Origin of the sequence: uncultured Winogradskyella sp., from assembly GCF_947498345.1 — a bacterium.
GTDB lineage: Bacteria > Bacteroidota > Bacteroidia > Flavobacteriales > Flavobacteriaceae > Winogradskyella.
In genome coordinates this window covers 230,685-288,355 of sequence record NZ_CANMJY010000005.1, presented here as the reverse complement: position 1 = coordinate 288,355, position 57,671 = coordinate 230,685, and the positions used below count along the sequence as shown (strand labels likewise).

Genomic DNA, 57,671 nt, shown 5'->3' with positions numbered 1-57,671 from the left:
GGTTTTGGGCCAACAACATAGAATTGATTGCGGTTTTTTGAGTTGTTTTTTATTTTGAAATTTATAAAAACAGCATCAGAATTTTTAATATTGTCTTTTTCATCTAAAGAGCGTATTTGCCCACCTTTATCTTTTTTAATCTGTAATTTATTAGGTTTAGATAAATAATATAGTTTTCCGTCGTTTGATACATCAGCCCACAGTAAATCCTTTGCATTCACAGTTACGTTTCCCCAACTCCAAAGATTTACATATACGTTTTCTGCTTCAATTTTTGAAGCGTCTACAGTTGATAATTCACTGCCTATTCTAAGTTCCTTGGTTTTTCCTTCTATAAATATTTTGCCTATTGGTGCATTCACTCTGAGTTGATCATTATTGATATTTATTATTTTGGTAATATCATGCGTTCCGGATACGACACGTTTTATATTAGGAGCTCCAATATAAATTATGGCATCTTGGGATGGCGAAATCCATTCTTTTTGGTTAAGGTGTAATACGCCTTCAACAACTTCAGTATTTATTAAATCAAAAAGGTTACTATCTGTAGTAATGCTCATTTTTTCTTCAGACGCTTGGTCTATAGTTATTTTAGCATAGAAGTTTATTTTCACCTCTATAAGACCATCAATATTAAATTCTTTAGTATCAATATCTTTATTGCCCTTAATTTGTGCTATTCCTGTTAGTCCAACAAATAATAGTAAGAGTGTTATCTTTTTCATAGTTTTTATTTTCTCGTGATTTTAGCTTCTTCATTGTTAAATATAGATTCGTATATAATGGTTTCAGGTTTATACTCAAAGGCTATAACTCTATTATCTGAATCTTTTAATTCGTATTCTGAACCATTGTTAACAAATTTGAATTCTACCTGATTTATAGCAGTTTTTTGAGAAAAGGTTCCTTCATAAATTCCATCATTGTTGTCATCTGATAGAGGTGCGGTTTCAGTCCATGGGTTAGAAGTAAAACTACCTCTTATACCGACATTTTGTGGATTTTCAATAGCGTTCATATCAACTTTGAAAGTGACTGTTTTTACATGTGTTTCTTGCACACAGCTTATGCTCATTGTAAGTAAGCAAATGATTATTATAGTTTTAATGTTTTTCATAATATGGTAATTAGAGTTTAGTAAATTCATAGGTGTTTCTTACAAAGCGTTGGTTAGAGTTTTTGAACTGTACTTCTTTTGTAACTTTGTAAGTTGTATTATTAAATTTTCGAGTAATGTACATGGTTGCCTTTTTTCCATTATCCTTTCCTTCATAGCTAGTAACAAAAGTTCTTGTACCATTTTCAATAGTATTACTGATTACTTTTTCATTGCCATAATATGTGCCGTTTTTTTTGATTTTTACGGATGACTTATCGTTTTTATGAGGCTCATAAGTGTATTGTAAATTATACACAATCTTGTCTCCTTCAATTTTGATTTGTGTTGTGGCTTCAACACTTCTTAGCTCTCCAGATTGATAATCTTTATAGGTAAGTTTTCCTTCCCAACTGGTATTATTCAGAATTTCAAAATCCGATAATTTTAAAGTGTCTTGAGCATTTACAATTAATGAAAAAATGCAAAGGCATAATGATGTTAATAGAGTTTTCATGATATATATTAGTTTAATTTTTTACTGATTAAATAGTCAAGTCCAAAACGCCCCGAACCTAAGAATAGATTATAAATTGCTACCCATAAGAAACCCATTGCTGGTAACATTCCCCAAAGCCCTTGATTCCATTTTTGCATAAAAATGGCAGTTAGCATTGTGCACATAATTAGAAATGAAACAACTCTGGTTTTAAGACCTAGCATTAAGAATAAGCCACCTACAGCTTCGCTAAAAGCACCCATCCAAGCAAAGAATATTGGTGCGGCTGCAAAAATACCACCATAAGATGCTACGTCCTCTGGGAACCAAGCAGAAACTTCGAATAGGTTTAGATTTTGACTATCTGCTGTCCATGGCATTCCGAATTTATCAGCGCCGAACATAGTAGTTAACCAAAAGCCACAAAGTACTCTTGGAATAGCAAATATGGCATCAGTAAGCCAGCTTTTTTGTATTACTGGTGTTACTAAAACTTTTAAAATTGTTTTTAATCGTGTCATTACAAATTGGTTTTAATTGTTTGATGACACAAATTTCGGATAAGAGTATTCCGCTGACGACTTATAACGTACTAGAGCGTCTTAAATACGATTTGAGACGTCTTAATTAAGTTGAGTTTTTAAATATTCGGTAGGGGAGAGGTTAGTTAATTTTTTAAACACACGGTTAAAAGTCGCTTTGCTGTTAAAGCCACACTCTTGTGCAATTCCTAATAGAGAAAGTTGTTTATGCTTGTCTTCTTTAAGCATGTTTTTAAACGCTTCAACCCTATAACCGTTTACGAAATCATTGAAGTTCTTTTTAAAGGCTGTATTTACAATTTCAGAAAGTTGCCCGCGAGACATATTTGCCATTTTAGCTAAATCAGATAAATTCAACTCGGGATTAAGGTAGACCTTATCAACTTCCATTAAATTTTTAACTGTTGAAATATCGCTTTCAGAAATTGATTTTTGGTCTTCTTCAAAATCACTGGCATCTTCGGGTATGCCAATAGTTTTAGGCGAAAAGGTAAAATCTAACCGGTTAAGTTTAGTAGTGTCTGTGTAATAACCTTTAATACCTACAAAAAGTGTTACGAGTGCAGAAAGAAGGTTTAACCACCAGCGTTGTTCATAGTTTAAATCTGTGTAGAAGCTACCAATGATATCTTGAATTGTTCCGTATAAAAACAATACGCTAAATAGTATTAGGAAGGTTAATATCCAATTCAATTCCAACTTGTAGGTATTAGAGAAATACTGCTGAATCTTTTTTCTATAATTATAAAATAGCTGAAATGTGAATGCTAAAAATAATAGCATAAAAGGTGTTTCTATAAAAGCGGAAATACTCTGAACATAAGCTTCATCCAATTTGATTTTTAATATTCCGTTTTGAGTTTCGTGGAAACTAGGTTGAAGCGCATCATAGGTATAAATACTAAATCGATATATAACAAACAGAATGGCTGGTGAAAAAAACCACCAATACTTATTTTTAAACTTAAAATTGCTTTGAGTGATTGATTTTACATACAGATAAATTAATGGGGCTAAAGCATAAGCAATATTAATTAGGAAGTAATTAATCTTAGTTGTTCTAAATTCGTTATACCATCCCATAAACCCAACTGTATAGCAGATTTGCGCATAGCATGTAAGTAGTAAAATAAGCCCTAAAAATAGATCTGAAATATTACGCTTTTTATAATAGCGTAAAAGAAGTAATATCACAAAGATGAGTACTTGTAGTACTAGAATTAATAATGGTAAACTCCATTTATTAAAATCTGGGAACATGTAATTTAGGTTTAAAACCTAAATGTATAGGATTTATCGCAATTTAGGAAAATCAATAGGGCTCATTTCGTGCATAATATCGTAAACAGCTTCAAAAATATCTTCTATTGAAGGTTTTGAGAAGTAATCTCCATCTGATCCATATGCTGGTCTATGTGGTTTGGCTGCTAATGTTTTTGGTTGACTGTCTAAATACTGAAATGCATTTTGCTCATTTAGTATTTGGTCTAAGATGTAGGCAGACGCTCCTCCTTTTACATCTTCATCAATTACCATAACACGATTTGTCTTAGAGATACTTTTAACAATATCATGATTTAAGTCAAACGGTAATAAAGACTGTACGTCTATAATTTCAGCATTAATACCAACCTCTAGCAACTCCTTGGCGGCTTGTTCAACTAATCTTAATGTAGATCCATAGGATACTAAAGTAATGTCGTCACCTTCTTTTATCGTCTCAACAACACCAATCGGAGTTCTAAATGTACCAATATTACTTGGCATCTTTTCTTTGAGACGATAACCGTTTAGGCATTCAACGATTAATGCAGGTTCGTCACTTTCTAATAATGTATTGTAAAATCCTGCAGCTTTAGTCATGTTTCTAGGTACTAAAACATGAATACCTCTAATTAAATTTAAAATACCTCCCATTTGTGAACCAGAATGCCAAATACCTTCGAGTCTATGGCCTCGTGTCCTTACGATTAATGGCGCTTTTTGACGGCCTTTAGTTCTATATTGTACCGTAGCCAGATCATCACTCATAATCTGAAGCGCATAAAGGATGTAATCTAAGTACTGAATCTCTGCTATAGGTCTTAGACCACGCATAGCCATACCAATACCTTGCCCAAGAATTGTAGCTTCTCTGATACCTGTATCAGAAACTCTAAGCTCACCAAATTTTTCTTGTAAACCTTCTAATCCTTGATTAACATCACCAATATGGCCAGCATCTTCACCAAAGATAAGTGCTTCGGGATAGGTTTGGAAAATGGCTTCAAAGTTATCTCTTAATATGACACGACCATCAACTTCTTCAGCATTATCATTATAATTTGGTAAGACCTCAGTTTGATACTGTGCTTTATACTTTGACTCGCTGTATAAGTGCGAACTATATTTAGGTTGAATGGTATCAATGTAGGTGTTAATCCAGTTTTGCAATTCAATTTTTTCTGAGTTTTCTTCAGAAACTACATATCGCAGAGCTTTACGTGCAGCAGATAATAAATCTTTTCGTAACGGTTCGTTTATAGCATCCAGATCATTCTTTAGTTTGGTAATGAAAACACCATTAGAGCTAGACTTAGCTACCTTTTCTAGTATGATAACTATATTTTGTTTTTCAGATTTAATAGGGTTAATAAATGCAGACCATGCTGCTTTTTTACCATCTCTTACCGCTTTTTTAATATCCTTTTCTAAAGCCAGAAGTTCTTCGTCTGTTGCAATATTGTTTGTAATCATCCATTGGCGCATTTGGACATTACAATCGTATTCTGCTTCCCAGGCTAAGCGCTCTTCATTTTTATAACGTTCATGAGAACCTGATGTAGAGTGGCCTTGTGGTTGTGTTAACTCTTGTACATGAATCATCACAGGGACATGTTCTTTACGAGATATTTGTGACGCCCTCTGGTAGGTGTCAATAAGCTCTGGATAATTCCATCCGTTTACTCTAAAAATTTCGTAACCGTTTGTGTCTTCTTCGCGTTGAAAACCTTTAAGGATTTCTGAGATATTCTCTTTTGTGGTTTGGTGTCTGGCATGTACAGAAATACCATATTCATCATCCCAAATACTAATAACCATTGGTACTTGCAAAACACCAGCAGCGTTTATGGTTTCAAAAAATAAACCCTCACTTGTGCTGGCATTACCAATTGTTCCCCAGGCAATTTCATTTCCCTTATTAGAAAATTTTGTGGCGTCGATACCATCAACATTTCTATAGATTTTTGAAGCTTGTGCTAAACCTAGTAATCGTGGCATTTGCCCTGCAGTAGGCGAGATATCAGCGCTAGAATTTTTTTGCTCGGTTAGGTTTTTCCAATTGCCATTTTCATCTAAGCTATGCGTAGCAAAATGTCCTCCCATTTGACGACCCGCAGACATTGGTTCTTCCTTTAAATCGGTATTGGCATATAAGCCTGCAAAGAACTGCTCAATAGTTAGTTCTCCAATAGCCATCATAAAGGTTTGATCTCTATAATAACCCGATCTAAAATCACCATTTTCAAAAGCTTTTGCCCAGGCAATTTGTGGCACTTCTTTTCCGTCACCAAAAATCCCGAATTTTGCTTTACCAGTCAATACTTCTCGTCGCCCTAATAAACTACACTCACGACTTGTTACAGCTAATTTGTAGTCTTTAAGGACTTCGGCTTTAAAATCTTCGAATGTAATTTCGGTCTTAGAGTTAGAATTTGGCTTCATATTGAAAGAATTGTGTCTTGCGAAATTACTAAATCCTAGTATAATGTGCAACTGTAGAAAGTGTTATAGTTTTGAATTATTCGCAGTAAATGAGTTTAAAATCAATTAAAAATTTAATTAAAACTAAATTTTTAACTTTTTAATAAGAATCTTCTAATACCATTTACGTGTAAACAGACTAAGGAGTATTTGTGGATCTACAGTAATAATAAAGCGAATACGTTCTCCATAATTGGGTTGTGCAATTTCCCATCCTAAATTTGAATATACAGGGAAAAACAATTCGAAATAATCCTCGACGAGGTTAAGTCTTATGCCAGAATCGTAAACAAACTTCGCTGAGTCAAATTTATTTTTTACCAAACCTACATCTCCATAAGCTTGAACATACCTCCAGATTGAGGTGCTAAAATTAGCGGTAGTCATCCACTGGTTTGCAAAAGCTGTATCTAGCATGGATTTAAATCCTCCTTCAGCTATAATAATTTGTTGACTAAATAATCCAGCGGCTTCTGAGCGCCCCAAATAGTTGAGGTCGAATAAATAATCTGTAGGTCTGTCTAAAGCAAAACTAAAAAAGTCTGAATTTGGATCAGTATTATTGTTTAGAAATAAACCAGCAAAGAGTCTAAGATTAATGTTCCTGTTGCTTTTTGTTAGTTTTCTGAACTCGTAATTTATCGATAGCTTGCTAAATTGGTCAGCAATTTGAAAGTCAGTAATAAATCTGGAAAAATTTATAATACCAGGGTTAGAATGTGTGTACCTTAAATTAAAAACACCATAATCTGGTTCATCTACTTCTATAATGGCATCTTCACCAATATCTCTGTTTATACTTACATACCTTGCAGTGATATTATCTAATCGGTCTGCTCTAAAATCATCGTCATTTCTAAAGGTAAATGATAAAGATGGTCTTATTCTGGTAAAGAAAGCATCCTCAGCAAAAGATTCGTATCCTGCAGCAATGCCATATGTAATATCAAACAAGTTTTTATTTTCAATATTATGTGTGTAGAAAATAGATGTAGCACCTGTAAGTGCTTTAGATTTGGTAGCATACTGAGGGGAAAACCTATAGTTCAATCGCTTTCTTAATATCGTTTTATTGTAAATTTTTGCACCTAGCGTAAGCCCATCATATATATTATTGAACTCCGCTAAGGGCATAAAGAAAATTTGATTATAATCTGGATCCTCAATATCTTTAAATAATCTAAACTGTAATGGTTTGTTATTTAAGAAAGAGCCATTAACAGCTTTGTAATTATCACGTTGGTTAAACTCTGGTATCGTGTTATTATAGTCTAATACTAATTTATCAGTATCGTCTTTTGGTAAACTTATGGTTTTATAGTCTTTTATATTCTCTATCCATAGTTTATCAGTAACGGAATCATTTGAGAGTCTAAATAAAGAAACTGGCATGCTATTGTTGCGCTTATTCTTTATGGTAATTTTTAGAGAATCTTCTGTTGTTTCTATAGTCTTAATCTTAAAATCAATTTTCTTCCTACTATTTATATAGTCATCAAAAAACCAATTAATATTTTTCGAGGTTTTAGATTTAAGGAAAGTTTCAAAGTCTGTAATCTTTACAGGTTTAAGCTTATGAGCTTCTATAAAGGATTTAATAGTTTTTGATAAATCGATATCTTCGGTAAAATCATCTAAATAATTAAGACCTAATCCTGCTTTATATTTTCCGGCAATATTAGCGTTGAATTTAATTAATGAGTCTTTAGAAGTTGACAAAGGTTGATCTCTATTTTTTCGTGCAATTTCCATAGAGTACAGAAAATATTGAAAATTAAAATCTAGATCGGCAGCATGAAATGTTCTGATTCCCCATATATCTGCTAACTTACCTAACAGTTTTGTATCTGGATAATATTCCTCGACGTATTTCATTAAATAGTAAATCTGAAGCCCTTCATTTAACCAATGTTCTTTTCTGGGATTAAGCAACAGGACGTTATCTAAATACTTTTTTAAGGCTGTTTTAAGCAGTTTTAATTCATATTGAAACTGATCTGGAAAAGGTCTTAAAAAATCGGGTAATTGATTTAAACCATATAAAGGGTTTTTGTTATAGTCTATTCTTGATACTAATAAGCGTTTATGAGGGTACTCCCCTAAGTTTTCAGTTAAAAACCGTGCTATTTTGTCTGATAAAATAGCTCTATCTGCACCAGGAAGTCCTCTTTCGTTGATATTAGAAATTAATATTAAATCATCAGTTTGTATAAAACTAAAATTAGGAAATCTTTGTAATGATAAATAGGTATCAGTTCTATTATTACCTTTGAAAATAGTGGATTGAATATTAGAAACAGGATCCGTCTCTACACCAGCCAGGTCTAGTTCTGACATAGCCTGATAATTTATTGGGTGAGTTAAACGAATGGTAATGTCAGATTTTGGAACATACAAGTCATCTAAATTCTTATTGCTGTAATAATGCCATTTTCCATCGTAGACTGTTGGAGTGATATACCAGTATTTGAGCTCAAAATCCTTGTTTTTGGTGTAGCCATAATCTGTAAAAGTGGTATCTGGTAGAACCAAGATGTAATCTAAGCTAAGGTAGTAGGATTCACCTGGTTTTAAGGGGTTATTTAAAGTTACTTTAATAACGTCTGGATGTGCTTTTAAATAACTAAATTCTAATCTATCTCCATTATCGGTTATAGAAGTTGCTAATGTAAATCCACGTTGCTCGCTTTTTGCTAAATGAAACTTGGTGCTAAATTCTTCTTCGAAGCGTTTGGCTAGTGGAGTAGATTTGCTAGAGTAACTATTGTTCCAGTCGTTAAGATAAATTTCGTTTAAAGTAGTGTTTGATTCGTTTTTATATATAATAGTTTGTGATATAGAAATTGTTTTGGTTTCCACATCTACTACAGCATCAATATCAATTTTGTTTTGTCCAATAATAATTGACCAATTACTTAAACAAACTAATAGTATAATTGCGAATTTTTTCAATGTTGAATTACAAATTTTGTGGGTTTTAAATCGCTGTTTTCAAAGCTTAAAAAGTAGACACCATTTTCTAATCCAGAAACATCAAATTGTTGCTTTTGGTCTGAGTTAGTTTGTAGTGTTTTTATTTGTTTTCCTAAAGTATTATAAATGCTTATATATTCATTTTTTAGTTTATATGAATTAATATAAACAATTAATTTTGAATTATTTAAAGTTTTTTCTAAAGTGTAACACTTAACACTTTCGAATTCATTTATACTTAATAAGGTAGCATCAGTTTCTAGAGAGAGCGTTACAGGAAGGTGGTCACTAAAATTATGTAGAGCATCTCTTATTTGAAACGAAAACTCAGAGCCAGCTATAGCGCAATCCGAAGAATTTATAGCCCGATTATAACAAGAAGCTAAACCATTATTACCATACACTTGATACGAGTTTGGTACATAAGTAATGTTAGCTGTACTTAACATGTTTTCTGAGGTTAAAATAAAATCAAAACGGTCGTCAAAACCACCAGTTGAACCTCCCAGGCCATTTTGAGTTCTTGTAGATTGGGTAAACACATCTACAAAGCTTGAGTTGTTATTCCAATTACCAATTCTATTAGCCGGATCAACAAAAGTAATGTTATTAGTATTATTTATCAGTTCTTGAAATGCTAATTCAGATGATCTGTAGACGTTGAGATCTCCACCTAGCATTACGTTGGTGTTTTGCGGTAATGTATCGAGGTAATTTTCTAGTTCTAAAATCATATTAAAGCGCCGTTGCGCATTGACCTCTCCACTTGATGCTTTAAGGTGGCAAACTACAATATAAAGCTCTATTGGATTGATATCTTGGTCTATAGTATTTAATAGAAGTTTATAGATATTAAAATCTCTTAAATCTGTAGGGACAATAATTTCTTCTTCTAAAATAAACTTTGTACTGTCATAATACAGTAAGTTCTGCAAGTCATTTTGATTACCTGTAGTATCATCAGAGGTATTTGAGGCATAAGTTGCCATTTCAAAATTAGAATTTAAAGCCAATCGGGTAATATCAAGAACATTATTTGCACCATTAATATTATTGAGTTCGCAGACCAAAAACAAGTCGGGTTGATAGTTAAAAAGAATAAATCCTAAATCAGCCTGACGATTGGGCACAGCATTCTCTAGAGGGTAATTAAGGAGATTGTAAAACATCACCTTAAAAGTCTCTTGTGCGGAAACGTTTATATTTATAAACCATCCAATTATAAAAAAACCAAGTGCTTTCTTTTTCATAGCATTGAATATAGAAGCAGTTTTTAAAAATTAGGACTCAACCCATATTCTTTATAGAAATCGTTTAATATATCTATGACTTCATCAGCAGTGTCTACTAAATGAATTAAATCTAAATCCTTAGGGCTAATATTATTATTGGCCTCTAATAATGTTGTTTTTACCCAATCCATCAAGCCACCCCAAAATTGTTTACCAACTAAAATAATTGGGAAGGTTTCAATTTTATGGGTTTGTATTAATGTCATGGCTTCAAATAATTCATCAAGGGTACCAAAACCTCCTGGCATTACTACAAAGCCTTGTGAGTATTTTACAAACATAACCTTACGCACAAAGAAATAATCAAAATCTAAGCTCTTATCATTGTCTATGTATGGATTGTCGTGTTGCTCAAAGGGTAATTCTATATTTAAGCCTACTGAAGTTCCGCCTGCTATGTGTGCTCCTTTATTACCTGCCTCCATAATACCTGGGCCACCACCCGTAATAACACCGTAACCATGTTCTACAATTTTCTGAGCTACTTCTTCTGCAAGTTTATAATATTTATCCGCAGGCTTGGTACGCGCTGATCCAAATATAGAAACACAAGGACCAATTTTACTTAATTTTTCATAGCCATTAACAAATTCTCCCATGATTTTAAAAATCGCCCAAGAATCGTTAGTTTTTATTTCGTTCCAGCCTTTATGGTTACTCTCTTTTCTCATATATCAATATTTTCTTATCTAATTTGCAAACTCGCTAATATAATCCATTTCGTAGCACATTAGCAAGTAGAGTACAATATAGTATTAATTCAACTCCTTACTCAAAAACTTAGCTGTATGGCTTTTTTTGTCTTTTATAACCTGTTCTGGTATACCTTTAGCAACTATTTGTCCTCCGCCTTTTCCTCCTTCATAGCCAATATCTATAATATAGTCAACGGTTTTAATGACATCGAGATTGTGTTCGATAATTAAAACTGTATTGCCTTTGTCTACTAATTTATTAAGGACTTTCATTAAAACCCTAATATCTTCAAAATGCAAACCAGTTGTAGGTTCGTCTAAAATATAGAAGGTATTACCCGTATCTCGCTTGCTTAATTCTGATGCAAGTTTTATACGTTGTGCCTCACCACCAGATAATGTTGTGCTTTGTTGTCCAAGTGTAATGTAGCCTAAACCAACATCTTTAATGGTTTTTAGTTTTCTGTGAATTTTTGGGATATGCTCGAAGAAGCTTACTGCTTCTTCGATAGTCATGTTTAAGACATCACTAATCGATTTTCCTTTATATCTAATTTCTAAGGTTTCTCTATTAAAACGCTTACCCTGGCAAGTTTCACATTCTACATAAACATCTGGTAAAAAATTCATTTCAATAACACGTAAACCACCACCTTGACAGGTTTCGCAACGACCACCAGCGACATTAAAACTAAAGCGTCCTGGTTTGTATCCACGAATCATTGCTTCAGGAATCTGAGCAAATAGTTTTCGTATTTCATCGAATGTTTTGGTATATGTAGCTGGATTACTTCTTGGAGTTCTTCCGATAGGTGATTGGTTGATATCAATAACTTTATCGATATGCTCTAAGCCTTTAATGCTCTTATAAGGCATGGGTTTTTTTACACCATTAAAATAATGTGCGTTCATAATAGGATAGAGGGTCTCATTAACTAAAGTTGACTTTCCACTACCAGAAACACCAGTAACGCCAATCATTTTTCCTAAGGGGAATTCTACATCTACATTTTTTAAATTGTTACCTGTACAGCCTTTAAGTACAATTTTTTTGTTATTACCTTTTCTACGTTTTTTAGGAATTTCAATTTCTTTTTCTCCATTAAGGTATTTGGCTGTAAGTGTGTGATGCGATAATAGCTCCTTAGGTGTTCCTTCACTGATGATTTCCCCACCATGTTTACCTGCATAAGGTCCAATATCTATAACATGGTCTGCACGTTCTATCATATCCTTGTCGTGCTCTACTACAATGACTGAATTGCCAACATCTCTAAGTGAAGCCAATGAGTTTATGAGTTTTTCGTTATCACGTTGATGTAAACCAATACTAGGTTCGTCTAAAATATATAGTACACCAACCAGTTGTGAGCCAATTTGTGTTGCCAATCGTATACGTTGTGCTTCTCCACCAGAAAGTGATTTTGAACTCCGATTTAAGGATAGGTATGTTAAGCCTACATCTAATAAAAATTGTGTACGTGCTTTAATTTCCTTTATAATTTCTGCTGAAATTTTCTGTTGCTTTTTTGAAAGTCTACCTGTTAATTCGTTTAGCCATTCACCTAGTTCAACAATATCCATTTTTACCAGTTGTGAGATGTTTTTATCATCTACTTTAAAGTATAAAGATTCTTTTCGTAATCGAGATCCTTCACAAACAGGACATTCTACTTTATCCATATAAGCTTTTGCCCAACGTACTAATGAGGTAGAGTTAGATTTGTATTGGCTCTCAATAAAGTTAGCTACTCCTTCAAAATCGATATTATAATTTCGTTTTACTCCTAATAACTTGCTTTCTACTTCAAAGCTGTCTTTGCCACCATAAAGAATAACGTGTTTTGCTTCTTCAGGAATATTTTTCCATGCATCATTTAATGAAAACTCAAAACGCTGCGCTATAGTATGAAACTGGTTAAAAATCCAACTTTTCTTTTCTGGACCATGAGGAGCCAAAGCTCCATTTTTAATAGACAAACTTTCGTCTGGGACCAATTTCTTTTCATTTACTATGTACAGCTCACCGATACCGTTACAATTTTGGCAAGCACCTTTGGGTGAGTTAAACGAAAAGTTATTAGGCTCAGGGTTTGGATATGAAATACCAGAAGACGGACACATTAGGTTGCGACTAAAGTAACGCGGTTCGTTTGTGTCTTGATCAATGACCATAAGGACATCATCACCATGATACATAGCTGTATTAATGGACTCCATGAGACGTTTTTCGTTATCTTTAGAGTCATAAATTTTTAGTCGATCAATAACAATCTCTATATCATGCGTTTTATAACGATCGAGCTTCATACCTTTCTCTAGGTCAACCATCTCACCATCTGTACGCACTTTAACAAAACCTTGTTTAGCAATTTGCTCAAAGAGCTCTCGGTAGTGTCCTTTACGAGAACGCACTACAGGAGATAATATACTAATGCGTTTACCCTTATAAGATTCTAAAATTAAGTCTTTGATTTGTTCATCACTATAGCTCACCATTTTTTCGCCAGTCTCATAGCTATAGGCATCTGCTGCTCTGGCAAATAATAAACGTAAGAAATCGTAAATTTCTGTAATAGTACCAACAGTAGAACGCGGAGATTTGCTTGTGGTTTTTTGCTCAATGGCAATAACAGGGGAAAGTCCATCAATTTTATCTACATCTGGACGTTCGAGATTTCCTAAAAACTGACGTGCATAAGCCGAAAATGTTTCAATATAACGGCGTTGTCCTTCGGCATATATGGTATCGAAAGCCAACGATGATTTTCCACTGCCGGAAAGCCCAGTAATTACTACTAACTTTTCTCTTGGAATGGTTACATCTATATTTTTGAGGTTGTGAACACGTGCGCCTTTTACCTCTATGGAATCGTCTAATGTTGTCATAAATTGGCAAAAGTGCAAAGGTACAATTTTAGATGTTAAATTGATGTGAAGGTATAGACCATTTGTCATTACCAATTAGCAGGAGTATAAATTTAAAAAAGAAACCATACATACTAAATGCTATGATATTTTTTTGAGTGATTTCGATTTTGATAAAAATATATTTAGTAATGATCTTAAAACTTCATTACAAAGAAAATATTAACGTTTTATCTAATTTAAAACTTAATTCTAAGAATTTTAAATAACTTATATTTAATTCATTAAGTGCTGCTTCCTTAACAGCACTGAATTACATAATTCGTTGTTGACTGCACGAAACGTAAAATATATCCTCAACGGATATGGTATGTTTTAGTGCCTGCTATTAATTATTAACATAAATCAACGTATTATGCCATTAAAAATTTCCACCTGGAATATAAAACATGCCAAAGATTTAATTAAAGAAAACCCATCTCAAATAATTGATGATCGCAAAAAACGTGTGCAAGAAACTATTGAATCTATTGATGCGGATATTCTTCTTATTGTAGAAGGCCCTAAAGGGGAGGCCGAGATCATTAAATTTTGTGACCGTGTACTTAATAACCAATGGGTACCGGTTTTACTTAAAGGAGATAATAATCAAATAGGTGATCGCGATCGCGATTATGGCAATCATATGGGCGGGACACAGTGGTTATGGTTTTTGGTAAAACCCAACGTTTTATCTCAATGTCGTTTGCAAGAAGCAGATGTATGGAAGGCATTTGTTAATACAGATCGGTGGAAAGTTAATTATTGGGGGAAAGTATTACCTGATGATCATAAGCATTATCGGCACCCTCAAGTATTGATTTATACTTTAGATAATGGTCAAGAAATTGAATGCATTGGTGTGCACCTTAAATCTAAGATAAACCTCAAAGGAATTACAAAAGATGCCAACGGAAATCTTACGGGTAGTTATCTTGAAACAGCATTAAAGGCAAGGGTAAAACTTGCTACTGAAGCAAGAAACATTAGACATTATGTAGAGGCAAAGTTTAATCAATTAGAATCGCCTGGTATTATTATACTTGGTGATTGTAATGATGGACCAGGTCACGACTTTTTTGAAACACAATACTTATTCTTTGATCTAATACAAAACTTACAAGGTGATGTAATGCTGGCAGAACGCTATTTTAATCATGCACTATTTGATTTTTCAGCGGATTTAAGATGGACTTCGCGCTTTAGGGATCCTATATTAAATATCCCAGCGAGTAGAAATCCATTACTTATAGATCATATATTAATGAGTCAACCCTTGTGCAATGGTAGTTTCCCTTTAAAAGTAAATGCTAAAGCTGGTATGGTAGAACATGAAATTTTTGAACGTGCAAATGCAGGATCTAATTCGAAAACCCGAACGAGTGATCATAGACCTGTGTCTTTGACCTTAACTGAAAATATAATAGTATAATTATTTTTCTCAATAAAGATTCATCTAAAATATAAAATACATATTATGAAAAATCAAAAAATCCTTATTCAATTACTTGTAATTCTAGCTCTACTAGGGTTTTTAGCGTGTTCTGGGTATTTATTTTATCTATCTTTTGAAATATTGGTAGATGGTAAATTACCAGATAATTACAGAGAAGAATTAAATTCTGCTTTAACATATGTTACAAGTGGTTTAACAGGTTTAGTAGGAGGTATTGTAGCTTCAGGATTTGGAGTTAAGCCTCCAGATTCGGGTAATGAAGTCGAAGAATCTTCGGTTAAAACTTTTGCATATAAATTGCAAAATTTAGGATCATATTCAATCTCTGACAATAAGCCTAATGAAAGTAAAGAAAAAATGGGATTTTTCTACGCATTAGCATATATTGTTGTTGGTATCGGTTCAATAGCACTTTGGATTATTTTAAATGAAAATGCTATGGAAAGTATCTCTAATATGGCAACTACATTTTTCGGAATGCTAATTCCAATTGTCGCTCAGTATTTCAATAGGTCTTAAAAACGTTATATATTTTATAGTTATAATAATAAAAACATGCCCAGTATTAGGTATGGTAAGCTGTAGTGTTAGCAATTAATTTTAACTATTAATTAAAACCAACCTATATTATGAAAAAATCAAGCATTTATTTGCATTAATTTTGATATGTAATATTGTATTGTACTGAATTTTGAGGAACTAAAAAATAATTTTTCAGTTACGATAGGGTTATAAAATTAAAAGGGAAATGAGTAACTTAGTTTAAATACTTTATTATGCAAAAGCAGCAAAATTTTTCAGCAAAAGCATGTAAAATGCTTAATGTAGACATACAGGATGTAAATAGACCATGGCTTACCAGTATAGAAACCTTGATGAAGTTGATAGGTGTTTTAGGGATGCTTTTACCCATTTTACTGTGGTTGTTTTTGTACCTCAATACAGGTCGTTTAGAAGAATTACCATCTATTAGTCATTATTTTTTTACGAGGTCTAATCCAGTATTTATTATTGTAGTAAGTCTTATGGCCATTTTTTTAATGATCTATAAACGTCATAAACCTATAGACTTCTTTTTATCATTTTTAGCAGGTTTTGCAGCGCTTCTTGTTTTACTTTTTCCAACAGATAGCATAGCAACAAGTTGTTGTAATGTATGTGATACACAGAGTATGACCTATATTAAAGAAAGTGGTTTTAGAGTTAAATTTCATTATATCAGTGCAGCGGTATTTTTAAGCATACTCAATTATATGTGCTTCTTTTTGTTTACTAAATCCGATCAATTAAAAGCTAATAGAACACCAGAAAAGAAAAAACGTAATCTAGTATATATTGTTTGCGGTTCATTGATGCTCATAGCGCTATTAATTATGTTTTCTTATTTTATAGATATTTTTCCAAAAGCTATTTATGAAAATAATAATCTCACCTTTTGGATGGAAACTCTTGCTGTAGAATCCTTTGGTTTCTCCTGGCTAGTTAAGGGTGGTTTTATTTTAAAAGATAAATAATTTATTGCCCTTGCCAACCCAAGGGCTTTTTTATCTTAGGTTATTATAATCGTCATTGAGAATTATATGGAGGTAACAATCTAAAAATAAATATTTTAATGCCTAAGCAAAATACTCTCTTAGATGCTATCCTAAAACTTATAGAAGCCATTCTAAATGCTTTGGGCTATAGAAGTGATAAAAAACGTACTTGGCATCAACATGTTGTACCTTATGAAAACGGTTGGGCTATACGACGCGAGGGCAATAAACGCATTACCTCAAAACATAGGAAGCAAAGTACTGCTATACGTAAGGCAAAAACCTTGGCTAAGCGTTATAAAGCAGATGTAATTATCCATCGTCAAAATGGAGGGATTAGAGATCGTATAAGCTATAAAGATTAGTTTTTATCTTTTGTGTTCAGGACTATTAAATCCTGCTTGGCATCCAGCTTTCCATTCATCTGGTTGATTTCCGTAAGCAGGTATTCCTCCATTATCCTTTAATAATCTTGCCAAGTGCAAACAATTCCATACTAGGAAAGTAGTATTTCGATTTGTAAAATCATTTTCAGGACCACCAGAACCTTCATCCATGTAAGAAGGACCAGGACCAGCTTCACCCATCCATCCTGCATCTGCTTGAGGTGGAACTGTATACCCTATGTGAGATAATGAAAATAAAATATTCATTGCACAATGTTTTACACCATCTTCATTTCCAGTGATTAAAGTAGCTCCAACTTTGTCGTAATCTCTATACTGGCCTTTTTTATTAAACTTATGGGTATACCCATACATTCTCTCTAGTGTACGGTTGCACACAGAGGATTTTTCTCCAAGCCAAACAGATGTACACAAAATTAAAATATCACATTCATCTATTTCTTTTTGAATAATTGGCCAATCGTCTTTGTCCCATTCAGGTGTTTTAGACATATCGAGACCTAATCCTGCAGGAATATCATAATCAACAGGTCTAATTATTTTTGTAGAAGCACCTACAGATTCAAAAATCATTTGTGCTTTTTTTATAAGCCCTTCAGTGTGTGATAGTACAGGTGTTCGATTTAAAGTACAATTAAGAAACAATACTTTTAGGTCATCATATTTAGCTGGTGGATTTTCGCAATGCTTTTCAATCATGCTTTTTAGTTGTTTGCTCATTTTATATTTTTCTTTGGATTATTTAAAATTATATGATTATGTATGAGCAGTAACTGGTTGTATATAACTGCTTTTCAGCTTACAATATACTTTAATTAAATGAATAGCTGTTTGAGGGTTAAACAGTAGTTATCTATGGGTTTCTTAATCTGTAACTTTTCGTATAATCCATTCTAACGGGCCAAGTTTTTTATAGTTTCTCCAAATTATGGCAAATAGAATACAAAATAAGCTAAATCCTAACGCATAGGCTACTGAAAATTCAATAGAGAACTTTCCTATTTTTGAAGAATTAATTACTTCTATTATTCCCATGCCAATAATAACATGCGCTACATAAAAAGTTAAAGCCAATTGCCCGGTTTCGGTTAAGGCCTTAATAATGATATTTTTTTCAAAACGTTTTGCCATTATAATACAAACAGAGATTGTGGTAAAGGCAATAGAAATTCCACTGAACATATAGACTGGTAATGGAGGCATTGGATTTGTTCCAAGAATTTCAGTCAGTATTTTTGCGGTATTTTGGTTTCCTTCAGATAAGAATGAAATAGATAAATTAGATAGAGTTTGAATGAAAATAAAGACTAGAATACTCACCGAAAATGTTTTCCTTATATACTTATCATTGTTCAGGTTTTGCTTTCCAAACCAATAACCAAATAGCATAAAAGCAGTCCAGGGAATTATTGGGTGAAAACCATTAAAAATGAGGTTTCTCATAAACCCTTTTATGGTCCAAAAATCTAGATATTCTAATGTGTTAAAATTCCAACCTGTTTCATAATTCCAAAATATTATAAGTATAGGAAAAGCAATAATGATAGAAATAGCAGATGTTAAAATGATTTTTTCACTGCTTGTTAATAGTAGTATTGTGATTACCATATAAAGACCATAGAAATGTAGAATATCTGCAGGCCAAATTGCCGTGTATGATATGCCTATTATAAACAAGAACAGGGCTCTTTTGGTGATTTTAGCTTTAATCTTTTTTAGTTTGGTTTGATCATTGTCTTTAATAGCTAAATTTGTCATTAGCGCTAACCCTAATCCCGCAAGTACAACAAAAGTTGCAGCTGCCTTTCCGTCAAAAACACTTGTAATTGATTTTATCCAACCAGATCCATTTTGGCCAAAAACCATTTTAAAGTTTACTATGATCATTCCGATTACAGCTAACGCTCTAGCTACATCGATTCCTATTATTCGTTTTTTCATTCTTTTTATTGAATGTTCATGTTATTTAAAAAGACGTAAAATTTTTATTAATGGTTGCTTCATCTTTTTAATATATGGAAATTTCCGAGTAGGTGAGAACCTGTTAATTAGTAGTATGCGTTATTAATAACAGGTTTTAATTGAGTAGCTAAATCATAGGGTACGCTTGATGAATAAGTTTTGAGTCTTATTCTTTTGGGTATCCATATCTTTCTAAGATATCTCCATATTCCTGAACAAAATCCGTATTCATTTTTGGAGTAAAATATTTTCTCCATTGACTAGCTTGAGGGTTTCTTATATGCTTATCATTTTTTCTGTTTTGTAACGCATATCTATTGGCAAAAAGCAGAAGTTTTTTTCTTTTAAAACCTTTGATTTGGAGATGATCTAGTATTTCAGAAAAAGCACCGACCTGATCAGAAATTATATCTTCATATCTAAAAGTTTTGATACGAGTATCTTTTGGCCATTGTCTCATACTTTCCAAATGATATTTTCTAAACTCTATCTCCTTCATTAAACCATCCGACTCATTTAATGTGCTTAAATATTCAGCAAAAGATTTACCTGAAGGCATGCCTGAAGGTACATGACCATTGATTGCGCTCCAATATTCTTCAGTAGGATCTTTAAATCGAAACCAAGGTTCTGCTCCTCTTTTATGATAAAAATACCCAGAGACAATAAGATCTCGAGGGTCTCTAACAAACCTGCTTATACGGAAATCCCCATTTATTTTGTCAATATTAGGGGCAAAATTATTAATAGAGCAAAGATAGTATTGGTTCATTGTATTATAAAACAGCCCTTGTATACTCTCAAAATGTTCGTATTGTTTTTTTCTTGAAAGCGCTAAAGTGTTTAGAGCATTATTGGCCGTTCTAAAGAAAAACATAGTAAGGCATTTGTGGTAAGCAGCGTGTATTCTAATCATTGCATTTTGTTTTAACATTACGCTAATTAGGAAATAACAATAAATAGATTTGTTATAAAAGTATTATCAGCATGGTTAGTGTGTTTATTTTTCATCTAAACCCAAATATTCATTTTAATTTTATTATTCGTTTTTAGATTTGATTTTTTCCTAATTTCAGCTTTGATAGGGAGTAGGTAAGTCCCTTTTTTAGAGTCAAACCAAATAGCAGTTTCCCATTTATGAGCATCAATTTGGGCATGAGCTTTCATTCTTCCCCAACCTTCTTCCTGCCATTTTAGATTTTTCCTTATTTCTTTTGATATAGTTTTTGGCAAGGAAACAAAATGCCAACCTCCCGAGGAGTTATGCTTCCATATTTTTGTTGAAAATTTATATTCAATTTTGCCTTCCATTTCTATGTTAATTGCAGTTAGCTTTTACCTTTTCTAATGCTTTAGGAAATGTGTTTTTCATAAAGTCAAGATGCTCATCAAGGATATCTATTTCAACAGTAAGTTTATTACTGTTTTTTTCTTTGGTAATTGTATATGTTTCTGTAGCACCAGACCATTTTCTTGTATCATCGTCAATGGGTTGTTCTTGTCCTTTTACCACATTTCCGATGTGTTTAAAACTCATAATTTTATTCGGAATATGTGTTTCAATAATACTATATATTCCACTTTTGTCTGGAGCCAGAAATAAAACTTTGCTTTTTTCTTTCCAATTATCTGTTACGGCATAAGAACCATCAAAAAATACACTAACCCAATCACGATAATAATCTGCACCCCATAATGCTCGCCATATCACATTTTTTTCAGCCTTGATATTGATCGAAAATTGTAATCTATGTATCATTTTTATTGTTGTTTTATAGACTACAATATACTTCAATTATATGAAAACGGTTTGAGTTGAGCATAAACTGTTATGTTCTATTAAGTGTTGTTTGTGGTATTTATTTATTCCAATTTTGAAGCCGATCTAGGTATAGATAGCTTTCTATAAATTCTTTGTGCTCAGTACTTGTCATTTTTTCTAATAAGTTAAGGGCAGAAATATAACTTGCTAAGTTTCCGTTTGAAGAACTGAATTTTCCGTCTTCAACAAAAGTTATCAGACTGTCATTCTGTACTTTTAGATTTGGGTAATCTTTTTGTAGTTGATTTCCGCCACCAATATACGTTACTATCTTATGTGCGTCGGCGATTCCGGATGCTCCTATGAGTTGTGCTCCGGCACAATTGCTTACGATGTATTTCGTCTCCTCATTTTTCCTTTTTATAAAATCTATCATTTTTTTATTATGTACTTGAGCGTACATATCATAACCACTGGGAACAAATAAGGCTGTTAATTTTGGACAGTTTTCAAATGTGTAATCTGGTACAAAATGCATACCCTCTTCTGTAGTAATTGGGTTTTTTGTTTCTGCTATTGCAATGACGTTAAAAAGTTGCTCCATATTTTGATTAGGTTTCCCAAAAACATCAGATGTAGCTATTACTTCTCCTTGTAAAACACCATTAAACATCAGAAGACCGATAGTAGGCAGCTCGGGTTTAAATAGTTTTAAGTGTTTTGTAAGCGTATCCGTTTTCTTTTCGTATTGAGGGATTATATCACTATTTGATGTGTGCTCATCCTTGTTAGAATTACAACTTATTAAAACAATTAGTACAATTATTTGTGTTAGTATTTTTTTCATTTTTTGGTCTTTTTAATTGGTCTTGTATTGATTTACGGTGTAATTTCCGGGAGTAAACCCAAATACTTTCATTAAGCGATTCCATGTATTGCTTTGAGCTATAGCAAGGGTTATATAGCAAATTTCCTGTTTAATAAAGTGCTTTAATAGTTTATTGAATATCTCATCTTTAAAAGGCTTGTGGTTAAGTTTGGTAAGTGTATCGGTTAGTCTCAATACAGCTTCTTCTTCCTCTGAAAAATAATGCGTTTCTTCCCAAACGCAAAGGGATGATAATCGCAACTCAATTTCCCCTAAATGTTTTAATTCTTTGTAATGCATATCTACACAATAGGCACAACCATTTAATTGAGCCGTTCTTAACCGAATTAATTCAATTAGACTTTTGCTGAGTGTTGTGTTTTCAATAGTAGTTTCTATTGTTCTTAAGTTCTCAAACATTCCGCCAGGAATATCTTGATAGGTAATACGTTCCATTAGTTTTGCTTTATAGATTTAGAGCAAAATTATTGGAGGAAGTTCTAAAAAAAATTAAACTGGTTTAAGAAAGTTGCTTCTTTTTTATCTCGCTCAAATATTCGGGTGTTAAACCAAGAAAACTTGCTAAAAGGTATTGTGGTACACGTTGTACAAATTCGGGGAAATTATCTTTAAACCTAAAAAACATTTCTTCTTTAGAAAGGCTGTTTATATATTTTAGGCGCAGTAATGCAGCACCATAAGCTCTTTGGTATATACATCTGAAATATTTCTCCATCTTAGGAAATCTATTTAACAGTTCTTGATATTTTAAAAAAGAAATCGATAAAACCTTTGAGTTTTCGACAGTTTCAATATAGAAATCGGATTGCTTTTGATTTTGAAAAGCTAAGAAGTCTGTTAACCACCAATTTTCCATGGCGAATTGCGATGTTTTTTTATTGCCTAGATGATCTATAAAGTATAATTGTAAGCATCCTTTTGCTACAAAAAATAGTTTATTACATCGTTTTCCGGCAAGAAGTAGTGTTTCCTTTTTACTGTAAGAATGACCGTCGAAAAAAGTCATGATCTCTGATAATTCTTCTTCAGAAAGGGTTACATAAGTTTTTATATGGTTTATTAAAGTACTTTCAGTCATTTATTCGTTTTATTCTGATTAATCAACTTAACCGCTATTTTTATATAGGTTGTTGTAGCCAGTTAAATTCTTAAAAAAGGCTTATTGCTTTTTTAAGAACGATATCATTTTGTTTTAAAATGTCATTTATACCTAGTTCTAGCATATAGTCTGGAATTACACCTCTGTCAGAAAAGTGAGAATTAAAAAAAGGATTTTTAATGCTCATCAGTGGTAAATTAATTTTCACTTGCGAATTTGGTAAATCTAAGGTAGGAACATAACCACTAACATTTCCGATACGACTTCCGCCAGTTTCCTCACCGACAAAAGTTGCTCTTTTATGAAATTGTAGTTGAGCTGCAAAATCAGAGGCAGCTGAAAATGTAAAAGCATTGATCAATACAACTAGTTTGCCTCCAAAGCGAGTTTTGAAAGGTAGAAATGTACCTAATGTAGGATATTCTTCCCATAAGAATTCGGTAGCGTCATAACTTCCTTTATCATTAGGTTTAAAACATTTAGGGTCAATATCCCAATGTTTACCATCTGGCAAAAATTTATAATCATTTTGAGAAAAAGTTACTTCACTGCTCATTGCAAACCCGTCATTTAATATGTATCTCAATAAGTACATCACATAAGAGTCTTCCCCACCATTATTATTTCTTAAGTCAATAATTAAATTAGAGATGTCATCTTTTTGAACAATATTCATAATGCTATCTATCTTTTGATAAAACTTTCCTTTCTGATAATAATGAGGATTAAACGAATTAATATCTATAATGGAGGTTGATTCTATGGTATCTATTCTTTTATAGGTTAGAGCCGTGGTTGATGCTTTATCTTTTGATTTTTTACTATTATATTCTAATTGGCTTAAACCACTTATAGAGGTTGTTATGATTTTTCCTTCTCTGGTTTTAAGTTTTAAAACGTATGTTGCTTTAGCTTTTCCAAGGGCAATCATTACTTTTGTAAAATAGATTTGATTTTGAAGTCGTCTGTATCTAACATTTTCTATATTCCCATCTCTGTGTAAATAAGGAATAATCTCATTGAAAAATGATGTTACATTTTGCCCGTTTATTTCCAATATTTCTGATCCAATTTCCACTTTATCATTTTTAAAAAAAACAGAAATTACATGTGGCTTATTGTTGATAAATATAAATTTTAAAGGAAATATTATGTTTCCTTCTATCTTATCTAAATCTGGAAGAAATACTTGAGCGTGACCGTCCCTTAATTCTGCAATAATGGGCATTACTATTCCTGCAAAGGCGTTTGCTGTTATTTGTTTGTTTGCCAAAACTTTCTTTTTTGCTAATACGAATTGACTATCTAAAGCCTCTTTAGAAGTAAATCGGTAAGGATCACCATGTGCTTTTTCTATCCATAACTTTAAGGTTTCTAAATCCTTTACTAAATAGTTTGATTCAATTTTAACATCATTAGATATTCCTTTTTGATTTGAGGATATTTGACCACAAGCTGAAAAGCTTAATAATATTATAAGACTTTTTAAAATTAGGGTTCTGGTAGTCATAAGTAGTTTGATTACTGTTTCAGTTTAAGTTATACCTTGCCAAGGTTTTATTTTAATTAGATGTAGTTATATTATTCTTTGTTAAGGATTATTGATATAGCTTCGTCCAAAGATTTAGCTTTATCTAGGTTAATATCGGGTAATACCCCAGAGCCTTGCCATCCTTCACCGTTTTCAATATCAAAACTCGTATAAATGGAATTAACGAAATAAAATCCATTAGATAATTTGAATGCATCAACCCTAAATCCTGCTCCAGCTGTTTTTTCGCCAATAATAAGAGCTCTTTTTTTAGCTTTGAGTAAATATACAAAAGCCTCACCAGCTGAAATAGTTTTTGAACTGGTTAAAACATATAATGGTTTTTTCAGAAATTTAGATTTTAGGTTATCTATTTTAGTATTATTTTCAGGATAAGAAATTTCACCCAATTCAGCTAAAGTTGCAATTAGCTCATTTTTTTTAAAGAAGTAAGATAATAAGTCGGCAACTGCCAAGCCATCACCACCACTAGAATACCTTATATCAATAATAACAGCCTTGGTGTCAAGAAGAGTTGAAAATGCATCTTTGGTGTCGTTAATGGTTTTTAGATTGGATACGAATCTTTCCAATTTAATGTAACCAATATTGTTTTCAAGAACTTTTGCGCTAATATTAGATAGTTTTAACGTTTCATCACCCAATGGTAAATTAAAATCTAATTCATCCTTAGTAATTCCAAATCTACTTTCTACTTCTAAAATTCTACTAGGAGGAATTATTTGTAAGTGCTTATCATTACTGATGTTGATTAAGTCTTTTGTTAATACATCTGCAAGTAAATCTCCTTGATTGATAGAGTTATATCTTCCATTGGCCATAAATTGATCTATTTCATTGGCAAGTATACTCCTTGACTTTTCAATGACATAGTTAGTTCTTAAATTTTCAGAAACATCAGCGATAATCTCTTTAACTTCTTTTATTGTTAACTTCTTTCGGAGATCATAATCTATGGGTTTATATGTTTTTTTAAGACCAGCTGCAGTAATTTCATTTACACTATTCAATCCTAAATTAACCTTTATCCATGACCCTTTTTTTTCTTTTGAATAAATAGAAATGAAATCTTCAGTTTCATAAGAAATAAGATACGGTGTTATGCCATCTACTCGACTAGAAATATCTTTTATCATAGATAAATGATCTTCCCACTCTTTGTTCTTATCGTAAGTCAATAAATAATTGTCATTTCTGGAATTGATATAAGAGAACCAGTCCTTTGCAAATTCACCCATTTTACTTTTTGGAAATTCAAAATTTAATTCACTATTGCCATTGAATTTATTACAGGCAGAATTTAAAATTATTACAATTATGAGTATTATAACTTTTTTCATAAAGTAGAAGATTTAATATTCAGACTAATATAAAAACTAAAAAAATAGTTATATAACTATTTTTTTAGTTTAACATAAATTTGTAAATTTTTGATTGTAGTTTGCAGAGAGGTTAAGTTGTAGCTAACGTGTTCGTGTATGGTTAGTTGCGGAAAATCAGTTAGGATTATCCGACGTAACCGAAAGATAGTGAATTGCAATGAATTCCGATTAGGAATTCAACCGCAATGCGCTATACACGTTGTTAGCCAACATTTTTGATTCCGATTCTGTCCTCAATCCAATAGTGAAAATAAATTACTAATCCGATTACAATGTGAAATCCAATTAATAATTGTCCAAGTAATTCAGCCGAGCCACTGGAATTCATTCCAAATATTCCAGAAACAATATGGTAGGCAGCTAATAAAAATAAACCAATATGGGATTTACTGTTTAAAACCCAAAATATTAAAATCAGTTGAATAGTCAGTCTTCCAATTTGAGATGGAAGTCTTTCAGTTCCAATTTTGTTATAAACCAATATAATTAAAATTAATTCAATTATGAGGGTCAGGATTATTGCTGAAATCAAAATAGGTCGTTCTTTCATTCAGTTAATTTTTTAGGAAAATCAGACACGAAATAATAGTCAAAATCAATATCACAATTGTTCCATAAATTATTAAGTTCAGCCACATTCCAACATTGTGAATTCCAGAAGCGAATCTATTTAATAAAGGCTCCGCCGAGAAAAACAGAATAGTTACCAAAATGATAAAAGTCAAAAAATGAATTCCAATGATTTTTCGTTTTCTCAAGGTTTTCTGAATGTTGGATAACGGTCTAGTGTATGATTTCGTTGCGTGTTTAAGCACTAAAATAGCAAATAAATCACAGATAGAAAGTCCGTGAGGACTTTCGTAAGTAGGCTCTAACTAGCAATGAATTATACACATTGTTGGCTGTAGTTTTTATTAATATGTTCTTATTACTTCAGCATAATTCCTGCACCAATTAATTATTTCTCCATTTTCATTAAATTCAAGATGATAGCTAATCCATAAATATTCGTGTGTCTCGTGAATATTCACGAAAATTCGTTCTGTTCCATCAATCTCTTTATTTGGTGCTGTGATATGCAGTCTTGGATAACTTCCTTTTCCTCTTTTTTTTACTTTAAACTTCTTTTTATCAAGTTTAGAAAAGTCCAATTCAAATCTATCTGAATCAATGTTCATTTGGGATTCGACATAATCTTTTAGAGGCTCAAATTGCTCATTACTTCTCCATTTTATTCCCAAACAGCTTGGGTTATTGAAAACAAAATAGTCAGGTTGAAAATCAAGTGCGTATGGATAAACTTTTACTTTCTTTTTAGTTGGAAAGGAATCGATTAGTGTTGATTGATAAAAGTCAAACGCAATCTGTTCATAAAATGGAAATTCAGTTTGCGAAATTCCAATTCCGCAATTGAGTAAGAAAATCAGAAGTATTATTTTTTTCAAATCTCTCCGTTTAAAATTCAATACCAATTTAATTCAGTTAGTTTATGTAAAAAAGGTCTAATGAGTAAACACTAATTTTCGTTTAGTTAACGGACTTTTAAATTACAGCCAACTAGTTTATAATAGCCAAAATATAAAAAAGTTACTTTTTAGACGACCATAGCGCACTAAAATGATAGCTTTTAATTTTCTAACTACCAATTGAGTATAAAAATAGTATTACTATATTTATGTCTAATTAGTATATATATGATAACTAAAGAAATTAGCAAGTTTTGTAAATTATTAGAAATAAAAGGCTATAGCCAAAATACAATAGACAATTATCAATCGCATTTAAAAACCTTTGCTAACTTGTTTCAATTCTCTAAATGGGCAGATTTAAGCGATAAAGAATTACTAAATAATGCATATCTGCAAATTACAAAAAAGAGCATGGCTTTTAGTACGCAAAGGCAATGTTTAAGTGCTCTCAATCTCTTCTACCAAGAGATGTATGATAGAACGATAAGATTTAAGGCCATTTCAGTAAAAAAAATGCCTGATAACTTACCTATAGTTTTATCATTAAGCGAAATGAAATTATTGTTAAATAGGACGGACAATATAAAGCATAGAGCTATGATGGCTTGTCTTTATGGCTTAGGACTGCGAAGTTCTGAGCTTTTAAATCTACAAATATCTGATATTGATGGCTCTAGAAATATTGTAATCATAAGAAACTCCAAAGGGAAAAAAGATAGAATTGTTATGCTTTCTAATAAACTAAAACTACAATTACGAAAATACTTTAAAGCATATAAACCTAAGATGTATTTATTTGAAGGACATAAAGGTGGGAAATATACACAAAGTAGTTTGCAGAAAGTCATTAAACAGGCAACCAAAAGAGTCAGTGTGAAAAAAAATATAACAGCTCATACACTGAGGCATAGCTTTGCAACACATTTATTAGAAAATGGAACAGATATTAGGATTATCCAAAAATTGCTTGGTCATAAAGACATAAAGACCACTCAAATTTATACGCGTGTGTCTTCTGCATTTATAGAAAATATAAAAAGCCCTTTGGACTTACTTTAATCTTCGGTTATTAAATAGTTATAAAGATTGGCGTTTAAGTCATTTAATATTTTAGGGATATCACTGACATAGGATTTAAACTTTTTTATCACTTTTCCTTTTTTAAAGAATATGTCCCCTTTTTTAAGATCAAATGCTTTCCAGCCCATATCGTATTTACTATTGGCTTTTAGTTGCACTTTTAAAGGTTTAAACTTGTATAATCCTTCCTCGAAGCTAATTTTTATGGTGTATTTGATATGAAAATAACGTTTGCCTTCATGCACTGCATTGTCTTTAATACCTGTAAATTGTATAGTGTTAGTTTTATTTTGGATTTCTAGATTATTAGACGTGCTTTTAATCCACTTGAGTGTTTTTTTATATAAGGTATTTTTTGGTATACTATCAATCGCAGCTATTATATATTCTGGCGCCAGGCCTTTTTCATTAAAATCAAATTTATCTTGACTAAAGCCTATTGTTGTAAATACTAATAATATAGAGACTATTGTAGACTTCATTTTCTGTTTGTTAATAAAAAAAGAGGGTAGAAGCCCTCTTTAAATAAATGATTATATAATAGCTATTCGGTTACTTCTTCCATAGTGTGATACACATTCTGTACATCATCATCTTCTTCTAGTTTTTCTATAAGCTTTTCTACATCTTCCATCTGTTCTGGTGACAACTTCTTAGTTACTTGCGGAATACGTTCAAAACCAGAGGATATAATTTCAATAGTATTATCTTCTAAATACTTTTGGATGCTTCCAAAACTTTCAAATGGCGCATATATCATTACGCTTGTAATCGTTTCACCAGCTTCGTTTTCGTCTGTATCTTCAAAGATTTCTTCTACACCAAAATCAATGAGTTCTAGCTCTAATTCTTCCAAATCTAAATCACCTCCTTGTATCTTAAAATTACACGTATGGTCAAACATAAAAACTACAGAACCAGAGGTGCCTAAACTTCCATCAGTTTTGTTAAAGTATGAGCGCACATTGGCAACCGTACGTGTATTATTATCAGTAGCAGTCTCAATAAGTACGGCTATACCATGCTGTGCATAGCCTTCAAAGATCACTTCTTTATAATCGCCTTGATTTTTATCACTGGCGCGCTTTATAGCACGTTCTATATTGTCTTTTGGCATGTTTACAGATTTGGCATTCTGTATTACTGCTCTTAGACGTGAGTTACTATCTGGATCTGGGCCACCTTCTTTTACAGCCATTACAATATCTTTACCTATACGTGTAAAGGCCTTACTCATTGCTGACCAGCGTTTCATTTTTCTTGCTTTTCTAAACTCAAAAGCTCTTCCCATAGTGATTGTAATTTAATTTGGGTAAATGTAATTAAATAAGTGTTTTTATAAAAGTCTATTCATCAGCTTCAACAATAGCTTCTATAGCTTCTGCTAATTTAAAATCTTTGTTTGTGACACCACCAGCATCGTGTGTAGATAATGAAATTTTTAAAACATTATAAACATTGCTCCAGTTAGGGTGATGGTTTTGTGCCTCACACTCAAATGCTATTCGACTCATAGCACTGAAGCAGTCTTTAAAATTATCGAACTCAATTTCTACATGTATGGCACCATCGTAATACTCCCATTCAGGAAAATGAAGTAATTTTTTCTCTATAGTTGATTCGTCTAGTTTCATAAAATAGTTTTGATACGTTTAAAATTAAAGAAATCCTAAGAAGAGCGCAAGTAAAAAGTCTATTTTGAAGCACTGACCTCAATTGCCATCATCTCTTTAACTATTAAGGGAAATTACTTCTCAAGTTCTTCTAAAACTTTACGACTTGTGATTTGAAGATGTTTAGGTAGTTTATTGTACTTTGGTAATACGGCTAAATAACGATCGTCATTAGTTGTAAACACATGTTTTAATTTTACCTTTTTTGTTGTAATAATTGTAAGAATGTCTTTTACAAATTCATCGTGGTGCACCAAATCTGTACTTCCAAGGTGGAAGATGCCGTGTTTATTGCGATTGATAATGTAATGTACCTGTTGCGTTACTTTTTTATCTAGTGTCACATTCATGATGAGATTAGGGAAAATCTCAACGGATTGCTGGTCTAAAATCAATTGTTTCATTTCCTGAATCCTTGGGCAGTTTGCGCCAAAGACCATTGGTAATCTTAAAATAGTAACTTGTTTTTTTGGTAAACGCAAAAGCATGTTTTCTATCTTAATCTTAAAATGACCATAGATGCTATGGCTTAGGGTTTTGTCTAGCTCATAGCTTGGGTATTTGCTATAAGCATCAAAGGCATTAGCAGAGGATAGGAATATAATTTTTGAACCAAACTCTAAAGCATATTCTGCAATGTGCTGATGTGCTATAGTTTGTGCATTAAAATCTCCTCGTAACGCAGAGATAATGATGGAGGGTTTGCAAACTTGGAGTATTTCATATACATCATCTTCTTCTACATTATATTGAAAAAACTGTTGGTTAGTTTCAAATTCTTTTTTAGGTGTGCGGTAGGTGCCGTAAGTTCTAAAATAGGGTCCTAATTCTTTATAAATGGCATTGCCAATGTAACCGCTGGCTCCAATAATAAGTATACGATGTTTGTGTAGCTCCTTCTTCATTAATCAATCTGCCCTTTTATATTTTACCCTTTATAGAAAGGTAACTTTACAACGGTTGCTGGTATCGCTTTTTTTCTAACTTGAATATTAATTTTACTATCTACTTTAGAAAACACTTTAGGTACATATCCCAGACCAATACCAATTCCTAAACTAGGACTCATAGTGCCAGAGGTAACATTTCCAATGGTTTTTCCGCTATTATCTACGATGTCGTAACCCTGTCTTGGAATTCCTCTGTCGTCTAATTTAAAGGCTACTAATTTGCGTTCTGGTGTGTGTTCCTTCTCTGCTTGTAAAGCTTCACTATTGGTAAATGCTTTATTGAACTTGCATACCCAACCCAAACCAGCCTCAATTGGTGATGTGGTATCATCAATATCATTACCATACAAACAGTATCCCATTTCTAAACGTAATGTGTCCCTTGCTGCCAATCCAATTGGTTTAATTCCAAAATCTGCTCCAGCTTCTAATACCTTATCCCAAACTTGTTTTACTTCGGAGTTTTTACAATAGATTTCAAAACCTCCACTACCAGTATAACCTGTAGCCGAAATAATAACATGCTCTATACCTGCAAAATCACCAACTACAAAATTATAGAACTTAATTGTTGATAAATCATGGCTAGATAGTGATTGCATAGCTTCAACGGCTTTTGGGCCTTGTATTGCTAATAGCGAATAGTCTTCACTTAAATCACGCATTTCTGCTCCTACATCGTTCTTAGAAGATATCCAGTTCCAATCTTTTTCTATGTTACTTGCATTAACAACTAATAAATAAGTTTCATCTTTTACTTTGTATATGATTAAATCGTCTACAATACCACCATCATCATTTGGTAAACAACTGTACTGTGCTTTTCCTATTTCTAATTTAGAAGCATCGTTGCTTGATACTTTCTGAATTAAAGCAAGCGCATTAGGCCCTTCTATTAAAAATTCACCCATATGTGATACATCAAAAACCCCAACAGCTTTTCGTACGGTTTCGTGTTCTATATTAACACCTTCGTATTGTACAGGCATATTATAGCCAGCAAAAGGAACCATTTTTGCACCAAGTGCTTCGTGAGTAGAGGATAATGCTGTATTCTTCATGGAATAGGATTTTCGATTTATGATGTGCAAAATTAAACAAATTTATAGCTTATAGCCATAAAAAAGCCACCTAGTTTTAGGTGGCTTTTAAGGATTTTTTATTTTTTTAAAATTGATATCGAATACCCAAAGCTATATCAAAATCCAGATCATCTCTAAAATCACCAAAACCAAGTTCAGGTCTAAAATCTAAAGACAAAATCAGTGGTATATCAAAATTGTATTCAATACCTACATCTCCAGCAACAAAGAAAAAGGTTTCATCGTCAAAATCATTGTCATCAAAACTATAAGACCCAAAACCTCCACCAGCACCAGCATACCAGTTAAAATTACCGTCTAGTTCCCAAACCCATTGGTAAATACCAGTTAATTTAAAACCATCATAGTTATTTCCACTTCGCCAACCCAAATCGACTTCTAATCTATTGTTGTCTCCAAGTGCACGTTGGTACGAAATTTCGGCACCAAAACCGTCACTGTCACCAAGTCTAAGGCCAATAGCATTATCAGCTATTTCTTGTGCATTCATAAAAGCAAATCCTGCAAAAACTGCAAATGTTGTTAAAATTAGTTTTTTCATAATTATATCGTTTTTTATTGATTTCATTAATCTTTACAAAAATAACGCCAAAACCAATTTTATATTAGAATTCTTTATAGTTTTATAAACATAATTATTGACTTAAATGAGTAAAACCACAGCATTAAAACTTTTAAGATCTAAACTTGAGGGTGAGTTTTATTTTGATGACTTAATGCTTAAGCTCTATGCTACTGATGCTTCCGTATATAGAATAATTCCTATGGCAGTAGCTTTTCCTAAGCATATTAATGATATAAGGTTATTAATTGATTTTGCTAATAAAAATGATACCTCATTAATTCCCAGAACAGCAGGCACATCTCTGGCGGGGCAGGTTGTTGGAAAAGGAATAGTGGTCGATGTTTCAAAACATTTCACTAAGGTTTTAAGTATTGATGAAGTTAAAAAAACCGTTACCGTGCAACCAGGTGTGGTACGTGATGAACTCAACAATTATCTAAAACCTTTTGGTTTGTTTTTTGGGCCAAATACATCAACATCTAATCGTTGTATGATCGGTGGTATGGTTGGTAATAATTCTTCAGGAACGACCTCGATCCGGTATGGTGTAACGAGAGATAAAGTAATTAGTTTAAAAACACTTCTAAGTGATGGAAGTGAAGTTGAGTTTACTAGCTTAACTAAAGATGAATTTAAAAAGAAATTAAAACCAGATACCCTTGAGGGTAATATATACCGAACAATTTTTGAAGCACTAAAACCTGAAACAGTTCAAAAGCAAATAAGAGCTAACTTTCCGAAGCCTGAGATTCATCGCAGAAATACAGGATATGCAATAGATGAACTGTTAAATTCTGAGGTGTTTTCTGATTCTAATCTAGGTTTTAATATGTGTCGATTGCTTACAGGAAGTGAAGGCACCTTAGCATTTACTACAGAAATAACTTTGCAATTAGAGGAGTTGCCACCTTCTAAAAATGCTATGGTTGCGTTGCATTTTGAGAGTATTGAAAACTGTATGAAAGCTTTACAACCTTTGATGCAGCATAATCTCTATACTTGCGAAATGATGGATGATACCATCTTAAATCTTACCAGACATAATAAGACACAGCAAGAAAACAGAACTTTTATTGAAGGAAACCCTGTTGCAATTTTAATGTGCGAGTTAAAAGCTGATACTCAAGAAGCACTTAAGATAGAGGTAGATAACTTTTTAAATACAGTTAATACACTTAATATTAGTTATGCAGACCCTGTATTACAAGGCGATGAAATTAATAAAGCTATAGAATTACGTAAAGCCGGATTAGGGTTATTAGGTAATATGGTTGGAGATAAAAAAGCTGTAGCTTGTATTGAGGATACTGCTGTAGCCTTAGGTGATTTAGATAATTATATAGCAGAGTTTACGGAGTTGATGCAATCTTATAATCAAAACGCTGTATACTACGCACATGCAGGTGCAGGTGAATTGCATTTAAGACCTATCCTTAATCTTAAGGATGTTAATGATGTAGAGCTATTTAGAAGTATCACTATAGATGTTGCAAAATTGGTAAAGAAATACCAAGGTTCTATGTCTGGTGAACATGGTGATGGAATTGTTAGAGCAGAGTTTATTCCTTTAATGATTGGTGAGAGTAATTATCAAATTCTAAAACACATTAAATCAGCGTTTGATATAAATAACATATTTAATCCAGGTAAAATTGTAGATGCTTTACCAATGGATAAGAATTTGCGTTATAAAACTGATAGAGAAGAACCTTATATAGAAACAATTCTAGACTTCTCAAACTCACAAGGTATACTTAGGGAAGCAGAAAAATGTAATGGCTCTGGTGATTGCAGAAAATTGCCAGAATTTGGTGGTACGATGTGCCCTAGCTATAGAGCAACACGTAATGAAAAGGATACAACCAGAGCTAGAGCTAATGCTTTACGTGAGTTTTTAACCAATTCAGAAAAAGTAAACCGGTTTGATCATCAGGAGCTTAAAGATGTTTTTGATTTATGTCTAAGCTGTAAAGCTTGTGCTAGTGAATGCCCAAGTAGTGTAGATGTGGCAAGTCTAAAAGCAGAGTTTCAGTACCAATACCAAAAAGCTAATGGTTTTAAGTTTAAAGATAAATTCTTTGCCAATTCTACGAAGTACAATAAAAGAGCCTCTCGCGCTCCAGGTTTTTATAATGCTTTATTTCAAACTAAATTTTTGTCTGGTTTTATGAAGATTATTTTAGGTATACATCCTAAGCGAAGCTTTCCAAAAATAACTAAGCCAGCTAGTTTTATTGAAAAAAAATCTGATGTATCAAATCCTATAAAAACAGTGTATTTGTTTATAGATGAATTTACAAATTACCTTGAGTCTAATATAGCAATTGATACTGAAGTTTTACTTGAGTCTTTAAATTATAAAGTATTATTTATTAGTCATTTAGAAAGCGGAAGAAGTTTTTTGTCAAAAGGGTTTTTAGAAGAAGCAAAAGTCATTGCTAATAAAAATATTGACTACTTTAAGGATGTTATAAATGAAGACTTTTGTTTAGTAGGAATAGAACCTTCTGCTATATTAACTTTTAAGGATGAATACCTAAAATTGGCAGATGATAAGGTTGCTGTAAAATCAATTGCAAAGCATACCTATTTAATTGAAGAATTTATTCAGCAAGAAATAAAGTTAGGTAATATTGGTTCAGAACAGTTTACTAATGACACTAAAACCATAAAATTCCATGGGCATTGTCACCAAAAAGCATTGGCAAATCAGAAATCGAGCTTTGATGTGTTAAATCTCCCAAAAAATTATAAAGTGTCTATTATTCCTAGTGGTTGCTGTGGTATGGCAGGAAGTTTTGGTTACGAAAAGGCGCATTATGATATAAGTATGCAAATAGGTGAGCAGACCTTATTTCCTGCTGTAAGAAAAGCTTCTGAGGATACTATCATTGCTGCTAATGGTACAAGTTGTAGACATCAAATTAAAGATGGTACTGGTAAAATAGCCAAGCATCCAATTACCATTTTAAAAGAAGCTTTAATTTAACTGCTCTATTTTTTCTTTTATAGCTTCTGCTAGTATTAGTGCTGCTTTGGGATGTTTTCTAAACCATAACTCTGGCTCAATTAATTCTAGTTCAGCTAATGCAATCTTACTCATATTATCGTTAAAAATATCGACTCTGGCATATAATGGTAATTCTGCGCAAGCATTTACGGTATTTACAGCAAATTCTATTTCTGCTTCTGTAGGTGAATAATCATGAACGCTTCCTCCAAAATCATCCTGAACTCTAAAGTCTCCAGCCTTTGCCTTTTTGAGAATAGCATGTGTAAATTGGCCGTTAAAAACCATTATAGATACTTCTCCTTCAGATATAATACGATGCTGAAAGGGTTGAAGCATCATGGTTTCTTCAGCAATTAGGTCTTTAAAAATAGTTTCGTGTTTAGCAATAGTCTCTAAGTTAAGTTTATAGGTATGTCTTGCCGATCCAGATACACAAGGCTTTAACACTGTTTCCTTCCAACCTGTATCGTTATGTAAATCTTTTAAGCTTTTAGGTGAGCCACGTTCAATAAATAGCGTCTCAGCTATATGAACATTGTTTTGCTGCAAATCCAATAGATAGTGCTTGTCAATATTCCAACGTATTAGAGCTTCAGAATTAATAAGTGTAGTTACTTTAGATACTTTATTTAACCAAGTAGAAAATTTACCAAAGTTGTCAAAATAATCCCAAGTGGTTCTAAAAAGTACAGCTTTGGTAGAGGACCAATCAAAATAAGGATTATTCCATGCCAAACGAACTACGTTTAAACCTAATTGACCAAGAGTATTAGCTACAAGTGCATCTTCGGTGATGACATTTTTTGTGTAGTCATCTATTACGGCTGGATTAGCGTGTTTATGATCTGTGAGTATAACAATATCGTATGTTTTCATCTGTTGATATTTGTATTAAAAATTAATCAAAAGCCTACTGCGGTATCATCACCGCGTTTATCGGCTCCACCTTCGAGTGAGCCATCATCTAGCATTAAGATGCCGTCAACTTTGCCGATAACAGGAGTTCGGGTTTGGTTAATTATATAGCCTAAAGCTTCGAGTTGTTGAATTAATTTTTCATTAAAGCTATTAGGTTCCATGCGGATTTCATCTGGTAACCATTGATTATGAAATCGTGGAGCATTAACAGCTTCTTGCATAGTCATATCATATTCGTACACATTTAAAATGGTTTGTAAAACTGATGTAATTATGGTAGAACCTCCAGGTGTTCCTAGGGACATATAAAAATCACCATTTTTTTCTACAATCGTTGGTGTCATAGAGCTAAGCATTCGCTTTTCTGGTGCTATACTGTTAGCTTCTGCACCAATAAGTCCATAGTAATTGGGCTCACCAGGTTTACTACTAAAGTCGTCCATTTCATTATTGAGAAAAAAGCCAAGTTCATCAACATATAGTTTTGAGCCATAACCACCATTTAAAGTTGTTGTTACAGCAATAGCATTTCCGTATTGATCTACGATAGAGTAGTGTGTGGTTTCAGTACTTTCATAACCTGTAATTTTGCCATGCGATATAGCATCTACAGGAGTTGGATTTTTAAAAGAAAAGTTATTCATTCTATCTTCCAGATAAACTGTACTTGTTAATGCTTCTATTGGGATATCAATAAAATCAGGGTCACCCAGATAAAAGCTGCGATCTGCATAAGCACGTTTTTCTGCTTCAACTACTACTTGTATGGTCTTTAATGTATTGTGCCCATAATCCTTTAAATCAAATGGTTCTATCATTGTCATAATCTGATTGAGACAAATACCTCCTGATGATGGTGGTGACATTGATGTAATACTTAAATCATCATATTGAAATGTAATAGGACTACGCCATTTGGCTTCGTATTTTGCTAAATCTTCGAGGGTTATTATACTACCTTTGGATTGTAGGTATTTAACAAGTTGTTTGCCTGTTTCACCTATATAAAATTCATCACGTCCATTATCAGCAATACGTTGTAGAGTTTCGGCTAAAGCTAAATTAACAATTGTCTCACCAGCTTTGAGGTTATTATTGTAGAGGATCTCTTTTTCATTTACAGCTCTAAAAATACTGTCGTAACTGGCTATGCGCTCCTCTTGTTTATTTGTTATGATATAACCATGTTTTGCTAATTTGATTACGGGTTTTAGGATGGTAGCTATATCGAGTTTACCAAAGCGTTTTTGGGCTTCAAAAATTCCTGCAATGGTACCAGGAACTCCAACAGACATGATGCCAACTGTGCTTAGATCTTTAATGACTTCACCATTACTATCTAAATACATATTTTTACTTGATCCTAAAGGTGCTTTTTCTCTATAATCGAGAGCTCCCTTTGTACCATCGGCTAAGCGATAAACCAAAAACCCACCACCACCAAGATTGCCGGCATATGGATAACAGACCGCTAATGCCATCTCGGTTGCCATCATGGCATCAAAAGCATTTCCTCCAGCTTTTAAAATTTCTGTACCAATCTCTGAGGCTTCCACTCTGGCACTTACTACCATAGCTTTTTTAGTAATAAGCCCTTTGTTTTTAGTTTTTGAGGTTTCAATTTTTGATTCGTTTTTACAACTGGTAAAACCCGCTAAAATAAAAAGTACACCAATTATTATCTGTCTCATACACTGAATTGTTTTTCAATTTCTACACGTTTCTTAGTACTAAATTCTATGAGTTCGGTAAAGAATTCTGTAAAGTCATTTTCAAAAGCATTGTAATACATTTTAAGCTCTTTTGTGGCCTGGTTCATTTTTGATAAGCCTTTTGTTCTGTGGTTCATTCCGTTTAAAACCAATTGAATACCATCGAGGGTAGCATAACTTAATAACCAGTTTCCCTCAATCATTATAGGCGTTAATCGTTTAAAGCGAGGTGGAAGACTATCAAAATTTTGGTTTAGACTTCTATAGAAATCCTGGATAAAATCCGATAAGGGCACATCTGAATAGGTTGTCCAGTTTTTTGCTAAAAAATGATCATAAAAAATGTCTACAATAACACCACTATAATGCCCATAAAATTTGTGAAGTCGTTTTGTACTCCGTCTAAAGATTGGGTGCGCGTCTGTAAATGTATCAATCTCGCGATGTAATTGAATACCAATTTGAATTTCGCGAGGGTAATTTTTGTATTTATTACCTCTTACTCCATCACCAACAAAATTACCAATAGTGATTAATTTGTTTTCGCCAGAAAGATATATGTGCGCTAGAAAGTTCATTCGTCGAATTTACAAATTCGTAATCACAAAATCCTATTAAGATGTTATATTTGCTGAAAACAAAATTACATGACGTTAATAAAATCTATTTCAGGAATTAGAGGCACTATTGGAGGACCAGTGGAAGAGAATTTAACTCCAATTGATGCGGTAAAATTTGCGGCTGCTTATGGTACATGGTTGAAGCAGCAACGCCAAAAAGAAAATTATCGTGTTGTTGTTGGGAGAGATGCACGTATTTCTGGAGAAATGATTCAGAATTTGGTAATGAATACACTTGTAGGACTTGGTATTAATGTGATTGATGTAGGTTTGTCTACAACGCCTACAGTAGAAGTCGCGGTACCGATGGAACATGCAGATGGAGGTATTATTTTAACGGCTAGCCATAATCCTAAACAATGGAATGCTTTAAAATTATTAAACCATAAGGGTGAGTTTTTGAATGGAGATGAAGGTCAAAAGATATTAGAAATTGCGGAGTCTAACACCATGAATTTTGCAGAGGTTGATAACTTAGGTAAGATTACTAAAAATGAAGCTTATATCGATTTGCATATCGATGAGGTTTTAGATCTGTCATTGGTAAATAAAAGAGCTATCGAAGCTGCTAATTTTAAAGTGGTTGTTGATGGAGTTAATTCTACAGGCGGAATAGCAATTCCATTATTATTAGAGCGTTTAGGTGTACATCCTGTGAAATTATATTGCGAACCTACGGGTCATTTTCCGCATAATCCAGAGCCATTAAAAGAGCATTTAGGAGATTTAGCTGCAGCTGTTGTAAAAGAAAGGGCTGATTTTGGAATCGTGGTGGATCCTGATGTAGATCGTTTGGCGTTTATGGATGAAAAAGGCGAGATGTTTGGAGAGGAGTATACGCTTGTTGCTTGTGCAGATTATGTACTGAGCAAAAACCCAGGAAATACCGTAAGTAATATGAGTTCTACGCGAGCACTAAGAGATGTTACAGAAAAACATGGTGGTATGTATGAAGCCAGTGCCGTAGGCGAAGTAAATGTAGTTGAATTGATGAAGAAAAATAATGTAGTTATTGGCGGAGAAGGTAATGGAGGTATTATATATCCTGAGTTGCATTATGGACGTGATGCCTTAGTTGGTGTGGCTTTATTTTTGAGCTTATTAGCTGAAAAGAAAATGACAGTTAGTGAGTTAAGAGCAACTTATCCTAATTATTACATGAGTAAGAAGAAAATTCAATTAACCCCTCAATTAGATGTTGATGGTATTCTAAGTACTATGGAATCTAATTATAGTCACGAAAAATTAACCACTATTGATGGCGTTAAAATAGATTTTGCAGATAGTTGGGTACATCTTCGTAAGAGTAATACAGAACCAATTATTAGAATATATACAGAAGCTCCATCACAGGCTGCAGCAGATACTTTAGCAGATCAATTTATATCAGAGATTAAGGCTGTCGCTAATATCTAAAATATGAAAGTAATTTTATTTTGCCTGTTATGCTATGGGTTCTGTTTTTCCCAAAACACGTTTGTCCCAGATGATAATTTTGAACAAGCACTAATAGACCTAGGTCTAGATACTGGTCCCTTAGATGACCTTGTACCTACAGTGATGATTAATACATTAACGTACCTAAATATAAGCGAAAAGAATATTTCGGATTTAACAGGTATTGAAGATTTTATTGCTCTAGATCATTTAGATTGTCAAATCAATAACCTTCAGAGTATAGATGTTAGCAATAATAGTCAATTGAGGATTTTAAGGTGTTATCAAAACGATTTAACAAGTATTACTTTAGGATCTAATACATCGTTAGAACAGATTTGGACTTATGATAATTTTCTAACCTCTATAGATATTAGCCAACTTCCAAATCTTGAACGATTAAGTATTATAAATAATCAGTTATTAAGTTTAGATGTAACCTCTAACCTTCAATTAAAGTTTTTGTGGTGCTATAATAATGATATCTCTAATATAGATATTAGTAATAATAGTTTGTTAGAAATACTTTGGTGCTCAGGAAATGATATTGCTACATTAGATTTAACTAATAATTTAAATTTAAAAACCTTACTATGTCATCAAAACAACATTAACACTTTAGATTTATCTAACAATTATCAATTGGTGTATCTTGCATGTAATTCTAATAGTCTAACGTATTTGAATGTTAAAAACGGAAACAATATCAATGTTACTAATTTTCAAGCACAGAGTAATTTACTAAATTGCATTGAGGTAGATGACGCTAATTATAGCGAAGTAAATTGGACTGATGTAGATTTTGGTGTTAGTTTTAATGAAGACTGTAGTAATCTTAGTATAGATGAGCTATTAGTAGATGAAATTCAGATTTATCCTAATCCTACCACAGATAGAATTACAATAAAAAATATAAAACACCAAGATCGCAATTTTGAGCTTTATGATGTTTCAGGTAAAATGATAATCAAAACGAATTCAGATAGTATAGATGTTTCTGGTTTAAGTTCAGGAATGTATTATTTGAAAATATTTTCAAATAATACTATCTTAACGAAGAAAATTTTTAAAAATTAAAACCATTTGTGATTAGATAATGAATGATATAGACACTTTAATAGTCAAAGAATCTAATCTCGAACAGTATTTTCAACAGTACAGGAAGCATATTGTTGGTGTTGATCAAGAGTTTGATTCACCATATGGAAAGCAAAAGATTATTTATACAGATTGGACTGCTTCGGGTCGTTTATATAGACCTATAGAAGAAAAACTATGTAATGAATTTGGTCCTTTTGTAGCAAATACGCATACCGAAACTACGGTTTCTGGTACTGCTATGACTAAAGCCTATCATAAGGCAAAACATATTATCAAAGATCATGTTAACGCTAATGAGGATGATATTTTAATAGCTTGCGGTAATGGAATGACTGGTGTGGTCAATAAGTTTCAGCGTATTCTAGGGTTGAAAGTTCCTGAAAATTTGCGGGAGTATACAGATATTCCAGATGAAATCCGTCCAGTGGTTTTTGTATCACATATGGAACATCACTCAAATCAAACCTCATGGTTAGAGACAATGGCTAGAGTCGAAGTGGTGCCACCTAATAAAGAAGGTTTATTTTGTTTACAAAGTTTAGAAAAGCTCTTAGAACAGTATAAAGATTGTACCTTAAAGATTTGTTCTGTTATTGGTGGTTCTAATGTTACTGGTATTCAAACACCGTATCATGAGATTGCAAAATTGATGCACAAGCATGGTGGAGTTTGTTTTGTAGATTTTGCATGCTCAGCACCTTATGTAGATATTAATATGCATCCAGAAGATAAGAACGCACAGTTAGATGCTATCTTCTTTTCACCACATAAGTTTTTAGGTGGACCAGGAACATCAGGTATCTTAGTCTTCAATAAAGAGCTTTATAACAATATGGTGCCAGATTGTCCGGGTGGTGGAACGGTAAGTTGGACAAATCCTTGGGGTGAACATAAGTATATTGATAATATTGAAGATCGCGAAGATGGTGGTACACCAGGGTTTCTTCAAACCATAAAAACAGCACTTACTGTGAGATTAAAAGAGCAGATGGGTGTTGAAAATATGTTAAAGCGTGAGCATGAATTAATTGATGTTATTTTCAAAAAACTGACACCAATTTCTAATATTAATATTCTTGCGGGTCAACATAAAGATAGGCTAGGAGTGATCTCATTCTATATTGATGATTTACATTACAATCTAGGTGTGAAATTATTAAATGATAGGTTTGGTGTACAAACGCGTGGTGGTTGTAGCTGCGCTGGTACATATGGTCATTTTTTATTACATGTAGATCAACAAACATCTAAAGAGCTCACCGATGAAATTTCTATCGGGGAATTAGCACGTAAACCAGGTTGGATACGTATGTCTATTCATCCAACTACTACAAATGAAGAGATAGAATTTGTTAGCGATAGTATTATAGCTTTAGCCAAAAACCATAAAGAATGGGCAAAAGATTATGAATACTCGAGATGTAATAATGAGTTTATTCATAAATCATTAATAGATAAACCATATAATGCTACCAATGTAGATGATTGGTTTGATTTGGGTTAAAACTTTATCTTCTAATATTTAATTATAAAGGGTTAGAGTTTTTATTTAAAGGAACTTATCAGGAACTTTATCTCTATGTTTCCAACGTTTATGAGTCCATAAATAGTATTGAGGCGCTTCTATAATCTGCTCTTCTACCAATTTAAAGAAGATGTCTGTAATCTCATAATCTTTATACTCTTTAGGATGCTCAGTAATGGTTTTAAAAGTGGTTTGATAATAGCCTCTTTTTATGCGTTTAACACTAAAGAAAACTATGGCCATATCAAGCTTTTTTGCAAGCATCTCTGCGCCTGTATACATTGGTACTTTAATACCCATAAATTCATTCCAATGAAAAGCTTTATGAGCTTTTGGTGATTGATCAGATACAAAACCATTTATGGTTAACTCACCTTTCTTTTTACTTTCACTTAAAACATTTAATGTTTGTTTTGTTGTAATAAGGTATGTGTCATGTCTTGCTCTAATACGCTTTACAAGACGGTCAAAGTATTTATTTGCTAAACGTTTATATACAGCATATCCTTTATGCTTTAAGTAAGTCTGAAGAATAAAAATCCATTCCCAACTTCCGTAATGTGCACACATTAAAATAATGCTTCGCTCTTTTTTTTCTAAATCGTGTATCAATTCGACGTTAGTAAATTGATACCGCTTTTTTAGTTCGGCTTTTGATATAGTTAAAGATTTTATCGACTCAACAATCATATCACATAAATGGTGATAAAATTTGCTTGTAATACTTTTTATTTCCTTTTCTGATTTTTTAGGAAATACTAAACGTAGATTTTCTTTAACCGTGGATTTTCTATAACCAAAAATTCGATAAAGAAATAGGTATAATAAATCTGATATACCATAAAGTAGTCTAAATGGTAGAATGGAAATAAACCATAAAACTGGGTATACTATTATGTAAGCAATAAGTTGCATAAAACTATGTTAGTTTTAAAGCGCAAATATATGTTATATTTGACTTATAAGATTAGACTTTATGTACAATTTAGACCCAGTTACCATTGGCATCATTGCAGCAAACGTTATAATGTCCATTAAAGGCTTTGATGATCGTTTATTCTTTGAGAAATATAAGTTTAATGTTGGTAGTATAAGACGTGGTGAACAGGTTCGCATGCTTAGCTCTGGATTTTTGCATGTAGATACAACACATTTACTGTTCAATATGTTAACATTGTATTTTTTTGCTAACGCCGTAATTTTTGAGCTTGGACAGTTTAATTTCATTATTATTTATGTAGCCAGTTTGGTATTTGGTAACCTTTTGTCTCTATATTTTCATAAAGAAGAATATTGGTATAGCGCAGTTGGTGCTAGTGGAGCGGTAACAGGAATCTTATATGCAGCAATACTTTTACAACCAGATATGCGTTTATATATGTTCTTTGTGCCAATTCCAATACCAGGCTATATTTTTGGTATTGGTTATTTACTATACTCTATATATGGAATGAAAAACAGAATTGGCAATATTGGCCATGATGCGCATTTTGGAGGAGCAGTTGGAGGTTATGCTGTAACATTAATTATGATGCCTAGTTTATTTGTAACAGATTTGGGGCATATTGGGTTATTGGCATTACCAATTATTATTCTTTTTGTGTTGTATAAAACGGGTAAATTAAACTGAAAAAGCTTGCTAAATGCAAGCTTTTGGGGTAATAACTTATTATAATATATCTAAGATTTTTCGATAAGCTCTTTAATTTTATTTTCCAAAGCTTTTCCTCTTAAATTTTTTGCAACAATTTTACCGTCCGCATCTAATATGTATGTAGCAGGTATAGACTGAATATTATATTGTTTAGCTACAGGATCGTTAAAGTACTTTAAGTTAGAAACATGATACCAGGTAAGACCATCTTTTTTAATTGCATCCATCCAGGCTTTCTTTGGGTCTTGTTGTCTTCCTTGGCCATCAAGAGATACGCCAATAATCTCTAATCCTTTATCATGGTATTCGTTATAAATCCTTACCACATTTGGGTTTTCTCTACGGCAAGGACCACACCAGGCTGCCCAAAAGTCTATAATCGTCACCTTACCTTTTATATCTTCTAAGCTTATCATCTGTCCATCTGGTGAAGGAGCTTCAAAATCAGGAGCAACATTACCAATTTCGAGATAAGCGATTCTTTCATATTCTTTATAAAGTTGATCTAGTTTTTTCTTTACTGTCTGACCTTTTTTAGAGGCTTTTAACTGAGGCGTAAAATTTTCAAAAGCCTTCTTATACTCAACAATACTAAAATTTGGTCTGCTAGATTCTAATTCGATGAGGTTAAGGCTAAAATATTTGTCATTATATTCTTTTACAAAGTTTAAAGGATAAGCACTTTGTCTTGCTCTAAGATTAGTCATAGCATCAGTTATGGAATCTCGTTTTTCTTGTGTTGCATTAGCTCCAAGTTTTCTAAATTCTGCTGTAATCGCATCACCTTCTTTTTTAATATCCATCATTCCTTTCTGAAAAGCCTCATAGCCTTTGTTTGATTCTGAACCTACCACTTTAGATTCTGTGGGTTTTTCTTTATTGAAATTTATTGTAATGTCATTGTTTTCTAACATAAAAATAGTATTTCCGGGACTTCCGTCTGCCAAAAGAAAATATACGCCAGGTTCTTCAACACTCCCTTCAAGTTTAAATTTTCCATTCATTACAATGGCAGTATCTACCATTACCTGCTTTCCCGCTTCATCTAATTTCGCTAAACGCATCCTAATACCATTATGAACTCCTTCAGCATTACCATCAATAACATAACTTGTTTTGTTTTCTTTCTTACAACTCGCTAGAAATAAGCCGATAACCAGTACTGTTAGTATTTTTTTCATGTTTGTTTTTTTTCAAATTTTGCTTTACAAATATAAAAACTAAGCGCAATAATATAGTGTATTGGTTGTGAATTAAATCTTAAATAGAGCATATTACCTTTAACAATCTCATATTTTAAGATACTTTTGTACTAAAGAATAAAATTATGCAGAACGATACTATAGTAGCTTTAGCGACTCCATCTGGTAGTGGAGCAATTGCTGTTATACGATTATCTGGTAAAGCGGCTATTACTATTGCAGATAAGCAGTTTAGGTCTGTTAAAAATCATAAATCACTTTCTGATCAGAAAACACATACCATTCATTTAGGTCATATTGTTGATAAAGAGAAAACATTAGATGAGGTTTTAGTATCGATTTTTAAAAATCCAAATTCTTACACTGGTGAAAATGTAGTTGAAATCTCTTGTCATGGCTCGTCTTATATACAACAAGAAATTATTCAATTGTTTTTGAGAAACGGCTGTAGAATGGCCAATGCTGGTGAGTTTACCTTAAGGGCATTTTTAAATGGAAAATTAGATTTAAGTCAAGCTGAAGCCGTTGCCGATTTAATATCCAGTGATAACGAAGCGTCTCACCAAATTGCAATGCAACAGATGCGTGGAGGTTTCTCTTCCGAAATAGCGAAGCTACGAGAAGAGTTGTTAAATTTTGCATCCTTGATTGAATTAGAACTCGATTTTGCTGAGGAGGATGTGGAATTTGCTGATAGGACACAATTTAAAGCGTTAATTGAGCGTATTAATTTTGTATTGAAACGCCTTATAGATTCATTTGCTGTTGGTAATGTGATTAAAAATGGTATTCCAGTTGCAATTGTTGGTGAGCCGAATGTAGGTAAATCAACACTGCTGAACGCTTTATTAAATGAAGATAGAGCCATAGTCTCTGAAATTGCAGGAACCACAAGAGATACTATTGAAGATGAAATCTCAATTGGAGGTATAGGTTTCCGTTTTATTGATACCGCTGGGATTAGAGATACCAAAGATGTTGTGGAAAGTATTGGTATTAAGAAGACTTTTGAAAAGATAGAACAATCCCAGGTTACCATTTATTTGTTTGATGCCCAAAAGAATATTGATAACCTTGAAGCTGTTAGAATTGAGATTGAAAAAATAAGAAATAAATACCCACAAAAACCTTTATTAGTCATCGCTAATAAGATAGATACACTTGAAGATATACAGTTAGCCAATATCAATAAAATTATAGTTGATGTACTTTTTCTATCTGCTAAGACAGGTTTTGGTGTAGAACAACTTACCAATTCACTTCTAAATCTTATTAATACAGGTGCACTTCGCAATAATGAAACCATTGTAACCAACTCTCGTCATTATGATGCATTGTTAAAAGCCTCTGAGGAAATCCAAAAAGTTAGGCATGGCTTGGAAACTGGATTATCAGGTGATTTATTGGCTATAGACATTCGGCAAGCATTATACCATTTTGGCGAGATTACTGGTGAGATCACTAATGATGATTTATTGGGTAATATTTTTGCTAATTTCTGTATAGGAAAGTAACTAACGCAAACTGTATCAAACTATATCAATATAAATACCTGATAATCAATTATATAAATTTATATTTGAAAATACAGTTTTTGCTTGTTTGTCTTTTTTTAGCTATTTTTGTCTCGTATTTGTACTTTTTTTAAATCGCGGTACAAAACGGTACAAAATTTTGTCACATGAATGTATCAATTAGAAAACGAAAAAAGAAAGATGGTCAAGAAAGCTTATTTCTAGATTATTATCTGCCGAAGGCTAATCAAAAACGTAAAAAGGAATCGCTGAACCTTTATATTTACTCAACACCAAAAACTTCAAAAGAAAGGGCTCATAACAAAAAGGCTTTATTGTTAGCAGAGAGCATTCGTTCAAAAAAGTTTTTAGAGATCCAGCATGAAGAGCATGGGTTTTCTAATTCGACCAATGAAAATTTGAATAAAAACTTCATCACGTATTTTTCCGAGAAAACGGAAGAGCGCTATAACCAATCTACTGGAAATTATGGGAACTGGGATAGTGTATTAAAGCATTTAATTAAATTCAATGGTGATGTCGTTCTTTTTAAGGATATCGATATTAAGTGGTTGGAGAATTTTAAATATTATTTAAAGCATACGGCGAAAACAAAAAGTAATCAGTCTTTATCTCAAAACTCTTGTTATTCTTACTTTAATAAGGTGAAAGCATGCTTAAGAGAAGCAGTTAAAGAAGGTGTTATCAAATATAACCCAGCTTTAGATGTCAAGGGATTTAAGCAAGGAGAATCTGAAAGAGAGTTTTTAACGATGGATGAATTGAAAAAGGTATCCAAAACAGATTGTGAAATCCCAATTCTTAAACAAGCATTTATATTTAGTGCTTTAACCGGCTTAAGATGGTCGGATATACAAAAAATGGTTTGGAAAGAAGTACAGTTTTCAGAGGAACAGGGTTATTACATTCGATTTAAGCAGAAGAAAACTAGTGGTTATCAAACACATCCAATTCCTGAGCAAGCTTTTAAGCTACTCGAAGATAGAGAAGGAGATGAGGAGCGCGTATTTAAAGGCTTGAGATATAGTGCTTGGAACAACTTGAAGTTACAGCAATGGGTTATGAAAGCAGGGATTAGTAAAACCATTACGTTTCATTGTGCAAGACACACGTATGCAACTTTGCAACTTACCTTTGGTACTGATATTTATACCGTATCGAAGTTACTTGGACATAAAGAGTTAAAAACTACACAAGTTTATGCTCAAATTATTAATCAGAAGAAGGTAGATGCAGCTAATGCTATACCTGATATTAATTTATAATTATGGATGTCAATTATAGTTATTATGACATTAATCTTGGTGATATTTGGCTATATGAGCATGATCAATATATAAGTGATAAATCCTCAAATGATTTAGCCAAAAAAGTCATTGATAAAGCCGAAGAACTTATAATCAAGGAAGGAAAAGTAAGCTTTATTGCTGATTTAGATAATAAAGATTCTCGACTCTATTACGAAAGGAATTTAAAGGACTATAAAAAAAATTCCAATACTCTCAAAGGGAGATTTGAAACAAATTATTTCTTCAATAAAGAATCATGCTACCAGTTCGATCAGGATATTATCATCAAGCGAGAAACTTCAGGCTTTGATCTTTGGTTTGCTTTAAAACTACGGCAATATGATTCTAAACTCATAGAATTAAAGATTTTTTTAGAGTACCAACTGGAAAGAACATTTAATAAAGATTTAGTTAGGTTCATTGATTTCATAAAATTAGAATTGAAGCAATTCAGTGATACAATTTTTAATGATAGAATTACCGAAACCATTGATGGCTGGATTAAAAATAAAAATAGCTTAAATCGAAAATTAAAAGGTAAATATAGCTCTCTAAGGTTAAGAGAACTTAACACGAACCCAGACTATCTCCAAAAGAATAGTCATGTTTTGAGTAATGTATTAAGGCATTTAAAGGTCAATAACTTTATTCATGAAGACACTTTGTTTACGGATTTCATAAGAATTTTTGAAGGGAATATCATTCCAAAAAATAAAAGAATTGTATGGACTGGAACCAATAAAGACTTAAAGTGGTTTATGGATTATTTGTCTGAGAGTTCAAATAAAATTGAATATCATAAACATGATAAATGGATTGTAGCAAATATGTGTTTCCTTAATAAAGAAAATCAGGAATTTGGCAAAGATGTTCTTCGTAAATCTAGTGGTGATGATGAAGCACGAAAAAAATTGCTAGAATCTATACTTGCAAAAATTTAGCACTCGACACTTAGCGAAAAATATTTTATTAGAAGTTGATTAAGAATAAAGACCCGCTTTATACTATCTAATATTTGCACTCGACACTCACTCGACACTTAACGAATCATTGTTGTCTTAACCAGTATTTCTTCATTATTTGGGGGTTGAAATTTCATTAAATGCATTGCGCAATGCTCATTATTAATTAAAAACAATATAAAAATGAGTGATTTATCAAAACCCCTTTATTCTCTAACGGTTGGAGAATATATAGACCTTAGTAAAGAAGCTTTCACTAGAGAGGCAGAAAGAATAATTAATAGTTATCAGAATAAAAATGGTACTAGCATTTCTAATAGCGACATCATTTTTATAAATGAAGTAAAAGAGTTAACTGGTTATAAAAATTCTACTATCTATTCGAAAGTTTGCCGCTTTGAAATACCAGTTATTTCTAAAAGGCGACCATTAACATTTTCTAGAAAAGATATTATCAATTGGTTAAAAGATGGAAAGCCAAGTGTCATTGATTAGGAAGCCAATACTTATCTTCAAAATCAAAATAATAATTAAATTTTATGGAAAAGGGAATGGATCCACTTACTGGCGAGGTATTTATAAAAAGGAGAAGCAATCAAGTTTTCGCAAACAGAGCCAACCAAATAAAGTATAATAATTTGAAAGCATATAAAAAGCGGAAGGCAAAATCAGGAATAGAAAAGATTTTGGACAAAAACAGAAAGGTTTTGAAAACTATTTTGGGGCCTAATGAAGAGATTGTTAAATCACACGATTTCTTGGAAGGTGCTGGTTTGCATTTTGGTTGTAATACACATATTATAAGCAGAGAAGGTGTTAAATGGATATGTGTATATGATTATGCCTATTCATTAGTTGAGAAGAATATATTTAAAATAATAAAATTGACTCAATAGCCATGAATGAGGAAATTATTAATTGTTACCAACTCGATATCAAGCAGGACTTTCCAGAAGACTTGAGATTAGCCCAAATAGATAGCCAATCATTAAAAAACAAGAATCAAATTCTACTCACTATATTAATTGCTTTTGGAATAGGTTTGTCATCATTTATTTTATTAAAAAGAATATATAATAAGCCTCCAAATGAACAAAACTCTAGAAAAAAAGACATCTAGACAAAACCAAGATTTTATCTAGATGTTTTATACCTATATATCACCATTCATAAGTTACTTCTAGATCAACCAATATTTCATCTGATTGACTGACCACAGTAATTACATCAGGAAAGTTGTTGCTTGATGTATACGCAAAGAAGCCAAAACTTGTCATAAAGTCATCTTCACTAGTAGTATCATAATCCCAGATATTTACTAAAAATGGATTGTCAAAAACGGTAAGTTCAAGAGAAGGTGTTAATGTAAACTCAAAGAAAGTGCCCTCTCCAGAAATTGCATTTTCATAAAATGTAGGACTATCATAAATTATATTTAAATTAGAATCCTGAAAAGTGGTATAGATATCAGGTAATGCATCTTCTGCATTAGGAATAGCAGCATCCCAAAAACCACCGTTGTCAGTATTAGGAAATACTTTTACAATAGCCTTGGTAATGATTACTTTGTTAGGTGTTACTTGAGTGGAGCAATTGTTGTCTGTGTATCCTTGCGGACATTCACATTCACAATCCACAAAAGTACCGCCATTTAGACAAGTAATAGTTTCACAATCATCTGAGTCTGAATCAGAAGAACAACCAAAGTAGGTTGTAGTTAAAATTGATAAGAATATCAATTTGATAATTTGGTTTCTCATAATATTTAATATTATAATCATCCAGTTCCAAAATGAAGTTAGTTAAAACAATAAGCGTGGAACTGTAGCTTACTGTTCGAAAGGTACTGGTATACCCGTGCACAAATAAACACAGCCCACGCCATTACGTGAGCATCAGTCCATTTATCTTGTACACATTCAAAAATTACCAGTTTTTTCGAACAAGATTAAATAGCTAACGCTATATTCTATATGTTAAAACAAATATATAACTTTAGGATTTAGTTTTAAATAAATTAATACAGATAGATATAAAGTGTATTTAATTTAAAGCAAATTAATTTATATTAATCTGGTTAGATTTATTGATTTTGAAGTATTCAAATGTATAAACTGTGGGCGTAAATTTAAAATATGAATCATCAATTCAAATTTCACATAAGTACAGTGAAAACAATGCTTTCAAAAGATTTATAAATTGCTTATTGAACGTAAATACAAAATATAATCGAAATATGATATTTGTCCTATAATGTACCGCGTTATGTAACTTGAGCTTTGGTTAAAAGCGAAAGTTGTTACTACGGGTTTTTAAAAAAAATTCTTCTCAAAAGTTGCTTCTACTATGTTAATGGAACACTTTTTATGCGACGACGTAGGAGGGAAGCGTAATGTGTGTGGAATGACTTTAAATTGACTAATATTCAAATATTTACGGTTTTCCTTCACGATAATTCCTTCAATATTTTGTAGATTTAAACTCTCCCTTAATTAACATTTTTTAATTAAATAATAGCATTGTCAATTAATACGACATAGTCTATTGTTATTCATAATAACCAAATATGATTAATAAACTTAAAATACATAAAACTGCTTCTTACAAGGACATGGTTCAAATTGAACCATCTGAAGTAAACTATTTTTATGGAAGTAATGGAACAGGTAAAACCTCATTAGGCAATGTAATAGATGATTGTAGTTCTTATGCAGATTGTTCATTAGATTGGGAATCAAGCACAATTGAAACTTTGGTTTACAATAAGAATTTCGTTAACTCAAGCTTTAACCAAAGTAATGCAATTGAAGGGATTTTTACTTTAGGAAAGGATGAGACAGATGCACAAACTTTTATTAAAGAATCTAATATTGAAATAGATAATTTAACTAAAAGTATTGATGGATTAAAAGAAGCTATTGAAAAGCAAGAGTCAATTTTTGATAAAAAGAAAAGAGAAACCATTAACAAAGCATGGCAAATTAAGCTTAAATATGAAGAGTTTTTCAAACCTGCATACCAAGGGTTTATGGGAAGTGGAGAAGCCTTTTTCAATAAGTGTATTAATGAAATTAGCAATACTTCTGTTTTATTAAATGGAGATGATATTAAAGATAAATGCAAAAAAGTTTTTAATGATAATTTGAAGTCATTTAATCAAATCAATCAGTTTGAATATTCTGAACTACCTATTAAAGAAAATTCCAGAATTCTTTCAACAAAAATTATTGGAAAAGAAGATGTCGAAATTGGGAAGTTAATTAAAAAACTTGATAATAGTGATTGGATTAAAGATGGAGTGGATTACTTAAAAGTCACGAAAAATCAATGCCCTTTTTGTCAACAAGAAGTTAGTGAAACTTTAAAAAACGAAATCGAATCATTTTTTGATGAAACTTACGAGAATAATAAGCTAGAACTAAATGATTTTATACAAGAATATAAAAGGTATGTTAATGAACTAATAACCAACGCCAAATCCATATTAACAGAAGATATAACTATTCTTGAATTTGATGATTTAAAAAATAAAATAGAGCTTTTAGAAGAACAGTTTAAGTCAAATGTTATTATACTTCAATCAAAACAAAAAACACCAAGTATTGAAATAGAATTAAAATCTTTAGAACCCGTTTTAAAAAATGTTTCAAACATTATTAAAAAGTTTAGAGAGGAAATTGAAACAAATAATAAGACTGTAAAAAATATTACCAAAGAAAAAGATGATTTAAAATCCGAAATATGGCAATTTGTATTAAATGAATTGAAGTTAGATTTAAAAACTTACTCAAAGACTAAAGATGATGTAGAAAAGGCTAAAGATGGAATGAATAAGTCAAAAAAAGAAAAAATTGACAAAAGGTTCGAACTACAGAAGCAAGTGAATTTAAAAGAGTCTGAAATTACAAGTGTTCTTCCAACAGTCAATGAAATAAATAAAATTCTAACTCTTTTTGGTTTTACAAATTTTGAGCTTGACGAATCAGAAACTAAAGGGTTTTATAAAATTGTAAGGGAAGACGGAACTGAGGTCAACGAATCGTTAAGTGAAGGAGAGTATACATTTATTACTTTTTTATATTTCTATCATCTTTTAAAAGGAAGCAAATCTGAAACAGGAATTGCAACAAATAAAGTAGTTGTAATTGATGACCCAATTTCAAGTCTTGATAGTAATATATTGTTTGTTGTAAGCAACTTAATTAAAGAAGTAGTTGAAGATGTAAAGAAAGGCAAACATGGAGTTAAGCAGATTTTTATTCTAACACATAATGTATATTTCTATAAGGAAGTAACATTTTTAGGAAGTAGACATAGTCATTCAAACAAGGTGTCTTTTTGGATAGTTCGAAAGTTAGACAATCAAACCAAAATAATTAAACATCCAGAAAACCCAATTCAAACAACATATGAATTATTATGGAGAGAATTAGATGATTTAGAAAACATTAATACAGCAACAATTTTCAATACACTACGAAGAATTCTAGAATATTATTTCAACATTCTTGGTGGATTAGATTATGAGGACGCTATAAGTAAATTTGAAGGAGAAGAGCAAATAATTTGTAAATCTTTGGTTTCATGGATAAATGATGGCTCGCATTTTATTAATGATGATTTGGTTGTGTTTGTGGAACCAGAAAGTATAGAAAAGTATCTAAAAGTGTTTAAAGACATTTTTAATAAAATGGGACATGAAAGTCATTATAATATGATGAGAAGATTAAAAACTGAAGTAGTATGAAAAACGAAACTCAAATAAAATGTCCAAACTGCGGCACGTCAATAGATGTACAAGATATTTTAGCACACCAACTTGAAGAAGAAATAAAACAAAAATATCAATCTCAAATTGCTGAAGAAAAAAAGAAATATGAAGCAGAACAAAAAAAGCTAAATGAAGAAAAACTTGAGTTTGAGAAAAAGAAAAAACAAGAAAATGAACTTTTTCAAGAACGATTAGAAAATCAGTTAAAAGAAGAAAAGAAAGAAATAGAATTAAAACTAAAACTGAAATTAAAAGAAGAGCAGTCAGAACAATTTGATGCTTTACAAAAAGAATTGAATGAAAAGTCTGAACAAGTAAAAGAATTGAATCGTTCTAAAGCAGAGATTGAAAAGTTGAAGCGTGAAAAAAGTGAATTAAAAGAAGCAGCCGAAGCTGAAGCACAGAAAAAACTGAATGAAATTCTAATTGGAGAAAAAGAAAAGATTAAGAAATCTGAAGAAGAGAAAAACGAATTGCGTTTTAAAGAAATGCAAAAGCAGTTAGAAGACCAGAAAAAGCTTACTGAAGAAATGAAACGTAAGCAAGAGCAAGGCTCTATGCAATTACAAGGAGAAGTTCAAGAATTAGCAATAGAGGAGTGGCTAGAATCAAAATTCCCATTAGATACAATTGAAGAAATAAAAAAAGGAGCTAGAGGAGGAGATTGTATTCAAATTGTTCATACAAGAACTGAACAAAATTGCGGCACTATATATTATGAAAGTAAACGTACCAAAGATTTTCAACCAAGTTGGATTGAAAAATTTAAAGCAGATATAAGAAAAAGAGAAGCAAATATTGGAGTGTTGGTAACAGAAGTTATGCCAACTGATATGGATAGAATGGGATTAAAAGATGGTATTTGGATTTGTAATTATGAAGAATTTAAAGGTCTTTGTGCTGTTTTAAGAGAAGGTATTTTACAAGTTAATAATGCTGTCATAACTCAAGAAAATAAAGGAGATAAAATGGATTTACTATATGATTATCTTACTAGTAGCACATTTAGAATGCAAATAGAAGCAATTGTTGAAGGGTTTACTCAAATGAAATCAGATTTAGAAAGTGAAAAACGCTCAATGCAAAGAATTTGGAAACAAAGAGAGAAACAAATTGAAAAGGTAGTGACCAATACAATTGACATGTATGGTTCGGTTAAAGGAATAGCTGGAAATGCTATTCAATCAGTAAAGGCATTAGAATTACCAGGAGCTGATGACGAATTAGATTTGAACTAATTATGGAAGAATATACAAATGATAAAATAGGAGAGGAGTAAAAAAAGAATTAGAAAGTAGGGCCTAAATGGAAGAATACGAGGATTTTATAAATTATATATCTAAGAAAAGTACATCAGAATTATTAAAATTATTTTCAATTTTACAATTATTTCCAGAAAATCATGGTAAGAATCTAAGAATTGAGATCATAGTTAGTCTGTTGTCTAAGAACATGAATAATGTAGATGAAGAGCTTAATTATGATGGAGTTGTTAATGCAGTACAAGAAATGTTTCCAAGTGATCATAGGGAAGATCCAGTTGAAACATCATTCACAGAAAATTTTCTTTTTTCAAATGGTAATAATATAGTTTTTCCAGGAATAGTTATAAATAGCTCAGAAATTGTTCAAGGACTTACATACAGTATACTACATGCAGAAAATAATCTAAGTAGTGAATTCAAAAAAAACATATATGAATCCATTATTTTCTTTCTTTCAATTCATACAAATATTGCTACAGAAATTGGATTAAAAAGGTACATTTCCTTAGATAATAATGAAAAAGAATTGTTCTTTCCTGATGAATATTTTTTTAAAAATTATAAAGATTTAATTTGTTTCAGTAAAGAAGAAATTCAAGCTATCTATGATGAATTTAATATTAAAAGAGATGTAATAAGTAATTTCGTTTTTGATATAGAAAAAGATGAAATTGATTTAATCAATATTGATAAAAATCCGATTCTTTTAAAACCATTTATCATATGCAATGATATATATTATTTAATATTTCCAAGTGCACAAATGTTTTCGCTTAACAATTTCATTGTTAATGAATTAGAAGTCAATGGTCATTTAGAAGAATTGCTGAAAATCTATGATTTAAACATAGAGAATGATTCTTTCAAGGAATTAAGAAAAATGAATTGGTCTATGACCGATTTAGATACCCAAATTAAGGACAAAATAGAATTAAGAAATGGTGAATCAATATGGCAATTTGATGAAAATAAATTGGCATATGTTAATGTAATATTGAACTCAAGTGAAGATAGCGATTATGAAGAAAGAGCGAGTACAGTAATTTCTTTTGTACGTAATAAAGTTAATAATGAAAATTACCAATTCTTAACATTATTATTAATTTCCTCTTATTCAACTACCGATGATAAATTCTTTGCCTTAAAAGATATTGAAGGCTCAGATAACTTTTTAATGATAAACATTATTGATTTAAAGAGATTAAATAGCAATTGGGATTTAAATAAGCTTTCTCTTTGGAAATATTGTAAGGCTTTTGATAGAGCGATAAACAAAGGAGTTAGAATTGCTCCTATGTATTCTATTTTAACGTATTATTCATATTATACAAAGAATAATGATTCATTTTTGCATAGTGATGAAGCTTATAATGGTTTGTTTTTTGATTTTGGAACACAAGGTAAAGTTATAACTGATATTAATACTAAAAATGATGAACATGGTGTTATGTTTTTTAAACCTAAAAGAGGGATAGGTTATTTGCCTGTTTACAAAACGGCTAAACATGCTCCAATTTATTTATCACAAGAATATTATATTGGGATTTATAAGTCTGCAATAGAATTATTTGATTACCCAATTTGGATAACATGTCCAAAAAAAAGAGATACAATGACTACTCATTTTATCGATGCAATTGCCCATTGGTTAAATGAACTTTATCCATCACTTAACAAACATTTCAATCACTCTGTTCCTTTTCCAATTGAATTTATTATTTCACTTGATGACAAACTATATGATTTCAATCCTCAAGTTTTACATAATTTAGATTTAGAAGTATTCAATCTTGAATATGAAATTATAGCAGCCGAAGGAAAAATTAAAATTCAAGTTCCTTTTGAATTTTTTGCTGCTCTATATAGAAAAGATAATCATGGCGAAAGACAACTTATGTCTGTAGTTATAGAAAGTATGAGCAAATTATTTAATGCAATTGGGTATGATGAGTTAAGTGAGGAAGTTATACAGCTTATAATTGATAAACACATACCATTAGGTTCTGCAAAAATGATTTTAACTGTTGATTCA

At 32.0% G+C, this 57,671-nt stretch carries 52 protein-coding genes (2 of these 52 cut by a window edge); 18 read left to right on the top strand and 34 right to left on the bottom strand.

Annotated features, from left to right (window positions below; all coding sequences use genetic code 11):
- From Q0912_RS08920 to uvrA, 10 genes are all read right to left on the bottom strand, one after another.
- Positions 1–728, bottom strand: the 5' portion of a protein-coding gene (locus tag Q0912_RS08920) for a DUF2807 domain-containing protein (RefSeq protein ID WP_299114204.1). 166 nt of this gene lie to the left of the window's left edge; 728 of the gene's 894 nt are visible here — the first part of the coding sequence; the start codon lies at positions 726–728; the stop codon falls past the left edge of the window.
- Between the two features lie 5 nt (positions 729–733).
- Positions 734–1,120: a hypothetical protein gene (locus Q0912_RS08915; protein WP_299114202.1), complete on the bottom strand. Its 387-nt coding sequence runs from the start codon at positions 1,118–1,120 to the stop codon at positions 734–736.
- A gap of 10 nt (positions 1,121–1,130) precedes the next feature.
- Positions 1,131–1,616, bottom strand: coding sequence for a hypothetical protein (locus Q0912_RS08910; protein ID WP_299114200.1), 486 nt, complete (start codon positions 1,614–1,616; stop codon positions 1,131–1,133).
- Between the two features lie 8 nt (positions 1,617–1,624).
- On the bottom strand, positions 1,625–2,119 hold the full coding sequence (locus Q0912_RS08905) for a DoxX family protein (RefSeq protein WP_299114198.1): 495 nt from the start codon (positions 2,117–2,119) through the stop codon (positions 1,625–1,627).
- Between the two features lie 102 nt (positions 2,120–2,221).
- The gene (locus Q0912_RS08900; RefSeq protein WP_299114196.1) at positions 2,222–3,400 is read right to left on the bottom strand and encodes a helix-turn-helix domain-containing protein; all 1,179 of its coding nucleotides are present in this window, start codon (positions 3,398–3,400) and stop codon (positions 2,222–2,224) included.
- A gap of 33 nt (positions 3,401–3,433) precedes the next feature.
- Positions 3,434–5,845 (bottom strand): alpha-ketoacid dehydrogenase subunit alpha/beta, encoded by a 2,412-nt coding sequence (locus Q0912_RS08895; protein WP_299114194.1) that lies wholly within the window; start codon positions 5,843–5,845, stop codon positions 3,434–3,436.
- Between the two features lie 153 nt (positions 5,846–5,998).
- On the bottom strand, positions 5,999–8,836 hold the full coding sequence (locus Q0912_RS08890; protein ID WP_299114192.1) for a metalloprotease: 2,838 nt from the start codon (positions 8,834–8,836) through the stop codon (positions 5,999–6,001).
- Complete coding sequence (locus tag Q0912_RS08885; RefSeq protein WP_299114190.1) at positions 8,833–10,107, bottom strand: T9SS type A sorting domain-containing protein; 1,275 nt, start codon at positions 10,105–10,107, stop codon at positions 8,833–8,835. Before Q0912_RS08885 ends, Q0912_RS08890 begins: the two co-directional genes overlap by 4 nt.
- Before the next feature lie 23 nt (positions 10,108–10,130).
- The gene (locus Q0912_RS08880) at positions 10,131–10,820 is read right to left on the bottom strand and encodes a TIGR00730 family Rossman fold protein (RefSeq protein ID WP_299114188.1); all 690 of its coding nucleotides are present in this window, start codon (positions 10,818–10,820) and stop codon (positions 10,131–10,133) included.
- Positions 10,821–10,904: 84 nt separating this feature from the next.
- Positions 10,905–13,733, bottom strand: a complete 2,829-nt coding sequence (uvrA, locus tag Q0912_RS08875; RefSeq protein ID WP_299114187.1) for an excinuclease ABC subunit UvrA — start codon at positions 13,731–13,733, stop codon at positions 10,905–10,907.
- 394 nt (positions 13,734–14,127) lie between these two features.
- Between uvrA and Q0912_RS08870 the strand changes: the two genes are divergently transcribed.
- The 4 genes from Q0912_RS08870 to Q0912_RS08855 all read left to right on the top strand — a co-directional run bounded on the left by Q0912_RS08870 (position 14,128) and on the right by Q0912_RS08855 (position 17,107).
- Positions 14,128–15,183, top strand: a complete 1,056-nt coding sequence (locus tag Q0912_RS08870) for a hypothetical protein (protein ID WP_299114185.1) — start codon at positions 14,128–14,130, stop codon at positions 15,181–15,183.
- Positions 15,184–15,228: 45 nt separating this feature from the next.
- Positions 15,229–15,726, top strand: coding sequence for a hypothetical protein (locus Q0912_RS08865; RefSeq protein ID WP_299114183.1), 498 nt, complete (start codon positions 15,229–15,231; stop codon positions 15,724–15,726).
- A gap of 257 nt (positions 15,727–15,983) precedes the next feature.
- Positions 15,984–16,721, top strand: coding sequence for a hypothetical protein (locus tag Q0912_RS08860; RefSeq protein ID WP_299114181.1), 738 nt, complete (start codon positions 15,984–15,986; stop codon positions 16,719–16,721).
- Positions 16,722–16,819: 98 nt separating this feature from the next.
- Positions 16,820–17,107 (top strand): DUF2188 domain-containing protein, encoded by a 288-nt coding sequence (locus tag Q0912_RS08855; protein ID WP_299114179.1) that lies wholly within the window; start codon positions 16,820–16,822, stop codon positions 17,105–17,107.
- A gap of 3 nt (positions 17,108–17,110) precedes the next feature.
- Here Q0912_RS08855 and Q0912_RS08850 read toward each other — a convergent pair whose 3' ends face one another.
- The 12 genes from Q0912_RS08850 to Q0912_RS08795 form a co-directional block, all read right to left on the bottom strand.
- Complete coding sequence (locus tag Q0912_RS08850) at positions 17,111–17,869, bottom strand: flavodoxin family protein (protein ID WP_299114177.1); 759 nt, start codon at positions 17,867–17,869, stop codon at positions 17,111–17,113.
- 144 nt (positions 17,870–18,013) lie between these two features.
- On the bottom strand, positions 18,014–19,090 hold the full coding sequence (locus tag Q0912_RS08845; RefSeq protein WP_299114175.1) for a DUF418 domain-containing protein: 1,077 nt from the start codon (positions 19,088–19,090) through the stop codon (positions 18,014–18,016).
- A 187-nt stretch (positions 19,091–19,277) separates the two neighbouring features.
- Positions 19,278–20,027, bottom strand: coding sequence for a sulfotransferase domain-containing protein (locus Q0912_RS08840; protein ID WP_299114173.1), 750 nt, complete (start codon positions 20,025–20,027; stop codon positions 19,278–19,280).
- 95 nt (positions 20,028–20,122) lie between these two features.
- Entirely contained in the window at positions 20,123–20,422 is a 300-nt protein-coding gene (locus tag Q0912_RS08835) for a DUF1905 domain-containing protein (RefSeq protein ID WP_299114171.1), read from the bottom strand.
- 7 nt (positions 20,423–20,429) lie between these two features.
- Complete coding sequence (locus Q0912_RS08830) at positions 20,430–20,870, bottom strand: hypothetical protein (protein ID WP_299114169.1); 441 nt, start codon at positions 20,868–20,870, stop codon at positions 20,430–20,432.
- Between the two features lie 100 nt (positions 20,871–20,970).
- Positions 20,971–21,720: a DJ-1/PfpI family protein gene (locus Q0912_RS08825; protein ID WP_299114167.1), complete on the bottom strand. Its 750-nt coding sequence runs from the start codon at positions 21,718–21,720 to the stop codon at positions 20,971–20,973.
- Between the two features lie 12 nt (positions 21,721–21,732).
- Entirely contained in the window at positions 21,733–22,197 is a 465-nt protein-coding gene (locus Q0912_RS08820) for a carboxymuconolactone decarboxylase family protein (RefSeq protein WP_299114165.1), read from the bottom strand.
- 64 nt (positions 22,198–22,261) lie between these two features.
- Positions 22,262–22,840, bottom strand: coding sequence for a Crp/Fnr family transcriptional regulator (locus Q0912_RS08815; protein WP_299114163.1), 579 nt, complete (start codon positions 22,838–22,840; stop codon positions 22,262–22,264).
- Between the two features lie 70 nt (positions 22,841–22,910).
- The gene (locus Q0912_RS08810; RefSeq protein ID WP_299114161.1) at positions 22,911–24,371 is read right to left on the bottom strand and encodes a S41 family peptidase; all 1,461 of its coding nucleotides are present in this window, start codon (positions 24,369–24,371) and stop codon (positions 22,911–22,913) included.
- Positions 24,372–24,442: 71 nt separating this feature from the next.
- A complete protein-coding gene (locus Q0912_RS08805; protein WP_299114158.1) occupies positions 24,443–25,753 on the bottom strand; it encodes a S41 family peptidase in 1,311 nt (436 codons plus the stop codon).
- A gap of 244 nt (positions 25,754–25,997) precedes the next feature.
- The gene (locus Q0912_RS08800; protein WP_299114156.1) at positions 25,998–26,345 is read right to left on the bottom strand and encodes a hypothetical protein; all 348 of its coding nucleotides are present in this window, start codon (positions 26,343–26,345) and stop codon (positions 25,998–26,000) included.
- Positions 26,346–26,709: 364 nt separating this feature from the next.
- On the bottom strand, positions 26,710–27,240 hold the full coding sequence (locus Q0912_RS08795; protein WP_299114152.1) for a hypothetical protein: 531 nt from the start codon (positions 27,238–27,240) through the stop codon (positions 26,710–26,712).
- Between the two features lie 249 nt (positions 27,241–27,489).
- Here Q0912_RS08795 and xerA point away from each other — a divergent pair, with 249 nt between their 5' ends.
- Positions 27,490–28,323, top strand: coding sequence for a site-specific tyrosine recombinase/integron integrase (xerA, locus tag Q0912_RS08790; protein WP_299114150.1), 834 nt, complete (start codon positions 27,490–27,492; stop codon positions 28,321–28,323).
- Here the strand turns inward: xerA and Q0912_RS08785 are convergent.
- The 6 genes from Q0912_RS08785 to Q0912_RS08760 all read right to left on the bottom strand — a co-directional run bounded on the left by Q0912_RS08785 (position 28,320) and on the right by Q0912_RS08760 (position 32,611).
- A complete protein-coding gene (locus tag Q0912_RS08785; protein ID WP_299114149.1) occupies positions 28,320–28,826 on the bottom strand; it encodes a hypothetical protein in 507 nt (168 codons plus the stop codon). The two genes, xerA and Q0912_RS08785, sit on opposite strands and share 4 nt — an antisense overlap.
- 62 nt (positions 28,827–28,888) lie before the next feature.
- Entirely contained in the window at positions 28,889–29,635 is a 747-nt protein-coding gene (locus Q0912_RS08780; protein ID WP_299114147.1) for a YebC/PmpR family DNA-binding transcriptional regulator, read from the bottom strand.
- A 55-nt stretch (positions 29,636–29,690) separates the two neighbouring features.
- Positions 29,691–29,978: a 4a-hydroxytetrahydrobiopterin dehydratase gene (locus Q0912_RS08775; protein ID WP_299114145.1), complete on the bottom strand. Its 288-nt coding sequence runs from the start codon at positions 29,976–29,978 to the stop codon at positions 29,691–29,693.
- Between the two features lie 113 nt (positions 29,979–30,091).
- Complete coding sequence (locus Q0912_RS08770) at positions 30,092–30,922, bottom strand: sugar nucleotide-binding protein (protein ID WP_299114143.1); 831 nt, start codon at positions 30,920–30,922, stop codon at positions 30,092–30,094.
- 23 nt (positions 30,923–30,945) lie between these two features.
- A complete protein-coding gene (gene gcvT / locus Q0912_RS08765; RefSeq protein WP_299114141.1) occupies positions 30,946–32,028 on the bottom strand; it encodes a glycine cleavage system aminomethyltransferase GcvT in 1,083 nt (360 codons plus the stop codon).
- A 106-nt stretch (positions 32,029–32,134) separates the two neighbouring features.
- A complete protein-coding gene (locus Q0912_RS08760) occupies positions 32,135–32,611 on the bottom strand; it encodes a hypothetical protein (protein WP_299114139.1) in 477 nt (158 codons plus the stop codon).
- A 106-nt stretch (positions 32,612–32,717) separates the two neighbouring features.
- Here Q0912_RS08760 and Q0912_RS08755 point away from each other — a divergent pair, with 106 nt between their 5' ends.
- Entirely contained in the window at positions 32,718–35,624 is a 2,907-nt protein-coding gene (locus tag Q0912_RS08755) for an FAD-binding and (Fe-S)-binding domain-containing protein (protein WP_299114137.1), read from the top strand.
- Here the strand turns inward: Q0912_RS08755 and Q0912_RS08750 are convergent.
- The 3 genes from Q0912_RS08750 to Q0912_RS08740 are packed head-to-tail and all read right to left on the bottom strand — an operon-like array spanning position 35,616 to position 38,856.
- The gene (locus tag Q0912_RS08750; protein ID WP_299114135.1) at positions 35,616–36,524 is read right to left on the bottom strand and encodes a hypothetical protein; all 909 of its coding nucleotides are present in this window, start codon (positions 36,522–36,524) and stop codon (positions 35,616–35,618) included. The two genes, Q0912_RS08755 and Q0912_RS08750, sit on opposite strands and share 9 nt — an antisense overlap.
- Positions 36,525–36,550: 26 nt before the next feature.
- Complete coding sequence (gene ggt, locus Q0912_RS08745) at positions 36,551–38,257, bottom strand: gamma-glutamyltransferase (RefSeq protein WP_299114133.1); 1,707 nt, start codon at positions 38,255–38,257, stop codon at positions 36,551–36,553.
- Positions 38,254–38,856, bottom strand: a complete 603-nt coding sequence (locus tag Q0912_RS08740) for an ACP phosphodiesterase (RefSeq protein WP_299114131.1) — start codon at positions 38,854–38,856, stop codon at positions 38,254–38,256. Before Q0912_RS08740 ends, ggt begins: the two co-directional genes overlap by 4 nt.
- A gap of 69 nt (positions 38,857–38,925) precedes the next feature.
- Here Q0912_RS08740 and glmM point away from each other — a divergent pair, with 69 nt between their 5' ends.
- Genes glmM through Q0912_RS08725 form a run of 3 tightly spaced genes read left to right on the top strand, consistent with a single transcriptional unit; the run spans position 38,926 to position 42,940 of the window.
- Complete coding sequence (glmM, locus tag Q0912_RS08735; RefSeq protein WP_299114128.1) at positions 38,926–40,314, top strand: phosphoglucosamine mutase; 1,389 nt, start codon at positions 38,926–38,928, stop codon at positions 40,312–40,314.
- A 3-nt stretch (positions 40,315–40,317) separates the two neighbouring features.
- Positions 40,318–41,412 (top strand): T9SS type A sorting domain-containing protein, encoded by a 1,095-nt coding sequence (locus tag Q0912_RS08730; protein WP_299114126.1) that lies wholly within the window; start codon positions 40,318–40,320, stop codon positions 41,410–41,412.
- 19 nt (positions 41,413–41,431) lie between these two features.
- Positions 41,432–42,940: an aminotransferase class V-fold PLP-dependent enzyme gene (locus tag Q0912_RS08725; RefSeq protein ID WP_299114124.1), complete on the top strand. Its 1,509-nt coding sequence runs from the start codon at positions 41,432–41,434 to the stop codon at positions 42,938–42,940.
- A 45-nt stretch (positions 42,941–42,985) separates the two neighbouring features.
- On the opposite strand, the gene Q0912_RS08720 is transcribed toward Q0912_RS08725, so the two are convergent.
- Positions 42,986–43,876 (bottom strand): lysophospholipid acyltransferase family protein, encoded by an 891-nt coding sequence (locus tag Q0912_RS08720; RefSeq protein WP_299114122.1) that lies wholly within the window; start codon positions 43,874–43,876, stop codon positions 42,986–42,988.
- 61 nt (positions 43,877–43,937) lie between these two features.
- Between Q0912_RS08720 and Q0912_RS08715 the strand changes: the two genes are divergently transcribed.
- Complete coding sequence (locus Q0912_RS08715) at positions 43,938–44,591, top strand: rhomboid family intramembrane serine protease (RefSeq protein WP_299114120.1); 654 nt, start codon at positions 43,938–43,940, stop codon at positions 44,589–44,591.
- A gap of 50 nt (positions 44,592–44,641) precedes the next feature.
- Here the strand turns inward: Q0912_RS08715 and Q0912_RS08710 are convergent, their stop codons facing one another.
- Entirely contained in the window at positions 44,642–45,796 is a 1,155-nt protein-coding gene (locus Q0912_RS08710) for a TlpA disulfide reductase family protein (RefSeq protein WP_299114118.1), read from the bottom strand.
- Positions 45,797–45,939: 143 nt separating this feature from the next.
- Between Q0912_RS08710 and mnmE the strand changes: the two genes are divergently transcribed.
- From mnmE to Q0912_RS08685, 5 genes are all read left to right on the top strand, one after another.
- A complete protein-coding gene (gene mnmE, locus Q0912_RS08705; protein ID WP_299114243.1) occupies positions 45,940–47,331 on the top strand; it encodes a tRNA uridine-5-carboxymethylaminomethyl(34) synthesis GTPase MnmE in 1,392 nt (463 codons plus the stop codon).
- A gap of 167 nt (positions 47,332–47,498) precedes the next feature.
- Positions 47,499–48,617 carry a site-specific integrase gene (locus Q0912_RS08700; RefSeq protein ID WP_299114116.1) on the top strand — a complete coding sequence of 373 codons (1,119 nt, stop codon included), beginning with the start codon at positions 47,499–47,501 and terminating at the stop codon, positions 48,615–48,617.
- Between the two features lie 2 nt (positions 48,618–48,619).
- Positions 48,620–49,582, top strand: coding sequence for a hypothetical protein (locus Q0912_RS08695; RefSeq protein WP_299114114.1), 963 nt, complete (start codon positions 48,620–48,622; stop codon positions 49,580–49,582).
- Between the two features lie 204 nt (positions 49,583–49,786).
- Positions 49,787–50,098, top strand: coding sequence for a hypothetical protein (locus Q0912_RS08690; RefSeq protein ID WP_299114112.1), 312 nt, complete (start codon positions 49,787–49,789; stop codon positions 50,096–50,098).
- Positions 50,099–50,142: 44 nt separating this feature from the next.
- Complete coding sequence (locus Q0912_RS08685) at positions 50,143–50,499, top strand: hypothetical protein (RefSeq protein ID WP_299114110.1); 357 nt, start codon at positions 50,143–50,145, stop codon at positions 50,497–50,499.
- A 264-nt stretch (positions 50,500–50,763) separates the two neighbouring features.
- Here Q0912_RS08685 and Q0912_RS08680 read toward each other — a convergent pair whose 3' ends face one another.
- Positions 50,764–51,363, bottom strand: coding sequence for a hypothetical protein (locus Q0912_RS08680; RefSeq protein ID WP_299114108.1), 600 nt, complete (start codon positions 51,361–51,363; stop codon positions 50,764–50,766).
- Between the two features lie 806 nt (positions 51,364–52,169).
- Here Q0912_RS08680 and Q0912_RS08675 point away from each other — a divergent pair.
- The 3 genes from Q0912_RS08675 to Q0912_RS08665 form a co-directional block, all read left to right on the top strand.
- A complete protein-coding gene (locus Q0912_RS08675; protein WP_299114106.1) occupies positions 52,170–54,350 on the top strand; it encodes an AAA family ATPase in 2,181 nt (726 codons plus the stop codon).
- Positions 54,347–55,612 (top strand): DUF2130 domain-containing protein, encoded by a 1,266-nt coding sequence (locus Q0912_RS08670; protein ID WP_299114104.1) that lies wholly within the window; start codon positions 54,347–54,349, stop codon positions 55,610–55,612. The genes Q0912_RS08675 and Q0912_RS08670 overlap by 4 nt, the downstream gene beginning before the upstream one ends.
- Positions 55,613–55,679: 67 nt before the next feature.
- A protein-coding gene (locus Q0912_RS08665) for a hypothetical protein (protein ID WP_299114101.1) crosses the window boundary here: on the top strand, positions 55,680–57,671 show its 5' portion. The gene runs 1,635 nt beyond the window's last position; only the first 1,992 of its 3,627 coding nucleotides appear in the window; it begins with the start codon at positions 55,680–55,682; its stop codon lies off the right edge, out of view.

What these genes read in the sequence shown, in the direction of transcription:
- Q0912_RS08800 (WP_299114156.1), bottom strand. Translation starts at nt 26,345, where the DNA reads ATGAAAGAACGACCTATTTTGATTTCAGCAATAATCCTGACCCTCATA.
- Q0912_RS08915 (WP_299114202.1), bottom strand. Translation starts at nt 1,120, where the DNA reads ATGAAAAACATTAAAACTATAATAATCATTTGCTTACTTACAATGAGC.
- Q0912_RS08895 (WP_299114194.1), bottom strand. Translation starts at nt 5,845, where the DNA reads ATGAAGCCAAATTCTAACTCTAAGACCGAAATTACATTCGAAGATTTT.
- Q0912_RS08855 (WP_299114179.1), top strand. Translation starts at nt 16,820, where the DNA reads ATGCCTAAGCAAAATACTCTCTTAGATGCTATCCTAAAACTTATAGAA.
- Q0912_RS08675 (WP_299114106.1), top strand. Translation starts at nt 52,170, where the DNA reads ATGATTAATAAACTTAAAATACATAAAACTGCTTCTTACAAGGACATG.
- Q0912_RS08870 (WP_299114185.1), top strand. Translation starts at nt 14,128, where the DNA reads ATGCCATTAAAAATTTCCACCTGGAATATAAAACATGCCAAAGATTTA.
- Q0912_RS08840 (WP_299114173.1), bottom strand. Translation starts at nt 20,027, where the DNA reads ATGATTAGAATACACGCTGCTTACCACAAATGCCTTACTATGTTTTTC.
- Q0912_RS08825 (WP_299114167.1), bottom strand. Translation starts at nt 21,720, where the DNA reads ATGAAAAAAATACTAACACAAATAATTGTACTAATTGTTTTAATAAGT.
- Q0912_RS08865 (WP_299114183.1), top strand. Translation starts at nt 15,229, where the DNA reads ATGAAAAATCAAAAAATCCTTATTCAATTACTTGTAATTCTAGCTCTA.
- Q0912_RS08900 (WP_299114196.1), bottom strand. Translation starts at nt 3,400, where the DNA reads ATGTTCCCAGATTTTAATAAATGGAGTTTACCATTATTAATTCTAGTA.
- Q0912_RS08700 (WP_299114116.1), top strand. Translation starts at nt 47,499, where the DNA reads ATGAATGTATCAATTAGAAAACGAAAAAAGAAAGATGGTCAAGAAAGC.
- Q0912_RS08750 (WP_299114135.1), bottom strand. Translation starts at nt 36,524, where the DNA reads ATGAAAACATACGATATTGTTATACTCACAGATCATAAACACGCTAAT.
- xerA (WP_299114150.1), top strand. Translation starts at nt 27,490, where the DNA reads ATGATAACTAAAGAAATTAGCAAGTTTTGTAAATTATTAGAAATAAAA.
- Q0912_RS08860 (WP_299114181.1), top strand. Translation starts at nt 15,984, where the DNA reads ATGCAAAAGCAGCAAAATTTTTCAGCAAAAGCATGTAAAATGCTTAAT.
- Q0912_RS08680 (WP_299114108.1), bottom strand. Translation starts at nt 51,363, where the DNA reads ATGAGAAACCAAATTATCAAATTGATATTCTTATCAATTTTAACTACA.
- Q0912_RS08775 (WP_299114145.1), bottom strand. Translation starts at nt 29,978, where the DNA reads ATGAAACTAGACGAATCAACTATAGAGAAAAAATTACTTCATTTTCCT.
- Q0912_RS08725 (WP_299114124.1), top strand. Translation starts at nt 41,432, where the DNA reads ATGAATGATATAGACACTTTAATAGTCAAAGAATCTAATCTCGAACAG.
- Q0912_RS08685 (WP_299114110.1), top strand. Translation starts at nt 50,143, where the DNA reads ATGGAAAAGGGAATGGATCCACTTACTGGCGAGGTATTTATAAAAAGG.
- Q0912_RS08815 (WP_299114163.1), bottom strand. Translation starts at nt 22,840, where the DNA reads ATGACTGAAAGTACTTTAATAAACCATATAAAAACTTATGTAACCCTT.
- Q0912_RS08845 (WP_299114175.1), bottom strand. Translation starts at nt 19,090, where the DNA reads ATGAAAAAACGAATAATAGGAATCGATGTAGCTAGAGCGTTAGCTGTA.
- ggt (WP_299114133.1), bottom strand. Translation starts at nt 38,257, where the DNA reads ATGAGACAGATAATAATTGGTGTACTTTTTATTTTAGCGGGTTTTACC.
- uvrA (WP_299114187.1), bottom strand. Translation starts at nt 13,733, where the DNA reads ATGACAACATTAGACGATTCCATAGAGGTAAAAGGCGCACGTGTTCAC.
- Q0912_RS08785 (WP_299114149.1), bottom strand. Translation starts at nt 28,826, where the DNA reads ATGAAGTCTACAATAGTCTCTATATTATTAGTATTTACAACAATAGGC.
- Q0912_RS08820 (WP_299114165.1), bottom strand. Translation starts at nt 22,197, where the DNA reads ATGGAACGTATTACCTATCAAGATATTCCTGGCGGAATGTTTGAGAAC.
- Q0912_RS08690 (WP_299114112.1), top strand. Translation starts at nt 49,787, where the DNA reads ATGAGTGATTTATCAAAACCCCTTTATTCTCTAACGGTTGGAGAATAT.
- Q0912_RS08730 (WP_299114126.1), top strand. Translation starts at nt 40,318, where the DNA reads ATGAAAGTAATTTTATTTTGCCTGTTATGCTATGGGTTCTGTTTTTCC.
- Q0912_RS08810 (WP_299114161.1), bottom strand. Translation starts at nt 24,371, where the DNA reads ATGACTACCAGAACCCTAATTTTAAAAAGTCTTATAATATTATTAAGC.
- Q0912_RS08850 (WP_299114177.1), bottom strand. Translation starts at nt 17,869, where the DNA reads ATGAGCAAACAACTAAAAAGCATGATTGAAAAGCATTGCGAAAATCCA.
- Q0912_RS08910 (WP_299114200.1), bottom strand. Translation starts at nt 1,616, where the DNA reads ATGAAAACTCTATTAACATCATTATGCCTTTGCATTTTTTCATTAATT.
- Q0912_RS08830 (WP_299114169.1), bottom strand. Translation starts at nt 20,870, where the DNA reads ATGATACATAGATTACAATTTTCGATCAATATCAAGGCTGAAAAAAAT.
- Q0912_RS08755 (WP_299114137.1), top strand. Translation starts at nt 32,718, where the DNA reads ATGAGTAAAACCACAGCATTAAAACTTTTAAGATCTAAACTTGAGGGT.
- Q0912_RS08760 (WP_299114139.1), bottom strand. Translation starts at nt 32,611, where the DNA reads ATGAAAAAACTAATTTTAACAACATTTGCAGTTTTTGCAGGATTTGCT.
- Q0912_RS08695 (WP_299114114.1), top strand. Translation starts at nt 48,620, where the DNA reads ATGGATGTCAATTATAGTTATTATGACATTAATCTTGGTGATATTTGG.
- Q0912_RS08805 (WP_299114158.1), bottom strand. Translation starts at nt 25,753, where the DNA reads ATGAAAAAAGTTATAATACTCATAATTGTAATAATTTTAAATTCTGCC.
- Q0912_RS08780 (WP_299114147.1), bottom strand. Translation starts at nt 29,635, where the DNA reads ATGGGAAGAGCTTTTGAGTTTAGAAAAGCAAGAAAAATGAAACGCTGG.
- Q0912_RS08740 (WP_299114131.1), bottom strand. Translation starts at nt 38,856, where the DNA reads ATGAACTTTCTAGCGCACATATATCTTTCTGGCGAAAACAAATTAATC.
- Q0912_RS08710 (WP_299114118.1), bottom strand. Translation starts at nt 45,796, where the DNA reads ATGAAAAAAATACTAACAGTACTGGTTATCGGCTTATTTCTAGCGAGT.
- gcvT (WP_299114141.1), bottom strand. Translation starts at nt 32,028, where the DNA reads ATGAAGAATACAGCATTATCCTCTACTCACGAAGCACTTGGTGCAAAA.
- Q0912_RS08905 (WP_299114198.1), bottom strand. Translation starts at nt 2,119, where the DNA reads ATGACACGATTAAAAACAATTTTAAAAGTTTTAGTAACACCAGTAATA.
- Q0912_RS08885 (WP_299114190.1), bottom strand. Translation starts at nt 10,107, where the DNA reads ATGAAAAAGAAAGCACTTGGTTTTTTTATAATTGGATGGTTTATAAAT.
- Q0912_RS08835 (WP_299114171.1), bottom strand. Translation starts at nt 20,422, where the DNA reads ATGGAAGGCAAAATTGAATATAAATTTTCAACAAAAATATGGAAGCAT.
- Q0912_RS08770 (WP_299114143.1), bottom strand. Translation starts at nt 30,922, where the DNA reads ATGAAGAAGGAGCTACACAAACATCGTATACTTATTATTGGAGCCAGC.
- glmM (WP_299114128.1), top strand. Translation starts at nt 38,926, where the DNA reads ATGACGTTAATAAAATCTATTTCAGGAATTAGAGGCACTATTGGAGGA.
- Q0912_RS08715 (WP_299114120.1), top strand. Translation starts at nt 43,938, where the DNA reads ATGTACAATTTAGACCCAGTTACCATTGGCATCATTGCAGCAAACGTT.
- Q0912_RS08670 (WP_299114104.1), top strand. Translation starts at nt 54,347, where the DNA reads ATGAAAAACGAAACTCAAATAAAATGTCCAAACTGCGGCACGTCAATA.
- Q0912_RS08720 (WP_299114122.1), bottom strand. Translation starts at nt 43,876, where the DNA reads ATGCAACTTATTGCTTACATAATAGTATACCCAGTTTTATGGTTTATT.
- Q0912_RS08880 (WP_299114188.1), bottom strand. Translation starts at nt 10,820, where the DNA reads ATGAGAAAAGAGAGTAACCATAAAGGCTGGAACGAAATAAAAACTAAC.